The organism is Candidatus Allofournierella merdipullorum (assembly GCF_048426865.1).
GTDB classification, from domain to species: Bacteria; Bacillota; Clostridia; order Oscillospirales; family Ruminococcaceae; genus Allofournierella_A; species Allofournierella_A merdipullorum.
Genome location: NZ_DBFNWJ010000036.1, coordinates 1 through 57,671, shown reverse-complemented (window position 1 = coordinate 57,671; position 57,671 = coordinate 1). Strand labels below are relative to the sequence as shown.

Here is a 57,671-nt window from a genome sequence, read left to right as displayed (position 1 = left end):
AAATCAACCTGGTAGTCCAGGCCAACCGCCTGCCCCGCATCTGCACCGCCATTCTGGGCGGCGCGGGGCTGGGGCTGGCCGGGTGCATCCTGCAGGCCATTCTGAACAACCCGCTGGCCTCCGCTTCCACGCTGGGCGTTTCTCAGGGCGCTACCTTCGGCGCGGCCTTTGCCATCGTGACGCTGGGCCTTGCCGGCAAGAGCGGCATGGCCATCACCCTTTGCTCCTTCGCAGGTTCGCTGGCGGTGGCGGCGCTGATCCTTGGGCTTTCCCGTTTTCGGCAGATCAGCCCTGAGGGCATCGTGCTGGCGGGCGTGGCCATCAGTTCCATGCTCACCGGCGCCACCACCCTCATCCAGTACTTTGCCAGCGAAGTGGAGCTGGCCACGCTGGTGTTCTGGACCTTCGGCGACCTGGGCAGCACCGACATGGCCGACCTTGCCCTCACCGGGCCGGTGGTGGCGCTGCTGGTGGTCTACTGCGTGTTTCACCGCTGGGACTACAATGCCCTGCTGGGCGGCGAAGAGATGGCGGTGAGCCTTGGCATCAATGTGCGCAGTCTGACGCTGGTGAGCATGCTGCTGTGCTGTCTGACCAGTTCGGTCATCGTCTCCCAAATCGGCCTCATCAGCTTCATCGGTCTGGTGGCCCCTCATCTGGTGCGGCTGGCCGTGGGCAACAACCACGTTTACCTCATCCCCGGCTCGCTGCTGGCGGGCGCTTCTCTGCTTTTGCTGGGCGACCTGTTCGCCCGCACGGCCATCGCCCCGGTGATCCTGCCCATCGGCGCCATCACCTCCTTTTTGGGCGGGCCGCTGTTTCTCTATCTTTTGTTCCGGGGAGGGCGGCGCGCATGATCGAGGCAAAAGGCATCAGTTTCCACTACAAGAACTGCCCGGTGGTGCTTCAGGATGTGAGTTTCGAGGTGCCGGACGGCAGCTTCACCGCCATTCTGGGCAACAACGGCGCGGGCAAGAGCACCCTGCTCAAGTGCATGAACGGCATCCTCAAACCGGACGGCGGCAGTCTGCTGCTGGACGGCGAAGATCTGCTGGCCATGCCCCACCGCCAGGTGGCTCAGCGGGTGTCCTTTGTGGCGCAGACGGTGGCCTCCACCCAGATGACCGTGCACGACATGGTGATGCTGGGGCGGCGGCCCTACATGGGCTGGAGCTTTTCCGCCGAGGATCACGACATTGTCCACGCCGCCATGGCACGGCTGGGTCTGATGGATATGCGGGGCCGGTTTTTGAATCAGCTGTCCGGCGGCGAGCGGCAAAAGGTGATGCTGGCCCGGGCGCTGGCCCAGCAGCCGCGCCTTTTGCTGCTGGACGAGCCCACCAGCGCGCTGGACATCCGCAACCAGTACCAGGTGCTGAAGATGGTGCGCGAATTGTGCCGTACCGAGGGGCTGGCCGCCGTGGTGGTGATCCACGATCTGACGCTGGCGCTGCGCTTTTGCGACCGGTTCCTTTTGATGCGCGATGGGCAGGTCTACCGCTGCGGCGGGCTGGAAGTTTTGGACAAGACCGCCCTGCGGGAGGTCTACGACGTGGACGCTGAGCCGGTGACGGTGAACGGGCGGCCCATCGTGCTTGTGAACGAATGAAACAGGAGGCAACGACAATGGACGAAACCAAAGAGCTTTGGCAGAGGGCCGCGAACTTTCACGGTCATGTATGCGGCGGGCTGACCATCGGCTACAAGGCGGCGCTTTACGCCATTCAGCTGCTGGACGTGGCGATGGAGGATAGCGTGTGCTCCAAAGACGAGGAGATTGTGTGCATCACTGAAAATGACGCCTGCGGCGTGGACGCCATCCAGGCCATCCTCGGCTGCACCGTAGGAAAAGGCAACCTTTTGTTCCACATGCGGGGCAAGCAGGCGTTCTCCTTTTACAACCGCAAAAACGGCCGCTCGGTGCGGCTGGTGCTGCGCCCTGCCCCGGCCGGCATGACCCGGGAGCAATCTTTTGCCTACTACCAGGCCCACGAACCTGTGGAGCTGTTCGACGTGAAAGCCGCAACGCTGGCGGTTCCCGAACGGGCGAAGCTGTTCGACTCCTATGTGTGTGAAAACTGCGGCGAGGTGACCGGCTCCAACTGGGTGCGGGTAGTGAACGGCAAACATCTCTGTCTCGACTGCTGCACTTCCTACGACCGCTTCAACGTTTAAACATTGCCATCCGGCGCTCTCTCCGTTTGGGAGAGGGCGCCTTTTCTTTGTCTATTCCTCACAATCGAATTGTAAAATTTTTGTGACAGGTGCTGCTTTTCTTGACTTTTTATTCTCCCATGATAAACTATTACTTGCTCGATTAACAGTTATTCGGTTAATTATTTTTGAGGGAGGTGAACCGGATGGACCAGAAACAGATCGACGTACTGAGGCACGTCAACCGCATTTCCCTGCTGCACCGGCTGCGTGTGCAAAACATGCTCTCGGACACGGGCGTTTGGGGGTCTCAAATCCCCATTCTTCTGCACGTGGAGCGAAACCCCGGCTGCAACCAGACGGACATCGCAGAGCATCTGGGGGTATCCAGCCCGTCCATCGCCACCTCCATCAAGCGGCTGCAAAAGGCCGGCATGCTGGAAAAACGGGCGGATGAAACGGACATGCGCCGCAACCACATCGAGTTGACCGAGCGGGGCCACAGCACTGTGGCCCGGGGCCGGGCCTGCTACGACCAGGTGGTGGGCCGGATGCTGCAGGGCTTCAGCGACAGCGAGCTGGACACGCTGGCTTCCCTGCTGCTGCGTCTGGAGGAAAATCTGGCGGGCGACGAATACCGGGGCAAAACCGCCCTGAGCCTTGCGGAAGCGGCAGACCGATCTGCAAAATCAGCCGGAGAGGAGAGGAAACACCCTTGATAAAGACCCTTATGAAATACGCGGGCCCCTACAAAAAGGAGTCCATTCTGGCGCCTTTGTGCGTGACCGCCGAGGTATTGCTGGAGATCACCATTCCTTTGCTGATGAGCCGCATCGTGGACGTGGGCATCGCGAACCGGGATCTGGCCTATGTTGCAAAGCTGGGGCTTCTGATGATCCTGATGGCACTGGCCGGCATGTTCATGGGTGCGGCCAGCAGCCGCTTTTCCGCCGTGGCTTCCATGGGCTTCGGCAGCGAGCTGCGGCTGGCGGCCTTCCGCAACGTGCAGAATTTCAGTTTTTCCAATGTGGATAAATTCAGCACGGCCAGCCTGGTGACCCGTCTGACCACCGACGTGACCAACACCCAGAACGCCTACCAGATGTGCATCCGTATGCTGGTGCGCGCGCCGGTGATGCTCATCAGCGCCACCTTCATGGCATTTTCCATCAACAGCGAACTGGTCACCGTGTTCCTCGTGGCCATTCCCGTGCTGGCCTGCGCCCTTGTCTGCGTTATCCGGCTGGCCTACCCCAAGTTCATTGCCATGCTGGCCCGCTACGACCGGCTGAACGCCAGCGTACAGGAGAACCTCATCGCCATCCGGGTGGTGAAGGCCTTTGTTCGCTCGGAGTACGAGAAGCAGAAGTTCAAGGAAGCCAACGACGACCTGATGAACCAGTCCATCAAGGCGGAGAGCATCGTCATCACCCTGATGCCCATCATGCAGGTCACGGTGTACAGCTGCATCATCGCCATCCTCTGGTTCGGCGGCCAGCTCATCATCGGCGGCATGATGCTCAGCGGCGAATTGATGAGCTTCATCAGCTATGTCACTCAAATTCTGATGAGCCTGATGATGATCGGCATGGCCTTCACCCAGCTGGTCATCAGCCGCGCCTCCATCCAGCGTATCGTTGAAGTGCTGGACGAACAGCCCGAGATCGTGGGCGCGCCCGAGGGCGAAGGTCCCCAGCTGGAGGACGGCAGCGTGGAGTTCGACCATGTGAACTTCAAGTACGCCAAGACCGCCGGCGAGGATGTGCTCAGCGACATCTGCCTGTCCATCCGCTCCGGCGAGACGGTGGGCATTCTGGGCGGCACCGGCAGCGCCAAGACCTCGCTGGTGCAGCTCATCCCCCGCCTTTACGACATCACCGGCGGCCAGCTTTCCGTTGCCGGCCACCCGGTGAAGGACTACAACCTGGACGTGCTGCGCCACGGCGTGGCCATGGTGCTGCAAAAGAACGTGCTGTTCAGCGGCACCATCCGGGAGAACCTGCGCTGGGGCGACGCGAACGCCACCGATGAGGAGCTGGTGGAAGCCTGCAAGGCGGCCAGCGCCCACGACTTCATCACCTCCTTCCCCAAGGGGTACGACACCGACCTGGGGCAGGGCGGCGTGAACGTGTCCGGCGGACAGAAGCAGCGGCTGTGCATCGCACGGGCGCTGCTGGCAAAGCCGAAAATTCTGATTTTGGACGACTCCACCAGCGCGGTGGACACCGCCACCGACGCGGCCATCCGCGAGGCGCTGCGCACCCACCTGAAGGACTCCACCAAAATCATCATTGCCCAGCGTGTGGCCAGCGTGTGCGACGCTGACAAGATCGTTGTGCTGAACGACGGCAAGATCGCCGACATGGGCACCCACGACGAACTGATGGAACGCAGCGAGATTTACCGCGAGGTTTACACCTCGCAGCAGAAGGGGGTGGAATAAATGGCAGGACGTATTCCGGGCGGGCCCGGCGGCGGACGCCGGGGCGGCTTTGAGCGGCCCAAAAACGCGCGGCGCACCTTTATGCGGGTGCTGGGCTATATGCTGCGCCAGAAATGGCTGATGCTGTGTGTGCTGCTGTGCATCGCCGTCAGCGCGGGTGCCGGCGTGTTCGGCACCTATATGCTCAAGCCCATCATCAACCAGGGCATTCTGCCGCTCATCGGCCAGCCCCTCAATTCCACCACCCTCGCGCCTCTCATCGGCATGCTGGCGCTCACCGCGGCGGTGTACCTTATCGGCGCGCTGTGCACCTTCATCCAGCAGATGGTGATGACCCGCGTCTCCAACCGGGCGCTGAACGGCATCCGACGGGACCTGTTCAACAAGCTGCAGGACCTGCCCATCCGCTACTTTGACAGCCGCACCCACGGCGACATCATGAGCCTGTTCACCAACGACGTGGATACCCTGCGCCAGGCGCTGGCCCAGGGCCTCATCCAGCTGGTGACCAGCGCGGTGACGCTGGTGAGCACCTTCATCATGATGCTGGTGCTCAGCCCCCTGCTCACTTTGCTCATCGTGCTGATGCTCATTGTGATGATCAAGATGATCGCGGTGGTGGGCAAGCGCTCGGCCAGCGGCTTCATGGCCCAGCAGCGGGCGCTTGGCGCGGCCAACGGCTACATCGAAGAGATGATCGAGGGCCAGAAGGTGGTCAAGGTGTTCTGCCACGAGGACGCGGTGAACGAGCACTTTGCCCAGCTGAACGAGGACCTGCGCCAGGCCGCCACCCAGGCCAACACCTACGCCAACATCATCATGCCTCTGATGGGCAACCTCTCCTATGTGAACTACGCCCTCACCGCCGCCGTGGGCGCGGCGCTGGCCATCGCCGGGCGGATGGATCTTGGCACCATCGGCAGCTTTTTGCAGTACACCCGCTCCTTCAGCCAGCCTGTGACCCAGATCAGCATGCAGTTCAACGCCATTCTGGCGGCGCTGGCGGGCGCGGAGCGCATCTTCGCCGCCATCGACGAGACGCCGGAGCTGGACGAGGGCTATGTGACGCTGGTGAACGCGGTCATCGGCGAGGAAGGCACCATCACCGAGAGCGAAAAGCGCACCGGCCAGTGGGCCTGGAAGTGGCCCCACCACGACGGGCGGCTGGAGTATGTGCCTGTGCGGGGTGACGTGACTTTCGAGCACGTGGACTTCGGCTATGACCCGGAGAAGATCGTGCTCCACGATTTGAGTCTCTACGCCCGGCCCGGTCAGAAAATCGCCTTCGTGGGCTCCACCGGCGCGGGCAAGACCACCATCACCAACCTCATCAACCGCTTCTACGAAGTGCCGGACGGCAAGATCCGCTACGACGGCATCAACATCACCAAGATCAAAAAGGACGACCTGCGCCGCAGTTTGGGCATGGTGCTGCAGGACACTCACCTCTTCACCGGTACGGTGAAGGAGAACATCCGCTACGGCCGGCTGGACGCCACCGACGAGGAGATCGTGGCGGCGGCAAAGCTTGCCAACGCCGACTTCTTCATCCGTCACCTGCCCCAAGGCTACGACACGGTGCTCACCGCCGACGGCACCAACCTGAGCCAGGGCCAGCGGCAGCTCCTGGCCATTGCCCGGGCGGCGGTGGCGGACCCGCCGGTGCTGATTCTGGACGAGGCCACCTCCTCCATCGACACCCGCACCGAGAAGCTCATCGAAAAGGGCATGGACAAACTGATGGCGGGCCGCACCGTCTTTGTCATCGCCCACCGGCTTTCCACTGTGCGCAACTCCAACGCCATCATGGTGCTGGAGCACGGGCGCATCATCGAGCGGGGCGACCACGACGACCTGCTGGCTCAGAAAGGCCGCTATTATCAGCTCTATACCGGGCAGTTTGAGCTGTCCTAAATAAAAAAACAATTAAGGGCGTGTAGTCTAGTCTTCATAGACTGCACGCCCTTTTTTATTTTGTAAAACTCGAAGCTATTCCACTTTGCTGATGTTAAGACTGCATTCTGTCTGGCACATTCATTGACTCGCTTTCAATCTCTCACTTATTTCCGCCAAAATGGCCACATCTCGTTCTGAGAGACCTGAAATATTGATGGTCTGTAACTGCTCCAATCCTAAAAGATAGTCCGTTGTCACAGAAAAGGTTCTCGCAAGTTCAACGAGCGATGATAGCGACGGCATTGATAAACCTTGTTCCCAGGAATTGATACCATTCCGCGTCACTCCCATGCGTCGCGCTAATTCCGATTGGGTCCACCCTCTAGCTTGGCGCAGGGCTTTGATTTTTTCAGCGATCACCTGCACCACCTCCATTTATATTCATTATACTGTACATATGTGATTAGTAATTATCATCAATGGCTCCAATACTTGACATTCAAGTTGCAATCTTCTACAATATTCTTAACTCAATTCCTGCTTGATACAAAACACATGTGTGAAATGGAGGAAATGATATGGCTGACGCAATACATTGTCCAAAATGCAAAAGCACTGTAGAGGGAGTCCCTGCATTTTGTCCACATTGTGGGTACAAGATGGTTGGTAAAAGTAAAAAGCGGAAAGTAACTCTTTTTCTCGTCTGTTTGTTGGCTGTTGTAACCTTGGCAATCTGCACGGTCTTTTTTTCGAATCTGACTGTAGTTCCCTCCGTTGTAGGTTCGACCAAAGAAGATGCCGTCACAACGTTGGATGAGAAAGGATTCCAAGTCGAATTTGTTTCTGAACTTACCGATAACATCGAAGAAAACATCGTCTATAAACAGAGTTTCTCTGGCTTACGGCTACCCAACGATAACGCGGAATCGATTACTCTGTATGTCAGCGAAGGAATCGCCACAGAATGCCCTGTTGTCGAGGGAATGACAGAGCAGCAGGCACTTCAGGCGCTAGATGCAGCCGACTTAAAATATTCGATCACGCGGCAATATACCACTGAGTTGGAAGAAGGAGTTGTATTTAAGCAAGATAAAAAGGTCAGATTAAAGCAGGGAGCGTTGTTACAATATTCGTCAGTCAAGGAATCGGAAAAGTTGTTTCTGACCAAAGCGGCAAAAGTCCTCAGCAGGCAATCGAAGAACTGAGCGCAGACGGTTTTAATGTTATTGTCCAAGAGTATACTGACGGTGCAGATATTTTTGCGGATAGCCCAATCGTCGTAGGTCAGGATAAAATCGGTATTCAGCCCCTCGGTGAAACAGTCACTCTGGAAGTAAATCGTCCTTCACTCCAAATTCCAACCATTAGCATTTCAACTAATTCCATAAATGGCGTAGATGTTGAGATAACTTTGAAAAATGTTTCTGAAAAAGAAATAAAATATGTCGACTTGGAAGTTTCTTTCTACAACCCGTTTAGCGAACCCACGTATTGTGAAATCAGCGGAGAAAACACCTATTCCGCTCGATATGTCGGCCCATTGTACCCAAATTCAAGCAAGCAAATCGTAAGTACAAGGCCTGTGATTTACAATCCAAACGTCGCTGCATGGCGCCTCACCAGCATTGTTGTCACTTTCACTGACAATACTACGCAGACATTGACGGCTTCACAATTTTGGCACACCAATGACTACGTTGGTGATGGCACATTTTACTGATTTAGGGGAGGGTTGAAACTTTGGCTATGATCACGTGTCCTGAATGCGGCAAAGAAGTCTCCGATCGCGCCTCGTCTTGTCCCGGCTGCGGATACCCATTTCGAAAGCGCTTTGCAATCCCTAAAGAGCGTCTTTTCCGTTTCGCAGCAGTAGTTTTAGGCGCCATTCTTTTGGTCATGCTGTTCACGCAAACGACACTCTTTTGGAGCAGCAAGGATAAAGCTCTGGCCCATTGCGCGAAAATGATTCAAAGCAACTTGCTTGCGCCAGATTCTCTGTTGATTTATAGTGCCATGATTTGGAACGAAACTGTAGACGAAAGCGAAGATTCATCATCTGGTGCAGATACACCAGCACCAACACAATGGATATGGGTCCATTATGGCGCAGGTACAAAAGGCGGCGGAATAGCAGACAGCGTTGCATTGTTTGAAAAATCCGAAGGAAAATGGAGAATGCATAAGCGCAACGAAGAAGAGTATGACACAAGCAGTTTGGAAGGAAGCGAGCACGCCGCCGGAGCTGCATTTTATAACATCTGGTTGGATAGCAAAATGTTTGATGTACAGGTATACGGCGACGAATATTCCGATGAAGCAATATCCCGAATCATCAAGAAACTTACATAACTAAAAAGTCACATATTCATGCGTTTAAGGTTTAAATGCTCAAAAGCCGAGACCTTTAAAGGCCAACAATGCCTTTAAAGGTCCCGGCTTTCTGCATTATTTTATTGCTAATTTATTTTACTCAGTGCGCCAGAAATACACGCTGTAGGGGGCAAGACGGCTGCCGCCGCCGAAATCGTGAGGCGCGCCGGTGATGAGGTCGGTGGCGCGGCCGGCGCCGGCGTCAAAGTGGGCGGTGTATTCCTCGCCGTCGGCGTTCACCGCAACGATGACCCGCTCGCCCTCCACCGCCCGCTGGAACACAAACTGGCGGTTGGTCAACGCCAGGGTGCGGTAATCGCCCTCGCACAGGGCACGGCTGGAAGTCCGGGCGGCGGCCAGCGCCGCCACCCATTCGGTCAGCTCATTTTTCTGCGGCCCGTCCAGCGCGGGGCGCAGGGCGGCGTCGCCGTCCCGCTTTCTGCCCGTCTGGCCCCACTCGCTGCCGTAGTAGACTGCCGGGGTGCCGGGCATGCCGAACAGCAGGCCGTAGGCCGGGCGGATGTGGGCGGGATTCGTCAGGATGCTGGCGATGCGCTCCACGTCGTGGTTGTCCAGAAAGGCCAGCAGATGCTTGCCTTTGTAGAGCGTCCACTGCTCGGGGCCGAACTGCCGGTTCAGGCTGTGGCCGATTTCGAACATATTCATGCTGTTGAAGCTGGAATAAAGGCCCTTGTAGCACTCGTAGTTCGTCACCGAGTGGCAGGCACTGTCGTTCATCCAGCGGTTGTAGTCGCCGTGGAGCGTCTCCCCCATCAGCACGAACTCCGGCTTGAGGGAGCCGGTGAAGTCCCGCAGCCTGGCCAAAAAGTCCGGCGAGAGGCAGTAGGCCACGTCCAGCCGCAGGCCGTCGATGCCGTACTCCTCCACCCAATTTTTCACCGCAGCGAAGAGGTGGTCTACCACCGCCGGGTTGTTCAGGTTCAGCTTCACCAGTTCGTTGTGGCCTTCCCAGCCCTCGTACCAGAAGCCATCGTTGTATTCGGTGTTGCCGTCGAAGCTCAGATGGAACCAGTCCTTATACGGGCTGTCCCACTTCTTTTGGCGCACGTCCTCAAAGGCCCAGAAACCCCGGCCCACATGGTTGAACACACCGTCCAACATCACGCGGATGCCCGCGGCGTGAAAGACGTCGCACACCTTCTTCAAGTCCTCATTGGTGCCAAGGCGGCAGTCCACCCGGAAGTAGTCACGGGTGTCGTAGCCGTGCTTGTCGCTCTCGAACACCGGGTTCAGCAAGACACAGTTCATATTCAGCGCCTTGATGTGCTCCACCCAGTCCAGCAGTTTCAGAATGCGATGCTCGCACACGCCGTCGTTGTATTCCGGCGCGCCGCACAGGCCAAGGGGATAAATCTGATAAACATTTGCCCGGTCAAACCACATAATCGGTTCCTTTCAGGGCCGTGCAGGCCCGGCGTTGTTCTCCGCGGCCGCTTCCTCTGCGGCAGGCGCGGGGCTTTCCGGCAGCGGGTCGCCGTTCTTGTCGATGCCTTTCGCCTTGAGGCGGCGGGCCAGCAGATCGCTGGTGAGGGAGTAGAGCACCGCGAAGGTAGGCACGCCGATGACCATGCCCACAAAGCCGAACAGGCCGCCGCCCACGATGATGGCCACCAGCACCCAGATGGCCGACAGACCGGTGGAGTCGCCCAAAATCTTGGGGCCGAGGATGTTGCCGTCGAACTGCTGCAGGATCAGGATGAGCACACCGAACTCGATGGCCACGATGGGGTCCACCATCAGCAGGATCATCACGCTGGGGATGGCGCCGATGAAGGGGCCAAAGAACGGAATGACGTTGGTGACGCCCACCACCACGCTGATGAGCAGCGCAAAGGGCATTTTGAACAGGCTCATCAGAATGAAGCACAGCACGCCAATGATGGCGCTGTCGATCAGTTTGCCGTAGATAAAACCGTTGAACACCCGGTTGGCGTTGCTGCACACGGTGAGCATGCGCCGGGCTTTCTTCATGGGCAGGAAGGCGTAGATGACCTTGCGCATCTGGCCCAGCAGCCGGTGCTTGCCCATGAGCATATACACCGAGGCGATGAAGGCCGTAAGGGCGGACACAAGGCCGCTGCCCACCGCCATGCTGTAGTCCAGCAGCTGAGGCATGAAGGAGCGCAAAAGGTCGGTGGCCTGCTTCATCAGATCGCTGTAGGAGAGCATCATGCCCTCGATGAGCTCCTCGTCCAGATCAAAGCGGGTGGAAACCTCCGCCACAAAGGCGTTCAGGCTTTGCAGATAGGCGTTGAGGTTGTTGGCCAGGACCATCACGCTCTGCACCACCTGCGGCAGCACAAAGCTCAGAAGCACGCCGAACAGGGCGATGGCCAAAAGATAGCTCACCGCAATGCTCAGCCCACGCTTCATGGAAAACTTTTCCTCAAAAAAGCGCACGGGGCCGTCCAGCAGATAGGCGATCACAAAGCCGCCCACAAAGGGAGAAAGCACTCCCAATATTCCGCCAATGGTCTGGCGCACCAGATCCAGATTGGACATGGCCAGATAGAAGGAGATGCCGATGATGACCACGGCCAGGTTGGAGAAGAAATTCGGATTGGGTCTCCATTTATTGTTCTGATTCATTCACACCGATCCCTTTTGTTGGATTTCCCGCAAACGAAGCCTGCATTCACAAAAACCGCCGCAGCAGCGGTCGCACCCGCACGGCATAGGCCCGTATCAGATTGTTCAGCGCTGCGTCATAGACCCAGAAGCACAGGTTTGCCAGCGCCAGCAGTCCCGCCAGCGCGGCGGGCGCGGTCTGGGCAAATTCCTGCACAATGGCCTGAATGGGCAGGATGTAGAGCATCAGCCCATAGCAGGCGAACACCAGGCCGTTGAACACCGCCGTTTTGACCACCGCACGCAGCCAGCGCCAGGGAATACGCTGAAGATAGGCCTTTAACAGCGGATAGTGTCCCAGCAGGAACACGAAGATGAACGCGCTCTCTTTATCCGGAACAAAAAGAACGCTCAGCATCGAAAGGGCGGCATAGCTCACCCACGCAAGACGCATGCCGCACTCCATGGCCACCGGCACCAGCAGCACTCCGCTCACCGCCGGGGCACAGAAAGTGGCGAAAGGCAGCACACTGCCGCTTAACATCAGTGTCATAGCCAGAGCGCACATCACGCCACACAGCGCGATCCGCCCGCTTTTTCTCCGGCGCATGGTCAGCACTGGCCGCAGTTGCAGCACATGTCCATGCACATCATGGCGGTGCACAGGTCACAGCAGCTGCACCCCACCGCGTTGGCCTGGGGAGCCGACCCGTAGGCGCCATAGGGGTTGCCGGGCATCTGCCCGCCCGCCGTGCTCTGCAGGTTATGCAGTGCCGCCGCGTACTCCCGGTTGGTGGGGGCCAGACGGCAGGCTTCCTGGAAATAGCGCAGGGCCTCGTTCAGCCAGCCCTTATAGTAGTAGGCGCTGCCCATCAGAAAGTTCCACTCGGCGTTGGCCGGGCCGTCGGGCATGGCCTGCAGCCGGGCCAGAGCCTCGTCCACCCTGCCCTGCTGGATCAGCGCCCGGATCTGGGGCAGGCTGCCGGAATTGGTCTGCTGCCCGTCCTGCCGGGGAGCGGACTCGCCGGTGTGGACCGGCGCGCCCCGCAGCTCCGCCATGACCTGGTCGAAGGCGGCGTTGATCTCTTCCATCTTTTTCAGCGCGTCCTCCTTCAGGGGGCCGGCCTCGTAGTTGTCCGGATTATACTTCTGCGCCAGCGCCCGGTAGGCGGCTTTTACTTCCTCTTCGCTTGCGCCGCGGCGCAGGCCCAATACCTGATATGCATCCATATTCATTTTCCTTTCCGCGCGGGTCACACCGGCGCTGCGTGTTTTTCGTGTTTTGTCGGCTGCCCTGCACGGCGGATGCCGGCGGGCAGGCCCAGGAATATGATGTTGTCCAGAATGGGGCGGTTGAGCTGCAATTCCAGAAGATTGTAGCAGCGGGCCACTTCCCCCGCTGCGAGGCGGCACTGAAGGGCGGCCTGTTCAATGGCTGCGGCCCGGTCGAGGCCCATGCGCAGGAACACATTGTAGCGGCCTTTTTCCCGGTCCTTGTCGTAATCCTCCGCGGCGTCCAGCCAGTAGAGTATTTTGCCCAGGAACAGCCCCATTCGTTCCAGGATGTGCTCCTGCTCCGGCTGCACCGCGCACCGTTTCAGAATGGCCGCGGTCATACGCCCCGTGGGCTCCGCCGCTTCGTCCGGGTTTGCGCAGCCCGCCTGTTCCAGCGTTTGCTGGCAGACTGTTTGGTCGGCCAGAAGCTTGTCCAGTTCCGGCTGCGCGGCGGCGGCCTTTTTGTGGGCGCGGCGCAGCAGCAGACGCAGCGCCGCCGAGGCAGCCCGCCTGGCGAAGGGCTCGTCCGCCAGGTCATCCGCCAGCTTGTACCAGCTCAGCTGCACCAGCGCGGCGGCGGCCAGGCGCAGCCCATCGGTGCCCGCGTGCATACAGCGGCGGCGCAGGGGGTTTGCCATGCAGCGCTTCATGCAGGGGCTGCCCTGCTGCCCGCTGAGGCCGTCGGCCAAAAGAGCCACGGTGACCAGGTCGTAGTTGAGCAGCATCCGGCTCACAAAGCCGTAATCCGCTTTCAGCTGCATGCACAGCCCGCAGTAAACGGCCCGGTAGCATTCGTACTCCCGCACCTTCATCTCGCCCTTATCGGGTGTGACATAGCCGAACACGCAGCGCGCCCCTTTCCACAGAAAATGGGCTGACAGCTCCCCGCTCCGCTACGCGGCGGACGGCGCTGTCAACCCTTTTATCATACACTATTTTGCCTCTGTTTACAATTCGCCAGCCCTTTGCGCGGCGCATAATTCCCAAAAAATTTACATTCGCGCCGGCTACACCTGCCGGTCCAGCTCGTCGATGCGGCAGAAGCGATAGCCCTGCTCCTTGAACCAATCGATGATGTCCGGCAGAGCCTCGGCAGTGGTCTTGCGGGTGGCTTTCGTATCATGCATCAGCACCACACAGACGTTTTTTCCCTCGGCGCCGTTCACCACGTTGCGGTAGACGTCGTCGGCGCTGGGGTGGCCGCCGGCGGCGTCCTCGGCGCAGACGTTCCAGTCCACATAGCGGTAGCCCTTCTCCCCTGCCTGCGCCATCAGGTTTTTCATGATGGAACTGCCGCCGTATTTATGGCTGACCGTATTTGTGCTGCCGCCGGGAAAGCGCAGCCAGTGAACGGTCTCCAGATCCACATAGGGTTCGATCCGCTGGCGCAGTTCTTTGATGTCCGCCCAGAAGGCGGTGGTGCTGGCATAGATGGTCTTGTAGGAATGGGTGCAGCTGTGGAGCGCGATCTGATGCCCCTCCTCCACCGCCCGCTTGATGAGGGGCAGGTGGTCCTTGTTGTTGTCTGCCGACACCACAAAGAAGGTGGCCGGCACCCCCTTTTCTTTCAGCACATCCAGCACCACCTCAGTGGTGGCGCTGGGGCCGTCGTCAAAGGTGAGGAACACCCGCTTCTCCCCGTCTTCCTCCGCCAGTGCCTGCGCTGACACAAAGGTGGCAGACTCCAGGTCCGACTGGCGGCAGACCGGCGCGGCGCGCTGCGCCGCCCAGATCATTGCGCTGGCCGCACCCGCGCAGCAAGCGCACCAGGCCAGCACCCAAAGTCTGCGTTTCCGTTTCAGTGAATCGCCCATATTTCTCTCGCCGCCTTCTGCAATGTTGATTTGCCTTTGCAAACCCCGTATACTTATAGCTATGAAGTCGGGGGACGGGTTATCCCCCTTTTGCGAGGAGAAAATGATGGAAATTGTGACTTTGGTCCTGGCAGGTCTGGCCTGCGCGCTGAGCCTCGCCAATCTGCTGCGTCGTCCCCGGGGGCTTTCCGGCGAAGATCTGGAAAAGGTGCGGCAGGATCTGCTGGCCGAGATCCGCCAGACGCGGCAGGAACTTTCCGGCGGCGTGGCCGCCGGCCTGCAGGCCAGCAATGTGCAGACCGAACAGAAGCTGGAAAGCATCCGCACCACCATGGAGGTGCGTCTGAACGCCATGCAAGCCGTGACCGACCGGCGGCTGGGCGAGGTGCGCCAGACGGTGGATGAAAAGCTGCAAAAGACGCTGGAGGACCGGCTGCAGAAGAGCTTCGGCCTTGTGAGCCAGCAGCTGGAACTGGTGTACAAAGGGCTGGGCGAGATGCGCACGCTGGCCACCGGTGTGGGCGATCTGAAAAAGGTGCTGAGCAACGTCAAGACCCGGGGCATTCTGGGCGAGGTGCAGCTGGGAGCCATTCTGGAGCAGCTGCTTGCCCCCGGCCAGTACGCCGAGAACGTGGCCACCGTGCCCGGAAGTTCCGAGCGGGTGGAGTTCGCGGTAAAACTGCCGGGAGACGGCGACGGCCCGGTGTGGCTGCCCATCGACGCAAAATTCCCCCAGGACGCCTACGCCGCGCTGCTGGCGGCCTATGACACAGCGGACAAAGCCGCTGTGGAGCTGGCGGCCAAGGAGCTGGACAAACGGGTGCGCGGTTTCGGCAAGGACATTCATGAAAAGTACATCGCTCCCGGCCACACCACCGATTTCGGAGTGATGTTCCTGCCGGTGGAAGGCCTTTACGCCGAGGTGGTGCGCCGCGGCACCTCCGAGCGGCTGCAGCGGGAATACAAAATCGTGGTGGCGGGCCCCACCACCATGGCAGCGCTGCTGAACAGCCTGCAGATGGGCTTCAAGACGCTGGCCATCCAGAAGCGCAGCAGCGAGGTCTGGAAGGTGCTGGGCAGCGTGAAGGCCGAGTTCGACACCTTCGGCCAGGCGCTGGCGCAGGCACAGAACCGGCTGAACCAGGCCAGCAGCGAGCTGGAAAACCTGGTGGGTGTGCGCACCCGGCAGATCCAGCGCAAACTGCAGCAGGTAACGCTTTTGCCCGGCGGGGGGGACGGCACGGAAAATCTCCCGCCCGAGCCGAAGGATGGGTATTGACTTCCCACGCCGGGTGTGGTAGAATACGTTTTGCGGAATTTCCCGCCCGATACGCGAGGGTGGCGGAACCGGCAGACGCGCACGTTTGAGGTGCGTGTGGTATATACCATGGGGGTTCAAGTCCCCTCCCTCGCACCAAACCCGCCGCAAGCGATGCTTGCGGCGGGTTTTTCTGTTCCGCTTTCTCGGCCTGTTCCATTGACAAAACGCCGCAGATATAATAAATTGAAGACAACAAACGAACAGGAGGGATTTCCGTGAACGATTCTTACTTTGACGGGGGCCTGCTTCAGCTCATCGGCTGGCGGCTGCTCGGCACGCTCATCACCGTTTGCACCTGCGGCATCTGCTATCCCTGGGCGGTATGCATGGTGTACGGCTGGGAAACAAAGCACACGGTCGTGAACGGCCACCGGCTCACTTTTGACGGAAGCGCCGTCCAGCTGTTCGGCAACTGGATCAAGTGGTTTTTCCTCACCATCATTACCCTGGGCATCTACGGGTTCTGGCTTGGGATCGCCCTTCGCAAATGGAAGGTCAAGCACACCCACTTTGCAAACTGATACAAACGAAAAAGCCGGGCCCGCTGAAAACCAGCAGGCCCGGCTTTTTTGACTTATGACGCGGCGAGGTTTGCCTCGTCCCGGCAGCGCCAGAGAAACGCCGCGGCCACCAGCGCCGCAAGGAATTCCGCCACCACGGTGGCGGCCCAGATGCCGTCCACCTGCCAGAACAGCGGCAGCACCAGCACCGCCGCTACCTGGAACAACAGCGTGCGCAAAAAGGAGATGAGCGCCGACACAAGGCCGTTGTTCAGCGCGGTGAAGAAAGCGGAGCCGAAGATGGCAAACCCGGTGAACAGGAACGAGAAGGCAAAAATGCCGAAAGCCCGCACCGTCAGCTCATACAGCGCCTGATCGTAACCCACGAACAGGCGGGAAAGCGGCTGCGCCAGCCACAGCGCCGCCGCGAACATGGCCACCGCAAACCCGCCGATCAGGCCAAGGCTGCGGCGAAGGATCCCCTTCACCTCCCCGGCGTTCCGGGCGCCGTAATGGAAACTGATGACCGGCGCGGAGCCCACCGAATAGCCCAGGAACACCGCCTGGAAGATTAGGCTCACATACATCAGCACGCCATAAGCGGCCACACCGTCCTCGCCCGCCATGGCCAGCAGCTGCAGGTTATAGAGCATACTCACCAGCGGGATGGAGATGTTGCTCATCAGCTCTGAAGAGCCGTTGGCGCACACTTTCAGCAGCGGGCGGACCTGCATGCCGGCGCGCCCCAGGCGGAGCAGGCTGCTGTTGGGCAGAGCGAAATAGACCAGCGGGATCATTCCGCCCACGCACTGACTGATGGCCGTGGCCGCCGCGGCGCCTTCGATGCCCCAGGGCAGCACCGCCACAAAGAGGGCGTCCAGCACCATATTGGTCAGCCCGGCCGCCACCGTGACATACAGCCCAAGGGCGGGTTTGCCCGCCGTGGGAAAAAGGCACTGGAATTCGTATTGCAGGATATACATGGGGTTTGCCAGCAGGATGATGCGCCCATAGCGGATGCAGTTTCCCAACAGTTCCCCCTCAGCGCCCAGCGCTACCAGAAGCGGGCGCAGCAGCACAAAGCCTGCCGCAGCCAGCACCACGCCCAGCGCCGCGGAGGCATAGACCACCAGCGAGAACAGGCGCCCGGCTTTTTCCCTGTCGCCCTCGCCCAGGGTTTTGGCGATCAGCGCGCCGCCGCCTGTACCGAACATAAAGCCCACCGCGCCCAGGATCATCAGAAAGGGCATGATGAAATTCACAGCGGTAAAGGCGTTTTTGCCCACGAAATTGGAAACGAAAAAGCCGTCCACCACGCCGTAGATGGAGGTGAACACCAGCATGATCATGGAGGGGAAGGTCAGGCGCAAAAGTTTTTTGCAGGTGAAATGGTCAGAGAAACGAATCTTCATAGGGTCCCTTTTGTTACAGCTGTGCCGTCCTTTCTCTGAATTTGATCAGAAACTGCTCGGTCAGACGCAGATAGGTCTCCAGTTCCTCTTCGGTCCAGCACGCGAGTATGTCGTTTTCGATTTGTTGAATGCGCATTGCCGTTCGTTCCGCCACCGCCCGACCGAGCTCCGTCAGACACGCGTTCTTGGCCCGCGCACCGTCGTTTTCCAGATAGAGCACGCCCTCCGCTTCCAGTTTGCGGATGGCGGAATTCATCGTCTGCTTGCTCAGGCCGGAACGCCGCCGGATGGCGCGCAGCGGGCAGCTGCCGCCATTGTCACAGATCGCATAGAGGATCTTGACCGCACTGTCGGAACAGCCCAGCTTGACGCTGGCCTCATGATAGGCCGCCTCGGTCTCTCCCAGCAGGTAGTTGAACCGGCTTAGGTGTTCCCGGGTGTTTTTTGCCATGATCGACGCTCCTTTTTTAGTCCGAAATCGTACTTGCTATTTTAGTACGATTTCGGACTTTTGTCAACCAGCGGCCTCCTTTGAAAGAAAGCGGCAGGAGCGGGACATACTAAAAGCGGGGCACTTGGCCCCGCTTTTGCAACAAAGAAAGGAAGGATCACTATGGACCACGAATACCGCGACCCGCACCACCATGAAGACCAGAACGCCGTGACCGAAGTGGGCACCCCCGAACCCCATCAGCCGGGCTGCCAGCCGCCCCGGGCGGAGGGGCTGGTGACCGAGGCCGACGCTTTTTACGAGGGGCTGGGCATGGGCGCCTATTTTCCCTCGGTGCTGGACAGCGCCGAAACGCCGCAGCGGCTTGGGCCGGAGGACTGCGGCCCCGACAAGCGCGGCTGCGGCTGCCAGAGCGAGCCGGCTGAATGACCTGCGCAGGGCCGTTCTTTCGCTGAAAAGAGCGGCTCTGCAGTTTTTTTTGCATGATGCAAAAAAGGTTGATTTCACAGGCCGGTCTGGTATAATAAGGATGAAGACGGTCTTTCCGCAAAGAGAAAGGCCTCCCATTTGAACATGATACACTGCAAGGAGGTCAATACAAGATGAAAGTTATCGAGACCAGCAAGGCGCCCGGCGCGATCGGCCCCTATTCTCAGGGCTTTGAGGTGAACGGCTTCGTGTTCACCAGCGGCCAGATCCCCGTGGATCCCTCCACCGGCAACGTGCCCGAGGGCATTTCCGCTCAGGCGGAGTGGAGCTGCAAGAACGTGGGCGCCATTCTGGAGGCTGCCGGCGTTGGCTTTGAGAATGTGGTCAAGACCACCTGCTTCCTGGCTGACATGGGCGATTTCGCCGCGTTCAACGAAGTGTATGCCAAGTACTTCGTTTCCAAGCCCGCCCGCAGCTGCGTGGCTGTGAAGGCCCTGCCGAAGGGCGTTTTGTGCGAGATCGAGGCCATTGCCGAGAAATAAGCACCCGCATCTTACATGAAAAAAACCGCTCGCCTGCCCTCGTGGCAAGCAGCGGTATTTTCTTTTTATCTATCAGGAACCGCTTGCCTCGTGGCAGGCGCTGCACACTCCGTACAGGGTGAGCGCGTAGCCTTCGATGGCAAGTTCCGGCCGGGCGGCGATCATCTCATCCAGCGGTGTTTTGTCCAGCTGAACATCCTCCACACGGCCGCACCGGGTACAAAACATATGGTCGTGTTCCGCCAAGGTGCGGTCGAAGCGATCGGCCTGGCCGGGAATGGTCACCCGGCGCACACGCCCGGCTTCCACAAGCCCGTTCAGATTACGGTATACGGTGCCCAGACTCAGGCCCGGGCAATCGTCCCGCACGGCGGTGTAGATCTCATCGGCGGTGGGGTGATCGCAGCGGCTCTGCACCTGCCGCATCACCAACTCCCGCTGCCGTGAATAGCGCATGGTTCTTCCCTCCTGTTCCCGCCTGCGCGGCAAAGACCACGCGACGCATATTTACTGCATATAATAGTAATTGTTTTCACATATTTTGTCAAGGGTCATCCCAATGACGAGCCGCTCAGCCCTTCTCGCCGCCTTTGATCCGCTGCCAATAGGCTTTGGCGGCCTGCTCGGTCTTGTTCTCGCCCCATTGATAATATTGCACACCCTCCAGTGCGTCGGGCAGGTACTGTTGAGCCACCCATCCGTCGGGATAGGCGTGGGGGTATTTGTAGTGCTGACCCTTCACCGCTGCGTCCTCGCCGTCGAAATGCTTGTTTTGCAGATGGCGCGGGATGGGGCCGGTGCGGCCCTTTTGAAGGTCGGCCATAGCGGCGTTGATGCCCGCTTCACCGGTGTTGGACTTGGGTGCGGTGGCCACCAGGATGACCGCGTCCGCCAGAGGGATGCGCCCTTCCGGCAGGCCCAGCATGGTGGCGGCGTCCACCGCCGCCTTGACGATGGGGATGATCTGGGGCCAGGCAAGGCCCACGTCCTCACAGGCGCAGACCATCAGCCGGCGGCATGCGCTCACCAGGTCCCCCGCTTCCAGCAGGCGGGCAAGGTAATGCAGCGCCGCGTCCGGATCGGAGCCGCGCATGGACTTCTGATAGGCGGAAAGGATGTCGTAGTGGTCGTCGCCGTTTTTGTCGTACCGCATGGCGGTGCGCCCGGTGACCTGGCGGGCCATTTCCCCGTCCACCCTGCGCGCCCCCGTCTCATCGGTACGCGCCGCGGCGGCTGCCAGTTCCAGGCACCCCAGCGCCTTGCGCATATCGCCGCCGCAGCCGTGGGCCAGAATGTCCAGCGCGTCCTCCTCCACCGTGAGGGGCACGCCGTCCATCTCGGACAGGCGCCCGGCCGCGTTGCGCAGGCCGTCGGCCACGTCGGCGGGGGTGAGGGATTTGAACTCGAACACGGCGCACCGGCTGAGCAGCGCGTTATAAATATAGAAATAGGGGTTTTCGGTGGTGGAGGCGATGAGGGTGACGGTGCCGTCCTCGATGCACTCCAACAGGCTCTGTTGCTGTTTTTTGTTCAGGTACTGGATCTCGTCCAAATAGAGCAGCAGGCCACCCTGGCTTTGCAGGGTGCCGATCTCCGCCAGAACGGCCTTGATGTCCCCTGTGGAGGCAGAAGTGCCGTTGAGCTTGTGCAGACGCATGCCGCTCTGTTCCGCAATGATGCGGGCCACGGTGGTCTTGCCCACGCCCGGCGGACCGTAAAAAATCATGTTGGGCACCGTTCCGCTCTCAATGGCGCGGCGGAACACGCGCCCCTCCCCCAGCAGGTGCTTCTGGCCCCACACCTGACCGAGGGTGCGGGGGCGCAGGCGCTGGGCCAGCGGTTCAGCCACGGGGGGCACCTCCCGTCTCGGTGACCGGCGCGGCCCAGTCGTTCAGCTTTTTGGCCGCATAGCCGGGATTCACAAAATCGTCGATGGCATAAACGAGACTGCGGTCCCAGAAGTTCCACTCGTGCACGCCGTCCCACTGGAGGCGGCGGTAGTGGGCCAGGGGCAGCGCCCGCAGGCACTCGTCCACCGCGTCGTTCTGGTAGCGGATGTAGTAGGGCTCCTGGTCCTGGAAGCCGTTGGTGAGCAGAATTTTGGGCTGTTGGTCCGCGGGCAGCGCTGCCACCTTGGCCGCCAGCTGCCGGATCTCACTGGCCTCGGGCAGGCGCAGGTCCGGCCCGAAGATGGGCGCGAACACCTCTTTGACGCCGGGGATGTGGGAGTGCTCCAGCATCATGGCCACGTCCACCGCGCCGGAAAAGGAAGCGCAGCCGGCGTAGAGATCCGGGCGGCTGAGGCCCAGATACAGCGCGCCGTAACCGCCCATGGAAAGGCCGCCGATGAAGTTTTTCTCCCGCTCGGCGGGCAGGTGGAACATCTCCCGCAGCAGCACCGGCAGCTCCTCGGTGACAAATCCCGCCCAGGCTCCGCCGTAGGTCATATCCTGATAGAAAGAGTTGCCGCAGTCCGGCGCCACCAGCGCCAGGCCGTTGTCGGCGGCGTAGCGGGGGGCGGCGGTCATCTGCATCCAGTCGTCGCCGCTGTTGGTGAAGCCGTGGAGCAGGGTGAACACGCCCTTCACCTTGTTGCCCACCTCCACCGGAAGGTCGCAGGGCAGATAGATTTTGACGCCCACGGTGGTGAGCAGCCGCTGGGATTTCAGTTTGCACTCGATGTAAGCCATAGCCTTTTCTCCTCAAAAGAGCCCGGCGGCCGGCACAAAGGCCCGGCCGCCGGGAAATTTGGTTTATTCGTACAGCGGGAAGCGGCGCACCAGCTCCGCCACACGGGCGGCCACGTCCGCTTTCTTACCCTCGAAGTCGAAGATGCAGTCGGCGATGCAGCCAGCGACAACGTCCATCTCCGCCACGCCGAAGCCGCGGGTGGTGACCGCCGGGGTGCCCACACGCAGGCCGCTGGTGATGAAGGGACTGCGCTTCTCGCCGGGCACCGAGTTCTTGTTGGCGGTGATGTGCACCTCGTCCAGATTGTGCTCCAGCTCTTTGCCGGTGCACTCCAGGTCGGAGAGGTCGATGAGCATCATGTGGTTGTCGGTGCCGCCGCTCACCAGCTTGACGCCCCGGCTCTGCAGCCCATCGGCCAGAGCCTTGGCGTTGGTCACGATGTTCTGGGCATAGGTCTTGAACTCGGGCTTCAGCGCCTCGCCGAAGCAGACCGCCTTGGAAGCGATGACGTGCTCCAGCGGGCCGCCCTGGGTGCCGGGGAAGATGGCCTTGTTCACCTTCTTGGCGATCTCCTCGTTGTTGGTGAGGATCATGCCGCCACGGGGCCCGCGCAGGGTCTTGTGGGTGGTGGTGGTGACCACGTCGGCATACGGGATGGGGCTCATATGCGCGCCGCCCGCCACAAGGCCCGCGATGTGGGCCATGTCCACCATCAGAAGCGCGCCCGCCTCGTGGGCGATATCGGCCAGAACGTCAAACTTGATGGCCCGGGGATAGGCGGAAGCGCCGGCCACGATCATCTTGGGCCGCACTTCCAGCGCCTGGCGGCGCAGGGCATCGTAGTCGAGGAAGCCGTTTTCGTCCACACCATAGGCCACGAAGTTGTAATTCTTGCCGCTCATGTTCACCGGGCTGCCGTGAGTCAGGTGGCCGCCGGCGGCCAGATCCATGCCCAGGATGGTGTCGCCCAGCTCCAGCAGAGCGAAATAGACGCCCAGATTGGCCTGCGCGCCGGAGTGGGGCTGCACATTGGCGAACTTCGCGCCGAACAGCTGGCAGGCGCGCTGGATGGCCAGGTTCTCCACCTCGTCCACACAGGCGCAGCCGCCGTAATAGCGGTGGGCAGGATAGCCCTCGGCATACTTGTTGGTGAGCACGCTGCCCATGGCGGCCATCACCGCCGGGCTGACGATGTTCTCGCTGGCGATGAGCTCGATGTTCTGCCGCTGGCGGACCAGCTCCCGCTCCATAGCCGCGGCCAGTTCCGGGTCCTGCCCGGCCACAAAGCCGATGGTGTCGATCATTTCCTTGTACATGAAGTTCCCCTCTCTTTCCTGAATGTGCATTTGCCCCAACGGACGGTATATGTTATCATTATACCCCCGCCGGGCCGCCGGCACAAGGGCCGGTTTGCGCTTTGTGAGAATTCATGCTATAATGGCGGAAAACATCGGAAATGAGGGAAACACATGACCACAAAGGCCCTTGCTTTGGAAGTGATCGAACGGCTGAAACAGGCCTATCCTCTGGCGGACTGCACCCTGGACTATGACCATGCCTGGCAGCTGCTGGTGGAGGTGCGCCTTGCCGCCCAGTGCACCGACGCGCGGGTGAACGTGGTGGTGAAGGACCTGTTCGCAAAATACCCCGGCGTGAAAGAGCTGGCCGACGCTGAGCCGGAAGACATTGAGGCCATCGTGAAGCCCTGCGGGCTGGGCCATTCCAAGGCGCGGGACATCAGCCTGTGCATGCGCAAACTGCGGGACGAATACGACTGCAAGGTACCGGACGACTTCGACGCCCTGCTGAGCCTGCCCGGCGTGGGCCGCAAGAGCGCTAACCTCATTATGGGGGACGTGTTCGGCAAGCCCGCCATCGTCACCGATACCCACTGCATCCGGCTGTGTAACCGCATCGGTCTTGTGAAAAACGAGAAGGACCCCAAAAAGGTGGAGATGGCCCTGTGGAAGATCATCCCCCCCGAGGAGGGCAGCGATCTGTGCCACCGCTTTGTCTACCACGGGCGGGAGGTGTGCGACGCCCGCAAGCCGAACTGCGCCGCCTGCTGCCTTGCGGACATCTGCAAGACCGGCAAAGCCGCCGTCAAAGCTTGACAATCTTTTCTCATGGCGCTATACTTTACCCCGGACATAAAAACAGGGGCGCTGGGTGCCATACCCGGCTGAGATCGAGGCGAAACGCAGCCTCGAGTCACCTTGAACCTGATCCGGGTAATGCCGGCGTAGGGAGTTTGAGGATCGGACGCTTGAAGAGCGCCCCTGTGCAGTTTTGCGCGGGGGCGTTTTTGTTTTTATGTACTATTCTTTGAAAGGTCGCTGAACCTGTATGAACAAAACCTTCTCCAAGACCCGCATCCTTGTGGAATGCGCGCTGATGGTGGCGCTGGCCACCGTTCTGGGCTTCATTCCCGTCTACGAGCTGCCCCGCGGCGGCTCGGTGACGCTGGTGAGCATGGTGCCCATCCTGCTGGTGAGCCATCGTCACGGCGTGAAGTGGGGCGTGCTGACCGCCTTTGTCCACAGCCTCATCCAGCTGATGCTGGGCATCAAGAACCTGGCCTGGTGCCAGACTTTCGGCGCCGTTGTGGGCTGCATTTTCCTGGACTATGTGCTGGCCTTCACCCTGCTGGGTCTGGCCTGCCTGGTGGCCAAGCCCAAAAAGCCCCTGGGCCTGGGCGTGGGCGTGAGCACCGTCATCATGTGCTTTGGCCGCTATCTGTGCAGCTTCCTTTCCGGTTACATCGTCTGGAAAGACTACGAGACCGCCTTTGAGTGGATGGAAGGCTTCGGCTGGGGCGCGGCCATCGCCAACATGGGCGAGAACGCCCTGTGCTGGCTGTACAGCGCTGTCTACAACGCCACCTACATGATCCCCGAGACCATCCTCACCGTGATCGCCATGGTGATCCTGGCTGGCGTTGCGCCCAAGCTGTTCAATCGCCAGAGCTGAGTTTTTCCGTTTTTTGCAAAGGCCGCCCCGCCGGGGCGGCTTTTTCTCTATCCTGCCGCTGTCATGATAAAAAATTCACTTTTTTATTGAAGTTTGCATTATTATCGGCTATAATTCACCTCGCTGCGTTTTTTCGCAGAATTGAAAAACAAAGGAGATCGAGAAATGAAACATCAAGTCACTCTGGCACTGACCCTTGCCCTGGCCATGGCCGCCAGCCTGCTGGCCGGCTGCACCAACACGTCGGGAGGGACCCAGTCGTCTGGGGCGGCCCAAACATCCCAGGTGGATGCAGTATCTGAAACGAAAAACGAGAGCGCCGCTTTCACCGATGAAATGAAGATCCCCTATGCGGTGGATCTGTCGCCCGAGGACGGGGCCGACTCGGTGGAACGGCTGGGTGACCACGAAGATTCGCCCTATTTCGCCCATCCCGATTACTACAACATGGAGTCCAGCGACACCCTCACCATTCTGACCGGGTTCGAGACCATGCAGCAGACCAGCGAATGGGCCTGCGGCGTGACCAGCTCGCTGATGGTGCTCAACTGGTACGACCGTCTGGGCGACTGGAACGAGGAGAGCCTGGCCGCGCTGCGCCATTCTCTGGACGGCACGGAACTGGAAGGTTATCCCGGCACCACGCTGAAACAGGCCATGGACATTTTCGACGGTGTGGGCGGTTTTACATACACCACTACTCTGGACTACGAAGACCACGCCTCTGAGGTATGGATGGACACCATCCAGGGCTGGCTGGCGGAAGGAAAGCCCGTCATGGTTTGCTACAACGACTGGGGCGGCCATTGGCAGGTCATCATCGGTTACGATACCATGGGCACCGACACCCAGCAGGACGATGTTTTCATCGTGGCCGATCCTTACGACACCACCGACCACTGCCAGGACGGCTACGGTGTGCTGATGGCCGAGCGCTTCATGTATAATTTCTCCATGTACGGCGCGTTCCCCGAATCCGAAGGCGGCAGCGACTTTTTGTTCCTGGTGGCTTGCCCTGCCGAAGAATAAGATCATCGCTTTCTGATTTTTGAAGGGCGGCGGGTGCAGTGCATCCGCCGCCTTTTTTGCGATCGTCCGGCGCACTGCGTCTCGCCTTTTTCCGGCCTTTTTCACGCAGGGCAACCGCTGGTTGCAGGAAATGGAAAACCATGTTGGTGGCGCGAAAAAGACGTTTCTGATAGAATAAAGGCAGAAACCACAAGGAGGAACACCGTTATGACCTTGGGCAACCGCATTGCGTCACTGCGAAAAGCCGCCGGGCTTTCCCAGGAAGCGCTGGCCGCAAAGCTGGGCGTCAGCCGGCAGGCCATCGGGAAATGGGAGGCAGATACCACCCTGCCCAGCCTGGACAACCTGCATCAGCTGGCGAAAGAGCTGGGGGTGAGCATCGACGCGCTGCTCACCGGCGAAGAATCGCAGGCGCAAAGCAGCCTCGAAAACGAGCCGGCGCAGGCTCCCCTCTCGCTGGAGGGGATACAGGCCCTGTTGGACAGCAGCGCCCGCAGCGAACAGCGGCATCAACGCCGCACCCTGCTCTGGCTGGGCGCTCCGGCTGTGCTGGCGGCGCTGGCGCTGGCGGCGGGCCTTGTGTGGCAGAACGGCCAGCTGGCTTCGCTGCGCCAGCAGCTGGAGATCATGCGGAGCAACGTGTCCACGCTGGACGGTTCCGTTGCCGCGCTGCAAAACCGGTTGGACACCTTCACGCCGAACGCGCCCCAAACCGCCCCTTCCGAAAGCCTGCTGGCCAGCTGGGACATACAGACCAAGGAGTACTCCCCCACCGATGGCCGGGTGCTGATGAGTCTTTCCGCCACACCGCGCACCATCACCGAGGACTGCGTCCTGCGTTTCAGCTTTGTGCTGAGCGACGGGCAGAGTCTGTCGATGGACGCAGTGCGGGGCGAGGGCGATGTGTTCTTTGCCGAAGGCTGGGTGCCGCTGACGGAGAGCTACACTCTGAATGTCAGCCTCACCCAGGGCGGCGAGACGAAAGCGGAACAGCTCTACACCGAGCCCGTCTTTGCCGGCCAGTACGAGATGCAGATCCGGGAACTGCCCTTTGTGATGCAAAGTTCCAGCCACATCTTCGGCTCCGACACCTTCACCGTGCGGCAGAGCGGCGGCGACTATGAGATCCCCGTGGAAGTTTGTTATTCGGAGAACAGCCAGCCCTATCAATGGCCGGTGGAAGCGTGGGTCACCGCCACGCTGGTGGGCGAAGAGGTGCTGGATCTCGCGCTGGACACCGAGTTCATCCAGCCGGGCAGCGAGAAGGGCCCCAGCGAGCCCTCGGGGCAGGTGACCTTTTACCTGCGGTTCACCCTGGAGAAAAAATCCTTCACTCTGCCCTGGACAGCGGAGTACGGAAACGGCGAGCTGCCCGAGCTGGACTACCAGCTGCATATTCTGGACAACGGTGGCAACGAAAGCACCTATTCTCTCAACATTTAAAAAAGCGGCGGGTGCAAAACCCGCCGTTTTCTTTTTAACGACGCCGCCGGGCCCTTGCGCAGGCGGCGCTTTTTCGCTATACTATAAAGAAGTACCCATAGAGGGCAACAAGGGAAAGAGGGAAAGCCATGTTTACCATTGTGGAGCGCAGCGAACTGAACCCCACCGTGACCAAACTGGTGGTGAAAGCGCCGCTGATCGCCAAAAAGGCCCAGCCGGGCCAGTTCGTCATTCTGCGGGCCTGCGCCGACTCCGAGCGCATCCCGCTGACCATCGCCGACCAGGACCCCGCCGCCGGCACCGTGACCGTCATCTTTCAGGTGGTGGGCGGCGGCACCATGCAGCTGAACAGCCTTTCTGTGGGCGACGCGCTGCAGGATTTCGTGGGCCCTCTGGGCCGCCCCACCGAGCTGGAAGGCCTTAAAAAGGTGGCCGTGGTGGGCGGCGGCGTGGGCTGCGCCATCGCCTACCCCGTGGCCAAAAAGCTGCACGAGCTGGGCTGTGTGGTGCACACCATCGCCGGCTTCCGCAGCGAGGATCTGGTCATTCTGGAGGACGAGTTCAAGGCGGTGAGCGACCGCTTCATCCTGATGACCGACGACGGCAGCCGGGGCGAAAAGGGCGTTGTGACCAAGCCCCTGGAAGAGCTCATCTCTGCCGGCGAGGGCTACGACGAGGTCATCGCCATCGGCCCGCTGGTGATGATGAAGTTCGTCAGCCTGACCACCAAAAAGTACAACGTCAAAACCATCGTCTCCATGAACCCCATCATGATCGACGGCACCGGCATGTGCGGCGGCTGCCGTCTGACGGTGGGCGGCCAGACCAAGTTCGCCTGCGTGGACGGGCCGGACTTCGACGGTCACCTGGTGGATTTTGACGAGGCTTTGCAGCGGGGCGGCATGTACCGTGAGTTCGAGGCCCACGCCCGCGAAGAAAGCTGCAATCTGCTGCACAAGGAGGTGCGCTGATGGAACGGAACATGGACCCGAAGCGCTGCCCCATGCCCAGCCAGGCGGCGGACGTGCGCAACAAGAATTTTGACGAAGTGGCCCTGGGCTACACCCCCGAGATGGCGGTGAACGAGGCCAAGCGCTGCCTGCACTGCAAGAATATGCCCTGTGTGTCCGGCTGCCCGGTGGGCATCCACATCCCCGAGTTCATCGGCAAAATCGCGGAAGAAGATTTTGAGGGCGCCTACCAGGTGCTCAGCGCCAGCAGCGCACTGCCCGCGGTGTGCGGGCGGGTCTGCCCTCAGGAGAACCAGTGCGAGGGCAAGTGCGTGCGGGGCATCAAGGGCGAGAGCGTGGGCATCGGCCGGCTGGAGCGCTTTGCCGCCGACTGGCACCGCGCCCACTCCACCGCCGCGCCCGAAAAGCCCATTCCCAACGGCCACAAGGTGGCCATCATCGGTTCCGGCCCCTCCGGTCTCACCGCCACGGGCGAGCTGGCCAAAAAGGGCTACGACGTGACCGTGTTTGAAGCCCTGCATCTGGCGGGCGGCGTGCTGGTCTACGGCATCCCCGAGTTCCGCCTGCCCAAGGACATCGTGCAGCAGGAGATCGACGGGCTCAAGGCGCTGGGCGTTTCCATCGAGACCAACATGGTCATCGGCAAGGTGCTCACCGTGGACGAATTGATGGAAGAAGAAGGCTTCGAGGCGGTGTATGTTGCCTCCGGCGCGGGTCTGCCCCGGTTTATGAACATCCCCGGCGAAAGCCTGAACGGCGTCTACTCCGCCAACGAGTACCTGACCCGTGTGAACCTGATGAAGGCCTACCGGCCGGACAGCCGCACCCCCATCCAGCACAGCCGTCGGGTGGCGGTGGTGGGCGGCGGTAACGTGGCCATGGACGCGGCCCGCTGCGCCAAACGTCTGGGTGCCGAGGAGGTTTACATTGTCTACCGCCGCAGCATGGACGAGCTGCCCGCCCGTCGGGAGGAAGTGGAGCACGCCGAAGAGGAAGGCATCGTCTTCAAGCTGCTCACCAACCCCGTGGAAGTGCTGGGCGACGAAAACAAGCGGGTACGGGGCATCGCCTGCGTTGAGATGGAGCTGGGTGAGCCGGACGCTTCCGGACGCCGCCGCCCGGTGGAAAAGCCGGACAGCCGCTTTGAACTGCCGCTGGACACGGTCATCATGGCCATCGGCACCAGCCCCAACCCCCTCATCCGCTCCACCACCCCCGGTCTGGATACCGACCGGCGGGGCTGCATCGTGGCGGACGAGACCGGCGCCACCAGCCGCCCGGGCGTGTTCGCCGGCGGCGACGCGGTGACCGGCGCGGCCACTGTCATTCTGGCCATGGGCGCGGGCAAGGAAGCCGCCAAGGCCATCGACGAGTACATCAAAAACCGCTAAAACACATAAAAAGGCCGGGCAAGGAAGATTTTTCTTCCCTGCCCGGCCTTTTTCAGCGTTGTTTTTCCATGACGAAATTGGTCAGCAGCACACCGTGGCGCTCCACCTGCTGCTGCTTCACCACCCGGTAGCCCCTCGCCTCAAAGAAGGGACGTGCCGTGATGGAGGCGTGTGTGACGATGGAGCCTTTTACCGTTTGTTCCAACCGGTCGCAGAGGGCGGCGGCAATTCCCTGCCGCTGGTGCAGGCGGTGGACATAGAGCCGGTCCAGATATCCGTCGGCGGCGATGTCCCCAAAGCCGAGGATTTTCCCCTCTTCCTCTGCTACAAGGGTATAATGCTCCCGAAAAGAGCTGTCCCAGGCCTCCAGGTCCACCTTCCCGTCGGCCCAGGCATCCAGCTGGTCAGGCGTGTAGTGCGCGGCGTTCACTGTGTGGACCGTTTCATAAAATAATTCCGCCAGAGCGGGGCAATCCGATGATCGGTAGGGCCGGATATTCATATGTTTCTCTCCCTTGTTCAATGTATTGCCATGATACCATTCTTTTCTTTGGGCTGCAACCGCAGGTGCATTTTTCTGTCGAATGTGGTATACTGGATTGAAAAGTATGATTTTTGTCCGTGCCGCAGCGGCGCGGGACGGAGGTGCGCTTGATGGCAAGAACACACAGGGCGGAGGACGGCCCGCTGGGCGGTGCGGTGATCAGTCAGCAGATCGCCGCGCGGCTTCTGGATGAGATACGGGACGGGGTTTATTCCGCCGAGACAAAGCTGCCCGCAGAAGTGGAGCTGGCCGCAAACCTGGGCGTGAGCCGCACGGTCATCCGGGACGCGCTGGCGGAACTGGAGCGGGAAGGCTATGTGGAACGAGTCCGGGGCATCGGCACGGTCATCAACCGGCAGGTGGCGGCACTGCGCCGGCGGCTGGATCAGAAGTTCGAATACAACGCTATGATCCAGGCCATGGGCCGCACGCCGCATGCCGACCATATTTCAGTGCAGAGGCTGGACGCCGACGAGGCGCTGGCCGCGCGGCTCGCGCTTGAGCCGGGGCAGCCGGTGCTGATGATCAAAAAACGTGTGCTGGCAGACCGTCAGCCGGTGATCTGGTCGGTGGACTACCTGCCCGCCGCTCTCTTTCCGCCGGCACTGCTGGACCGGCTGGATTTCGGCCGTCCGGTGTTCGACGTTATGGAGGAAGCCTCCGGCGTTTCCGTGGTGAGCACCGTAGCCCATGTAAGCGCTGTTCTGGGCGATCCCGCTTCACGTCGCATCCTGGCCGTTCAGCCCCACGAGGCTTTGCTGTTGCTGGAAGAAGTGAGTTACACCAAGCTGGCAAAGCCGGTGATGTACTCCCTTTCCTACTACACCACCTTCTTTGATTTTGCGCTCCTGCGCAAAAAATTCTGAACCGGGCGCACCTTTTCGGGCGTCCACGAACCGAAACAGCCGCCCGTACCCTTTTGATGGGGGTGCGGGCGGCTGTTTTTCACACTGTCGCTTCGGCGCGATGGCCGGCCGCTTCGTTTTCGCTGCGCAAAACCACCTGTCCGTTCTGTACGCAGGCGGTAAAGCTCTCCCCGGGGCAGGCCTGTCCTGCGGCGATGCTGTCCGCCAGGGCCTGCTCCACCGCCCTGCTCACCGTGCGCCGCAGATCCCGCGCGCCGTACACCGGCCGGTCCCCTCCCGCCAGCATGGCGGGCAATTCCGGGCTGTGGCGCAGCCGGTAGCCCCGCGCCTGCGCCCGTTGCTCCAATTCATCCAGCATCCGCTCCGCGATGCGGGTCAGGTCCTCATGCAGCAGCGGGCCGAACACCACCAGTTCATCCATTCGGCCCAGCAGTTCCGGACGGAAATACTTTTTCGCCTCGCCGATGACCTGTTGCCGCTGGCGCTGGGGGATGGTCTCCGGTGTGGCGCCAAATCCCACCAGTCCCCCCTGCCCGGCCAGGTGCTCTGCCCCCAGATTGGAGGTGAGCAGAATGATGGTGTTGCAGAAATTGGCGCAGCGGCCCATGGAGTCGGTGAGACGGCCGTCCTCCAGAATTTGCAGGAGCAGATTTTGCACGTCCGGGTGAGCCTTTTCGATCTCATCGAACAGCACCACTGCATACGGGCGGCGGCGCACCGCCTCAGTGAGCAGGCCGCCTTCATCGTGACCCACATAGCCCGGAGGCGCGCCGATGAGCTTGGCCGCCGCATGGGCCTCCATATATTCGCTCATGTCAAAGCGCAGCAGCGCCTTTTCGGTGCCGAACCACTGGCGGGCGAGCATCCGTGCCAGGTGCGTCTTGCCCACGCCCGTGGGGCCGAGGAAAAGCATGGCCCCCAAAGGCCGCCCCGCTTCCCGCAGGCCGGTACGGGCACGGCGCACCGCACCCGCCACCGTGTGCACCGCGCTCGCCTGCCCCACCACGCTCTCCGCCAAACGCTGTTCCAGCAGGGCCAGCTTTTCCCGTTCCGCTTCGGTGATGCGCTGCACCGGCACGCCGCTGGCCCGGGCCACCACCCGGGCCACGTCCTCGGCGGTCAGTTCCCGGGAGCGGTCATTTTCCCGCTCGCAATGGATGCGCAGAGCGGCAGCAGCCTCGTCCAGCAGGTCGATGGCTTTGTCCGGCAAAAAACGGCCCGGCAGGTACCGTACAGACAGCTCCACCGCCGCTGCCACCGCCTGCGGCGGGATGCTCACCTGATGGTAGCGCTCATAACGGGGCACGAGGCCGGACAAGATGCGTTTGGCCGATTCCGGGTCCGGCTCCTCCACCACCACCCGGCCAAAGCGGCGTTCCAGTGCCGCATCCTTCTGGATGCAGCGGCGGTACTCTTCCTGGGTGGTGGCGCCGATGACCTGGATCTCCCCCCGGGCCAGCATCGGCTTCAGGATGCTGGCCGCATCGATGGCGCCCTCCGCCGCGCCCGCGCCCACGATGACATGGATCTCGTCGATGAACAGAATGGTGCTGCGGTCCTTATAAAGCTCGTCCAGGAGGGATTTGAACCGCTCTTCAAAGTCGCCCCGGTACTTGGTTCCCGCTACCAGGCTGGCCATATCCAGGCTCAGGATGCGCTTGTGCAGCAACTGGGCCGGAACGCGTCCGGCGGCAACGGCCTGTGCCAGTGCTTCCGCCAGAGCGGTCTTGCCCACGCCCGGCTCTCCCACAAGGCAGGGGTTATTTTTCTGGCGGCGGCAAAGTATTTCAATGACCCGTTCCAGTTCTTGCTCCCGGCAAAGCACAGGATCCAGCCGGCTCTCCGCAGCCATCTGCGTGAGGTCCCGGCCGTACTTTTCGCTGGCCTTTCCGCTGCGGGGCGGAGCGGAGAGCCGGGGCTGCAGCGGCAGAACCAGCTGACCGGACAACTGCCGGCACTCCCGGGCAGCCTCGCTCAGTTCCACGCCCCACTCGGTCAGCCACCGGCTGGCGGTACAGCCCGGATCCTCCAGAATGGCGCAGAGCACATGCTCCGGCTGCGCCTCCTTCATGCGGGCAGCGTGAGCACCCAGTACAGCGAAATCCAGCGCCTTGCAGGCTTCGGGAAGGAAATCCCGGGGCGAAAGGCGACGGCTCTCGTTCATACCGCCCAGCGCGGCCACCCGCTGCGTCACCTGCGACTCTTCGATGCGCCGGGACTGGAGAAAGCGGGCGGCGGGAGTGGCGCCGCCCCGGAGGATGGCCAGCAAAATATGGCCTGTGCCCGCCTGGGTCTGCCCCATCTCCCCCGCAATGATCAGCGCCTGGTTGAGCATTTTTGCCCCCTGGCGGGAAAACCCTTTGAAACGATACTGCATGGTGACCTTCACTGCCCCTTCGATTTTTTCTAAGGGCAGTATGGGCGGATGCACAGCGGTTAAACGGGAATGGGAAAAGTTTGCAACCGTTAGAGCAAACAGCAAAAAAGGCCCCCTGCCTTTCGGCAGGGGGCCTTTGAAAGCCTCACAAGCTCTTTCGATTACTCGTAGATCTTGGAAACAACGCCGGAACCAACGGTGCGGCCACCCTCACGGATAGCGAAACGCAGACCCTCGTCCATAGCGATGGAGGTGATCAGCTCAACGTCCATGGTGACGTTATCGCCGGGCATGCACATCTCGGTGCCTTCGGGCAGGGTGATGACGCCGGTCACGTCGGTGGTACGGAAGTAGAACTGAGGACGGTAGTTGTTGAAGAAGGGGGTGTGACGGCCGCCCTCGTCCTTCTTCAGAACATAAACCTGGCCCTGGAACTTGGTGTGGGGATGGATGGAACCGGGCTTAGCCAGAACCTGGCCGCGCTCGATGTCGGTGCGCTGCACACCACGGAGCAGAGCGCCGATGTTGTCGCCGGCCTCGGCGTCGTCCAGCAGCTTGCGGAACATCTCCAGACCGGTAACGGTGGTCTTCATCTTCTCTTCCTTCAGACCGACGATCTCAACTTCCTCGCCGACCTTGATCATGCCGCGCTCCACACGACCGGTAGCCACGGTGCCGCGGCCGGTGATGGTGAACACGTCCTCAACAGGCATCAGGAAGGGCAGATCGGCCTTGCGGTCGGGGGTGGGGATGTAGCTGTCGACAGCGTCCATCAGGTCCAAGATGCACTTGTACTCGGGAGCGTTGATGTCGGTGGAGGTGCTCTCCAGCACGGCCAGGGCGGAACCCTTGATGATGGGGGTGTCGTCGCCGGGGAAGTCGTACTCGTTCAGCAGATCGCGGATCTCCATCTCGACCAGATCCAGCAGCTCGGGATCGTCAACCTGGTCAACCTTGTTCATGAACACAACGATGTAGGGCACGCCAACCTGACGGCTCAGCAGGATGTGCTCACGGGTCTGGGGCATGGGGCCGTCAGCAGAGGACACGACCAGGATAGCGCCGTCCATCTGGGCAGCACCGGTAATCATGTTCTTCACGTAGTCGGCGTGGCCCGGGCAGTCCACGTGGGCGTAGTGACGGTTGTCGGTCTCGTACTCCACGTGAGCGGTGTTGATGGTGATACCACGCTCGCGCTCCTCGGGAGCCTTATCGATGTTGGCGTAATCGGTGAACTCGGCGTCGCCCTTCATGGCCAGCACCTTGGTGATGGCGGCGGTCAGGGTGGTCTTGCCGTGGTCAACGTGGCCGATGGTGCCAATGTTGACATGAGGCTTAGTACGCTCAAACTTAGCTTTTGCCATTTTAATAGTCCTCCTTTTTTTGAACCATTGAACCTATGGTTATAATACTAAAACATTTGCCAAAAATCAAGTTCTTTTTGGGCTTTAGGCTCAGTCCTTCTTGCGGCCGGCCATGATGCCCTCGGCAATGTTCTTGGGGACCTCAGCGTAGTGGCTGGGCTCCATGGAATACTGACCGCGGCCCTGGGTCTTGCTGCGCAGGTCGGTGGAATAACCGAACATGTTGCTCAGCGGGACGAAGGCGTTGATCTGCTGCGAGCCGGTCAGAGCTTCCATGCCCTGGATCTGGCCGCGGCGGCTGTTCAGGTCGCCAATGACGTCGCCCATGTACTCATCGGGAACGATGACGGCGACCTTCATGATGGGTTCCATGATGGCGGGATCAGCCTTGGCCATAGCCTCCTTGAAGGCCATGGAGCCGGCGATCTTGAACGCCATTTCGGAGGAGTCGACCTCGTGGTAGGAGCCGCCCTTCAGGGTGACCTTCACATCCTCAACGGGGTAGCCAGCCAGAATACCGGCCTTCATGGCGCCCTGGATGCCCTGGTCGATCGCGGGGATGAACTCCTTGGGAACGTCGCCGCCCACAACGGCGTTGACGAACTCGTAGCCCTTGCCAGGCTCGCCCGGCTCGATGTCGATGATGCAGTGACCGTACTGGCCCTTACCACCGGACTGACGGGCATACTTGGTGTTGGCGCTGGCCGGACGGCGGATGCACTCGCGGTAAGCAACCTGCGGCGCGCCCACGTTGGCCTCCACCTTGAACTCGCGGAGCAGACGGTCCACGATGATCTCCAGGTGCAGCTCGCCCATGCCGGCGATGATGGTCTGGCCGGTCTCCTCGTCGGTCCAGGTACGGAAGGTGGGATCCTCTTCAGCCAGCTTGTTCAGCGCCAGACCCATCTTCTCCTGACCAGCTTTGGTCTTGGGCTCGATGGCAACGCGGATAACGGGCTCAGGGAACTCCATGCTCTCCAGGATGACGGGATGCTTGGGATCGCACAGGGTATCACCGGTGGTGGTGTTCTTCAGACCCACGGCGGCGGCGATATCGCCGGCGTAGCAGATCTCGATGTCCTGACGGTGATTGGCGTGCATCTGCAGGATGCGGCCCATGCGCTCGTTGTTGTCCTTCACCGAGTTGTAAACGGTGCTGCCGGCTTCGACCTTACCGGAGTAAACGCGGAAGAAGCACAGCTTGCCGACAAAGGGGTCAGTGGCGATCTTGAACGCCAGCGCAGCGAAGGGAGCGGTGTCGTCGGAAGGACGGCTGGTCTCCTCGCCGGTGCGGGGATCCACACCCTTGATGTCCTCGATGTCGGTGGGGGCGGGCATGTAGTCGACAATGGCGTCCAGCAGCTTCTGCACGCCCTTGTTGCGGTAGGAAGTACCGCAGACCACAGGCACCACAGTGTTGGCGATGGTCTCGCGGCGCAGAGCCTTCTTGATCTCGTCCTTGGTGAGCTCCTCGCCCTCCAGGTACTTCATCATCAGCTCTTCGTCGCTCTCGGCCACGGCCTCGATGAGCTCGGCATGGTACTGCTCAGCCAGCTCGCGCATATCCTCGGGGATCTCCTCCACGCGGATATCCTTACCCATATCGTCGTAGTAGACGTCGGCCTTCATCTCGATCAGATCGATGATGCCCTTGAAATCGTCTTCCTTGCCGATGGGCAGCTGGATGGGCACCGCATTGCACTTCAGACGCTCGCGCATCATCTTCACAACGCGGTAGAAATCGGCGCCCATGATGTCCATCTTGTTGACGTAGGCCATGCGGGGAACATGGTACTTGTCGGCCTGACGCCAAACGGTCTCGGACTGGGGCTCCACGCCGCCCTTGGCGCACAGAACGGTAACAGAACCGTCCAGAACGCGCAGGCTGCGCTCCACCTCAACGGTGAAGTCCACGTGGCCCGGGGTGTCGATGATGTTGATCCGGTGCCGGTTCTTTTTAGCGGCGGCGGGATCGTTCAGCAATTCCGTGTGGCTCCAGTAGCAGGTGGTAGCAGCAGAAGTGATGGTGATACCACGCTCCTGCTCCTGCGCCATCCAGTCCATGGTAGCCGCGCCATCGTGCGTCTCACCGATCTTGTGATTCACGCCGGTGTAGTAAAGGATACGCTCGGTGGTGGTGGTCTTGCCGGCGTCGATGTGCGCCATAATGCCGATGTTTCTGGTCATTTCCAGAGAAACGTCTCTTGGCATATTAACCTCCTAAAACTCCAGACAGGATCAATAGCGGTAATGGGCGAAAGCCTTGTTGGCCTCGGCCATCTTGTGGGTATCCTCACGCTTCTTGACAGCGTTACCGGTACCGTTCACGGCGTCCATGATCTCGTTGGCCAGACGCTCGCGCATGGTGCGCTCGCTGCGGCTGCGAGAGTAGCTGGTCAGCCACCGCAGACCCAGGGTCTCGCGGCGCTCGGGGCGCACTTCCATGGGCACCTGGTAGGTGGAGCCGCCCACGCGGCGGGCCTTGACCTCCAGGCTGGGCATGATGTTCTCGAGAGCTTTCTCGAACATCTCCAGGGGATCGTTGCCGCTCTTCTCCTTCACGATGTCGAACGCATCGTAAACGATCTTCTGGGCAACACCCTTCTTGCCGTCCAGCATCACGCTGTTGATCAGACGGGTGACCATCTTGGAATTGTAGACAGGATCAGCCAAAACGTCACGCTTTGCAGTAATACCTCTTCTAGGCATCTTTCTTCCCTCCTTCACAGAATGATATCATCGGTACTCGAAAGCAATAAACTCCCGTTGTGCCATGCAAGGTCTTACTATTTATATAAATAAGCCTTTGATGGCGGGGTATACGTTTGATTACTTCTTCGCGGCACCGGCCTTGGGGCGTTTCGCGCCGTACTTGGAGCGGGCCTGGTTGCGGTTGGCCACACCCTGGGTGTCCAGAGTACCACGGATGATGTGGTAACGCACACCGGGAAGGTCCTTAACACGGCCGCCACGGATCAGTACTACGCTGTGCTCCTGCAGGTTGTGGCCGATACCCGGAATGTAAGAGGTTACCTCGATACCATTCGTGAGCTTAACACGGGCTACCTTACGCAGAGCAGAGTTCGGCTTTTTGGGGGTCATAGTACGAACAGCGGTGCAAACACCACGCTTCTGGGGGCTGTTGGCATTGCTGTAGGACTTGTCCAGAGAGTTGTAAGCCTTCTGCAGAGCAGGGGCGGTAGACTTGCGGACAGACACCTCACGGCCTTTGCGTACAAGCTGGTTGAAAGTAGGCATTGTGATCTCCTTTCTTCAATGATTTATGTTCAGGCGGCATTGCCGCCAAAACACCAAAAGGGCATAATTACGCCAAGGGGCGCAACAGTTTTATTGTACACACTGTGGCTGTGCATGTCAACAGTATTTACAAAAAACTTTGCAGCAAATCAGCCAAAAATTCATTTTTTCGGCCGAAGGGAAAAAATATCGCCCAGCCCCCGGGCCGACACCGCCAGAATCAGCGGCAAAAGGCCCACGAGATAGCGGGAACGGGTCTCCCACACCAGCAGGAACAGCCCCGCGCCCAGCAGCGTCACCAGCGCCGCCCAGAGCAGGCCGTCCGCCTGTTCGCCCCGGCGTGCCTGACAAAAAGCGCACGCTGCAAGGCCCAGGCAGATCAGCAGCTGCTGGGCGTTCACAAGGGTCCGGAAGGCCGGCCAGTGCTCGCCGCTGTCCGCCACCCACTGCTGCAAAACGCCGGGGGCGATGGGGTCGATGCCCAGCTTGTGGGAGCCGAACCAGCTGCCGTCCGCCCAGGTGTAGGCCAGTTTCTGCCGCAGGTGGTCCAAAAAGCCCAGCGGGCCGTAGTCCGCCAGCCGGCGGAGGATCTCCTCTTTTGCGTGAGCCGTGCGGGCCGCAGCGTCCGGCAGAGCCTGGCTGGCCAGATGGTCGCTCTCGTCGTAGCCACCGGGGTTTTTGAGGCCCATCATCACATAGTGCAGCGGCGGCAGGCGGTATTCTTCGATGGCACCGGTGTCCAACACAGGGTTATTGCTCAGCCAGACCTGCCAGCCGGCCATGCACACCGCGAACACCGCTAATCCCGCGGCGACCGCCTTCAGCGCACCGCCCCGCCGCAGCAGCCAGAGGAGCACCAGCGCCAGATAGAGGAAAAAGGCAGTGGGTTTGAGGCGGAAGGCCAGAAAGGCCGCAAGGCCCATCACCGCCGCCAGCCACGGAGAACGCTTGCCCTCGCTCCAGCGCTGGGCAAGATAAATGCCCAGGCTGACAAAGGGCATGGAGAGGGTGTCGGTGTAGAAGATGGGGCCGTAGAGCCACAGGCCCGCGCAGGCAAAGCAGGCCAGCGCCGCCGCCAGCGCCCATTTTGCGCCCCAGCGCCGCTTCGCCGCCGCCCAGAGCAGCAGAACGGACCCGTCGATGGCCGCCAGATTAAAGAGGATGCCGCTGGCGAGGGGCGAAAGGCCAAGGATGCTGCCGGCGATGAACACCGGCGCCAGCACAAGGGCCAGAAAGAAGTTGTTGTTGGATTCAAGGAAATACTGCCAGTCAATGCGAATGGCGCCGGAGGAGGTGATCTCCAGCGCGCCGTGGTAGACCCGGCCGAAATTCCAGGCGGGTTCCACCCGCACCGCGAAGGCGAACGCCCCCGCGGCAAGGACAAAGAGGGCAAACAGCACCCAGAACGCCCGGCGCGCGCCGTTCTCGGTGAGGCTGGCCAGCAGCGGCCGCAGAGCGAACAGCACCGCCAGCGCAGCAGCCGCCAGCAGCACCGACCAGATGCCCACCGAGAACAGGCAGACGGCCAGCACAATCGCGAAGAATACAGCGGCCGCCCAGAGGGCCAGTTTATACAGACACCGCAGCGCCACCGCTCTCTCCCCTCTTTCTCCGTTCATACACCGCTTTCGCGCCCCAAGCCAGAGCCGTGAAGGCGCTCACCGCCAGCGCGGCGTTCCAATACCAGTAGCCCGCAAATTCCACCGTGAGGTGGCCCGAACCTGCCGGCAGCGTCACCGCCAGCCGGCCGTCGGGCGCGGCAGTGAGGTCGAGCGTCTGGCCGTTCAGCCGGGCGGAATAGCCGGGATAAGCAGTGAGAGGCAGATACACCACTGTATCCTGCTGGGCGGTGTAGTCGAATTCGATACGGCAACCGTTTTTGGTCAGGCCGGTCACCTCCAGTTCACTCTGAGGTTCCAGCGCGCTGGAAGCCGCTGCGAGGGTCTCATCGTTCACGCCCTCCGGCAGATACTCGTTGTAGTTGCCGCCGATGTGCGCGATGCCGTCGGTCTGGCCCATGTATACCTGGGAGGCCAGCAGGCCGTCCATCATAGAACTGGCGGGCAGGACTGCCGCCGCCAGCAGAACGCCCAGCACCGCCAGCTTCGCGCCCCGCCCCCGGAAGGGGATGGTGGCCGCCGCGGCCACCACCGCAAAGCAGGCGGCGGCAAAGGCCAGCGTGCGCCAGGGGAACTGCACCGGCGAGAGCAGCCGGTCCAGGGCGGGGATGCGCTGGAGCAGCTCCCAGGGGAAGTAGACGCTGGCCGCATAGAGGCACAGGCTCGCCGCCACCGCCGCAGCCACGCCCTGCCGAAGCCCCGGGCGCGGCCCGCTCTGCACGTCAAAGAGCCACCAGCCCGCCGCCAGCAGGCCAAGGCACACCAGCGGCGCAAGACCCAGTGTGAGGAGCATCTCGCTGTCCAGGCTGCCCAGCGACTGGCTCCAGAGGCCCGGGTCGGCAGACCAGAAGGTGGAGAACATCTGGGCGGGATAGAGAGAGTGCTGGTGCAGGTCCACATGGGAGCCAAAGATCTTGAAGCCGCCCTTCAGTGTGTAGGTGAGGAAAGGCACCAGGAACCACAGATTCACAAGGACCGTCAATCCGGCGGCCTTGCCCAGCGCCGCCAGGCGGGCGGGTTTTGTGAGGGCAGGCAGCGCCGCCAGGGCGCACAGCACTGCGAACACCGCCGTCATCTCGGTGGTGAGAATATGGCTTTGGAAGATGCCGGTGCAGGCCAGCACCAGCCAGGGCCACTGGCCGGCATCCCCCGCCAGCAGCTGCCACAGGCTGTAAAGCAGCAGGGGCAGAAACGCCATGGCCAGCACTTCGCCCAGCGCCGCGCGGATGTACAGGTCGCACAGGCGGTAGGGCGAGAGCAGATAAACGATGGCCGCGGCCATGCCCGCCGCGCGGCTGTTCATCAGCCGGCGGCCGCAGAAGTAGGCGGAGAAGGCAGTGCCCAGATTGATGGCGAAGAGCAGCGCCTTCCAGCTGAAGAGGATGGAAGCGCCCGCAAGGCGCAGCGACGCCGGGAAATAGAGGAACAGCTCCGGGTACATCACGCCGGTGGCGTAGCCCTTGCCGCCGAAGTGCTGGGTGCTGATGCGGGCGGGCCACTGGCCGCTCTGCAGCGCCCCGAACAGGCCCTCGATGCGGCGCAGGTGGAACTCCTGGTCCATGCCCACCGTCAAAAAGTCGGTGAACAGCGGATAGCTGGCCAGCAGCGCCAGCCCGATGAGCGCCGCCACCACCGCCGCCTGGGGCCGGCCTCTGCGCGCCGCGGCATAGAGCAGGCCGGCCAGCGCCAGCACAAAGAAGATCAGCAGCAGCGGGTCGGTCCAGTAAAGATAGCCCGAGCGCAGGGTGAGGGTGTTCACCGTGAGGGCGCCCTCGCCGCCGTAATAGACGCGGAATTCCAGATCGTCCACGGTGCGGTCCAGAGCAAAGTCCACCCGGGCCTGGGTCTGGGCCGGGTCAAGAGCCAGCGTGGCCAGCACCCGGCCCTGGGTGTTGTCCTCATTGAGCCAGCCGGGGCTGTACACCTCCACATAGCTGCCCGCCCCGTCGGTGGAATACATCATCGTCAGGGAAAAGGAGCCCGGCTCCAGATAGACGCCGGGGCCGTACATGAACAGGCCCGCCTCCAGATAGGAGGGGTCGGCATAGCGGGAATCCGCCGTGGTGGCCGTCTCGACGGTGGAGTCCAGCTCCATGGCGGTGAAGGTCTTGAGATAGCGGCTCTCCCGCAGAAGGGGCAGCAGCAGGCAAACGAGCGCCAGCACCACGGCCCAATAGCGTATGGTCTGTTTTCGTTCCATTCGTTTTTCCTCACACAGTCAGTTTGGTCCGTCTGCGCAGCGGCACGCGCCAGCCGGTGTGCCGGGCGACGGCCCACGCCGCCAGCCCCGCCGCCGCGGCAAGGCTGACCAGGTCGTCCACGCGGAAATACCACAGGCCCCGGTACCACACGGTCATGTGTCCCGCGTCGCTCTGGGTCCGGACGGTCAGGATGCCGTTTTCACCCGGCTCGCAGGCCAGCTCCGCGCCGGTGCCGTCCACCGCCGCATAGCCGGGGTACCAGGTCAAAGGCAGCTCCACGGCCTCGCCGCCGGAACCGCTCCAGTCAAATTCCATCCGGTTGCCCCGCTGGGACAGGCCGCTCACCTGCAGCCCCTCGCCGCCGGCGACGGGACGCCGCCGGGCGATGAGGTCTCCGGCGCTGGTACCGGTGTACAGGTACTGGGCATCGTACAGGTTATCGGTCACCAGCACTCCGTACCGGGAGTAGCTGGGCTGTTCCGCCGTTTTCTGGAGCATCTGCCCCGCCGAGGGCAGCAGCACCGCGCAGAAGGCCGCCGTCAGCACCAGAGCCTTTGCCTGCCGGGAAAGGCCCGTCAACTTCCAGGCGGCCAGCGCACCGCCGCAGAGGGCAAGGAACAGGCTGGCGGTGGTGAGAAAGCGCCAGGGGAACTGGATGACCGCCACCTTTTCGCCCACCACCGGCAGCCGCTGGGCCAGCGCCCAGGGGAACAGATCGGTGCAGAGCCACAGCGACAGGCCGGCAAAGGCCGCCGCGCCCGCGCCCAGCCGGGCGGACGACGGCAGCTGCGCCTTCTCCAGCCAGGCCAGGCCCAGCGCCAGCAGCAATGCTCCGCCCGCGGCCAGCAGCGCCAGGCCGGGGGTCAGTAGCATCTCCCCTTCCAGCGTGCCCTTGCGCATCGCGTCGCCGCTCACCGAGCCGAAGGTCATGAACAGCTGGGCGGGATAGAGGGCATAGTCCCACACGTCAAACTTGAGATGGAAAATGTTGAAATCTTCCCGGGAAAAGCGCGCCCAGGGAAGGATGTACCAAAGATTGAGGGCCAGTGCCAGCGCCACGGCCTTGACCAGCGCGAAAAAGCGCTCTTTTTGAAAGACTCGGCGCAGGCACACAAGACACAGCAGCCCGCCGAACGCCACGCAGAAGATGGTGGAGATGAGGTGGCTCTGGATGATGCCGGTCATGCCCAGCGCCAGCACCGGCCAGCCATCCGCCTCACGGAACAGCACCAGCCAGAAGCCCAGCGCCACCACCGGCAGAAAAGTCATGGCCATCGCCTCGCCCAGCGCCGCGCGCACATAAAGGTTGCAGATGCGGTAAGGAGCGAGCGTGTAGAGCACGCAGAACAGCAGCGCGGCAAAGGAGCCGCCCAGCATCCGCCGCCCCGCCTTCCACGCGAAAAGGGCGGTGAATGCGTTCAAAGCCAGAATAGTAAAGCGGTAGGCCCCTTCCAGCGAGACGCCGGCAAAGCGCAGTAGCGCCGCCGGGTACAAAAACAGGTCGGGATAGAGCAGGCTGGTGGCATAGCCCTTGCCGCTCACCGGGGTGGGCTGGATGCGCACCGGGAACTGCCCGCTGGCAAGGCCGTCGGCAATGCCCTGGATGCGGGTGAGGTGGAAATGCAGGTCCGGGCCGTAGGAAACGCCGGGCGTGAGCGCCGGCAGGCTTGCGGCCAGCGTGCAGCAGACCAGCACCGCCAGCACGGCCTTCTGTTCCCCGGTCTTCGGCCCCAGCAGCAGGAACGCCGCCAGCGCCCCAAGGGCCAGCACAGCGAACAAACCGTCCACGTCGCAGAACAAGCCGGAGGTCAGCCGGGCAGGCGTGGCCGTTTCATCGGTCCAAACCTGCACCCGCACCCGCTGGCCGTCCACCGCAAAGGCCGCGCTGCCCGTCTCGTTCAGCTGCACGCCCTCCCGGTTGTCTGCCGTGAGCCGGTCAGGGGCCAGCACCACCGCAGAGCCGGCGGCCTCCCCTTCCCATTCCAGAGTATAGCGTCCCGCGTCCAGCCAGAGGTCCTGGCTGACATGCCATTCCCTTTGGTCGTCCAGCACCTCCGGGATCTGCTCGGGCACATCCCACCGCAAAGGCACATTCAGGGCGCTGTTTTGCACCGCCCAGACCAGCGCCAGCGCAACACAAAGCGCCAGCACCGCCCAGCGGCGAAGTTTCGTTCGTTCCATGGATTCCTTTCCCCTTCCCATCGCCTCTGTTCATTATACAACACACCGGGCCAGCGCGCCAGCCTGTGAACGCCTTGGCGGCGGGGTTTTGCGCATTTTTTCGCCGGGCATAAAAAACCGCCCCGGCGCGCGGAGCGGTTTTGAAAGGGATTTCGTGTTGCTCACTGCACCTGCAGGTCCAGCAGTTTCCAACCGTCCCCTTCCCGCACCGCGTACATCCGGTACACGGAGGGGTAGCTGCGGGGACGCAGGCCTTCCTTATAGACCATATAGGTGAAGCGCACCGTGCCGGCCGCGGCGTCGGGGCCGAAGCTCTCCAGCTCCGACACGGAAAACTCCTCAAAAGCGGTGGAGTCGTGGCTGACATACCAGCTGGAGTCGAAGGTGCGCAGGCTGTTGTAGAACTCCGTGTCCGGCACAAGGCTGCCCTTGAGTTCGGCAAAGGAGGCGTCGTCGGAGACATAGCGGGCATAGACCCGGGCCGTCCGGTCCAAAAACTCCTCCAGCGACGCGGCGTCCCCTTCGCCCGGCTCTGTGGTGACAACGGCTTGCAGCGGGGTCTCCCACTCCACGCGGCAGCTTCCCTTTTCGCTTTGGGCGGTCACTTCCGGCTGCTCCAGCAAGCCGTCCACCTGCCAGGTGCACTCCATGGGCGCCGCCTCGCCCAGCGCCTCAAAGCCGGGGACCGGGGCGGTGCCGGTAAGCTCATTCTCCTCCAGCGGCCGGCCGTCCACCAAGACGGTCACGCCCTGGGACGCGCGGACGGTCACGGCGGACAGTTCCTGCACCTTGGGCCAGGCAGTCCACCCGTCCCCGTCGGGGAAGAGCAGGAACTCCGCCCGGCCGCCCTCGTCGTCCACCACCACGTAGGTCTCGGTCCCGTCGGCCGCGCCCTTGCGCACAAAGCGCAGGCTGTCCCGATCGGCAGGCAGGCCGTTCAGCAGCGCCCGGGCCTCTTCCAGATACTGGCCTGCGGTGGCGAAGCGTCCGGGCAGCATGGCCTCGGGCACGTCCTCTTCCTTCAAAGCATTGCCCTGCACCGCCTGCACGCTGCGCAGGATGGCCGCTTCGGGGGTGGCGGCTTCGTAGCGCACCAGAGCGGCCCAAAGCACCGCCAGCGCTGCCGCGCCCAGAGCACAGAGAACCAGGGCAAAGCCCACCGGCCAGGGCCAGAAGGGGCGGGGCCGGCCATAGCGCCATTTTTGTTCGCTCATGCTTCCCCCTCCCCTGCTTTGTCCACTACGAAGGCGGTGGGAATGTTGCGCGGGCCGTAGAGCGAGGCGCAGACGTTCACCGTCTCGCCCTGATAGATCATCTGGGTGCTGGAGCCGCCGTCCAGATTGGCCGCATTCACCGCGCCCCATTCCTGCATCACCTGGATGCAGTCCTGGTAGGTGGCGCCGAGGCTCTGGGGCTGGCGGCCGTCGATGGTCAGCAGCAGCACCGCACCGTCCGCCCGCTGGCCGATCACCGTGCGGGGGTTAAGGCCGCCGCCGGTTCCGGAGATCTCGGCGGGCTCGCCGTTGATGATGAACGCCGGGCCGAAACTGAGGGCGTCCCGCAGGCCGCGCTCCATCGCCTGGCGGCCGGTCATACGGCCCACCACCAGATGGTCGGTCTCGTCGAAGCCGATGACCGAATACTCCTGATCCATGCCGCCGGCGCGCAGTTTGCCCTGCTGAATGACCAGCCCCAGCGGCACGCTGCCGGTGCCCACACCGTTCTCGTCCACAAAGCCGCCGCCGTTGATGCCGGCCACGGCGTCGGCGTCAGCCACCAGCTGTTCCAGCTTCTGGCCTTTGCCCTCCGGGTCAAAGGAGGCGATGGCCGCCACCCGCACCCGGCTGGGATCATGGACCACCAGCATCTTGCCCTTGAAGCTGCCGCCGTTCACGTCGTGAAGTTCGATGGTATCCTTGGGTACCTGGGCGTCGCCGGTCTCAAACTCGCCGCCGGCTTCGGTGACTTCACCCGTCTCCAGCACGCCGTTCTTATCCAGAATGGCCTGCACCTCTTCGTCGCTCAAAAAGATATGGGCGGTGAATTTGGCGGCGCTGGTCTCCATCACCGTGTGCACAAAAAGATCCCGTGCCGCGGGGCTGGGCCCTTTGCACACGATATAAATTGCCCCCAGCAGGAAGGCGATCAGCGCGCAGAGGAACACCCCTGCCATCACCAGCACCCGCAACACCGGGCGGCGGGCACGGCCGGGCCAGGGCGCCGGGGTCGTTTCCGTTGGATGTTGTTGAGTCGTCACGATACCCTTCTCCTTCACGCGGGTCCGCCAAAAGCGGACGGGATATTTTCAAAAAAGTCGTTCTTCGCTTCGTCCGGGCCCACGTTGGTGTAGGCAAGGCCGAACTTGCGGCAGTCGTTGCTGCCGCCCGCCTTCATCTCGAACCACTGGGTCTGGCTGACGTGACAGGCAAAGCCCTCCGCCGCCATCTCCAGGGCGGTGCGTCCGTCAAAGGAGGCGAGAGGCATTTCGCCCCATTCCATCTGGATGGTATTTTCCGGCCAGAGATGCAGGTAACACTTGGGCACCTGCCAGACGCCGTATTCTTCGGCGCTCTCGGGGAACCGGGCCGCGTCGCCGCTCATCTCCAGCGCCGACAGCAGCGTGACGGCGTTGAGCATATGGGCCCCGTGGCCGTACTCGCCGTCAATGTCGTGCCCCAGCACCACGCTGGGCTTGAAGCGGCGCAGCTGTTCCACCTGCCAGGCGGTGACTTCCTCCTCGTTATAGACCTGTCTGGCGCTCTCAAGGCTCTCTTTGGAGGCGTAGAGGTCCGGGAAGTCGGAGATGACGGGATAGTTGCGCACTCCCACCGTCCACAGGCCGTTCAGCAGCTCGTGGGGACGGTAGGGCTCGCCCCAATGGTTTGTCATGTAGGCCACCTGCACCGCGTAACCCTTTTCCCCCGCGTAATAGGGCAGCGTCCCGCCGAACCAGAGGTGCTCGTCGTCGGCGTGGGTGGGCAGCACCAGCAGATCCGCCTTTTCGCAGGGCGGCTGCCACTGCTGCACCCAGTCCGGCACCTGGCCGGGAGTAAACGCATACACCTCACAGAGGACCGTGTCCGCCGGAAGATGCAGCGTCACAGTGGAAGCGGGCTGCTCCAGTTCCACATACTCGTGAATAAAGCCGTTTTGGCCGCAGGCCTGCTCCGTGCCGTCGGCAGTCTCCAGCCGCCACTCCACCGGGCGGTCGAAAACAAGGTACAGCTCGCCGATGTTCGTCTCGGCCTGCAGGGTGATGGCAGTATCGGCGGAAAGGCGCACCTTACAGAAATTGTCGGGGTCGTTGATGTTTGCGAGGTTCAGCCCCTCACCGCTGGCGGTGAGTTCCACCTGCTGCGCCGCGGGGCGGGGCGTAGGCTCCGGCGTCGGGGCCGGCGTGGGGCTGGGCGTGGGGGCCGCCGTGGCGGCGGGCGGCGCGCTTGACGCCGGCGCGGCGCAGCCGGAAAGCAGCGCCAACGCGGCCAGTGCGCCGCACAGGATCTGACGGATGTGTTTCATGCCATGCCCCTTTCGCCGCCTCTTTGCGCGGCTGTTCTATACCTCAAAACGTTGAGAAGCGCCGGTTTATTGCATATTCTGTGCAAGTATAAGGAAAAGCGCGGCGCTTCCCCGTTTTGGGAAAGCGCCGCGCTCTCATCTTGCTTTACGCCGGAGAAAACGCGCTCATTCCTCCGCGGAGACGGCGGCCGCAACGGGCTCTTCCGTCTTTTCGGGGACCGGCAGACCCAGCTGCTCGGCCTCGCGGCGGACGAGTTCTTCCTCCACCTCCGGCAGACCGGTGCCCGCGGGGATCAGCTTGCCGATGATGACGTTCTCCTTCAGGCCCATGAGCGGGTCCACCTTGCCCTTGATGGCGGCTTCGGTGAGCACGCGGGTGGTCTCCTGGAAGGAGGCGGCGGACATGAAGCTGTCGGTGGCCAGAGAAGCCTTGGTGATGCCCAGCAGGACCTGAGTCCACTTGGCCTCTTTCAGGCCTTCCTCGCCGTCGGCGATGCGCTGACGGATGATCTCGTTCTGCTCCTCCACCTTCATCTTGTCGGCCAGAGCGCCGCCGATGAGGTTGGTGGAACCGGCATCGTCCACGCGGACTTTGCGCAGCATCTGCCGCACGATGACCTCGATGTGCTTGTCGTTGATCTCAACGCCCTGCAGGCGGTAGACCTTCTGCACTTCCTGGATGAGGTAGTTCTCCACGGCGGTGCGACCCTTGATGGCCAGGATGTCGTGGGGGTAAGCATGACCTTCGGTGATCATGTCGCCCTTCTCCAGCTGGTCGCCCTCGGACACGCGCACGCGCTGGCCGAAGGGGATCAGATAGCTCTTCTCGCAGGGAGCGCCGTTCTCGTCCACACCGGTGACCACCACATGGCGGTTCTTCTTGGTGTCGTCGATGTGGGCGGTGCCCGCGATCTCGGTCATGATGGCCAGCGCCTTGGGACGGCGGCTCTCGAACAGCTCCTCAACGCGGGGCAGACCCTGGGTAATATCCTCCGCAGAGGCGATACCGCCGGTGTGGAAGGTACGCATGGTCAGCTGGGTACCGGGCTCGCCGATGGACTGAGCCGCGATAACGCCCACGGACTCGCCCACATGGACGGGGTTGCCGTTGGCCAGGTTGGCGCCGTAGCAGTGAGCGCACACACCCAGCTTGCTGCGGCAGCTCAGAACGCTGCGGATCTGCAGGCTGGTGATGCCGGCGGCCATGATCTTGTCGGCGTCGAACAGGTCCATCATCTTGCCCTCGGGCACGATGACCTCGCCGGTGGTGAGGTTGACCACATCGCCCACGGCGAAGCGGCCGATCAGACGCTCGCGGAAGGTCTCGATCTCCTCTTTGCCCTCCCGGATGTCGCTGACCATGATGCCCTCGGTGGCGCCGCAGTCCTCCTCGCGGATGATCACGTCCTGAGAGACGTCGACCAGACGGCGGGTCAGGTAACCGGAGTCGGCGGTACGCAGAGCGGTATCGGCCAGACCTTTACGGGCGCCACGGCTGGAAACGAAGTATTCCAGAATGTTCAGGCCTTCGCGGTAGTTGGCGCGAATGGGCATCTCGATGGTCTTACCGGCGGTGTTGGCCAGCAGACCGCGCATGCCGGCCAGCTGCTTGATCTGGTTCATAGAACCACGGGCACCGGAATCAGCCATCATAAAGATCTCGTTGTCCTTGGGCAGGTTGGCTGCCAGAGCCTTGGAGACCTTATCGGTGGTTGCCTGCCAGATGTTGATGGTCTGGGTGTAGCGCTCGTTCTCAGAGATCAGGCCGCGGTTGAACAGCTTGTTGACCTGAGAGACCTGCTTATCTGCGTCAGCGATCAGCTCGTCCTTCTGCGGAGGAATGACAGCGTCGCACACAGCAACGGAGATTGCCGACAGGGTGGAGTACTTATAGCCCTGAGCCTTGATGGAATCCAGCATCTTTGCGCAGGCACGGGTGCCGTTGCGGGTCATGCAGCGGGAGATGATATCGGGCAGGGTCTTTTTGGTCACGCGGAAGCTGACCTCATACTCCAGCCAGTGCTCCGGGTCGGTGCGGTCGATATAACCAAGGTTCTGAGGAACGGGGTTATTGAAGATGATGCGGCCAACGGTGGCATCCACCAGACCGGTGCGCTCCACACCATCAATGACCATGGTGCGGCGGACCTTGATGGGAGCGTGCAGGGTCACAACGTGCTCTGCATAGGCCATCAGGGCTTCGTTCTCATCGCGGAAGATCTTGCCTGCACCCTCTTCGTTCTCACGAACGGTGGTCAGGTAGTAGCTGCCCAGGATCATATCCTGAGTAGGAACGGTAACAGGTGCGCCGTCAGAGGGCTTCAGCAGGTTGCCGGAAGCCAGCATCAGCATCTTGGCCTCGCGGCAGGCATCCTCGCCCAGGGGCAGGTGAACTGCCATCTGGTCACCGTCGAAGTCGGCGTTGAATGCGGTACATGCCAGGGGGTGCAGCTTGATGGCACGGCCCTCGACCAGCACGGGGTTGAAGGCCTGAATGCCCAGACGGTGCAGGGTAGGTGCACGGTTCAGCAGGACCGGGTGGCCCTTGATCACGGTCTCCAGGCTGTCCCAGACCTCGGGCTTTGCACGCTCGACCATCTTACGGGCAGACTTGATATTGTTGGCAACACCCTTCTCGACCAGATCCTTCATCACGAAGGGCTTGAACAGCTCCAGAGCCATCTCCTTGGGCAGACCGCACTGATCCATCTTCAGCTCAGGGCCGACGACGATAACGGAACGGCCGGAGTAGTCAACACGCTTGCCCAGCAGGTTCTGGCGGAAGCGGCCCTGCTTGCCCTTCAGCAGATCGGACAGGCTCTTCAGGGCACGGTTGTTGGGGCCGGTGACCGGGCGGCCGCGGCGGCCGTTGTCGATCAGGCTGTCAACTGCTTCCTGCAGCATCCGCTTCTCGTTGCGCACGATGATGTCGGGAGCACCCAGCTCCAGCAGGCGGCGCAGACGGTTGTTGCGGTTGATCACGCGGCGGTACAGGTCATTCAGGTCGGAGGTGGCAAAACGGCCGCCGTCCAGCTGGACCATGGGGCGCAGATCGGGGGGCAGCACGGGCAGCACGTCCATGACCATCCACTCGGGGCGGTTGCCGGAAATGCGGAATGCCTCAACGACCTCCAGACGCTTCAGGATGCGGACCTTCTTCTGGCCGGAGGACTTTTCCACCTCAGCGGTCAGCTCAGCGCTCAGCTGATCCAGATCGATCTCCTTCAGCAGCTCCTGGATGGCCTCAGCACCCATGGATGCCTCAAACTCATCGCCGTAGCGCTCACGCATCTCACGGTATTCCTTCTCGGTCAGCAGCTGCTTCTTTTCCAGCGGGGTCAGACCGGGATCGGTAACGATATAGCTTGCAAAGTACAGGACCTTCTCCAGCAGGCGGGGGCTGATGTCCAGCATCAGGCCAATGCGGCTGGGGATGCCCTTGAAGTACCAGATGTGGCTGACGGGCGCGGCCAGCTCAATGTGGCCCATGCGCTCACGACGAACCTTTGCCTTGGTGACCTCGACACCGCAGCGATCGCAGATCTTGCCCTTGTAGCGGATGCGCTTGTACTTGCCGCAGTGGCACTCCCAGTCCTTGGTAGGTCCAAAAATGCGCTCGCAGTACAGGCCGTCGCGCTCCGGCTTCAGGGTGCGGTAGTTGATGGTCTCAGGCTTCTTGACCTCGCCGTAGCTCCAGTTGCGGATCTGCTCCGGAGAAGCCAGGCCGATTTTAATGGAATCGAAAACGTTGTTTTCCATGAAACGAACCCTTTCTTAATCTCTAGTTAAAAATCCACTTCGTCGGAAGCGGGAGCCGCACTGCCGGAGTTGTCATCTTCCAGCACAGAAGGATCATCGAAGCCTGCGTCAGCATCCTTGATGGTGTAATCGTTCAGCAGCTCATTCTCGTTGGTAACAGTCTCGGAACCTGCAACATCACGCATATCAAAGCCGGTCTCTTCGTCGTCGAAGTTCTGGCGCATATCGATCTCGTTGCCATCCTTGTCCTGGACCACAACGTCCATACCCAGAGACTGCAGCTCCTTCAGCATAACGCGGAAGGACTCGGGGATGCCGGGCTGCGGGATGGGTTCGCCCTTGACAATGGCCTCGTAGGTCTTGACACGGCCCTCAACGTCATCGGACTTGACGGTCAGGATCTCCTGCAGGGTGTAAGCGGCACCGTAGGCTTCCAGAGCCCAGACTTCCATCTCGCCGAAGCGCTGACCGCCGAACTGAGCCTTGCCGCCCAGAGGCTGCTGGGTGACCAGAGAGTAGGGGCCGGTGGAACGGGCATGGATCTTATCATCGACCAGGTGATGCAGCTTGAGGTAGTACATATAACCAACGGTAACGCGGTTATCGAACTTCTCGCCGGTACGGCCATCGTAAACGGTGGTCTTGCCATCACGGTCCAGCTCGATCTTGGAGAAGTCGATGATGTGGCCCTTCTCACCCATAATCTTGGGCAGCTTGGTGGGATATGCGGGAGCATTCTCACCGTGCCACAGCTCACGGGCGGTGTCGAAGGTATCGCCGATGTCGTTCTCACGCGCGGAATCGAACACGGGGGTCATAACCTTGATGCCGCATGCCTTGGCAGCGTAGCCCAGGTTGACTTCCAGCACCTGACCGATGTTCATACGGGAAGGAACGCCCAGGGGGTTCAGCACGATGTCCAGCGGGGTGCCATCGGGCAGGTAGGGCATATCCTCCTGCGGCAGGATGCGGGAAACGACACCCTTGTTGCCGTGACGGCCTGCCATCTTATCGCCGACGCTGATCTTACGCTTCTGAGCGATGTAGCAGCGGACGACCTCGCGGACACCGGGCTGCAGCTCATCGCTGTTCTCAGGAGTAAAGACCTTGACATCCACGATGATGCCGTACTCGCCGTGGGGCACGCGCAGAGAGGTATCACGGACTTCGCGGGCCTTCTCGCCAAAGATGGCGCGGAGCAGGCGCTCCTCAGCGGTCAGCTCGGTCTCACCCTTCGGGGTGACCTTGCCCACCAGGATGTCGCCGCTCTTGACCTCGGCACCGATGCGGATGATGCCGCGCTCGTCCAGATCCTTCAGGGCATCCTCGGAGACGTTGGGGATATCACGGGTGATCTCCTCAGGTCCGAGCTTGGTGTCACGGGACTCAGTCTCGTACTCTTCAATATGGATTGAGGTGTACACATCCTCGCGGACGATCTTCTCGTTCAGCAGGACAGCGTCCTCGTAGTTGTAGCCTTCCCAGGTCATGAAGCCGATCAGGGCGTTCTTACCCAGAGAGATCTCACCGTTGCGCATTGCGGGGCCATCGGCCAGCACCTGACCGGCCTTGACGCTCTCGCCCACCTCAACGATGGGGCGCTGGTTGATGCAGGTGCCTGCGTTGGAGCGGGCAAACTTGATCAGCGGGTAGTTGTCCACGCCGCCCTGTGCATTGCGGACGGTGACGTGGTCGGCATCCATCTTCTCAACGATACCGTCGTTCTTTGCCAGAACAGCGGTGCCGGAGTCGGTGGCAGCCTTGTATTCCATACCGGTAGCCACGATGGGCTGCTGGGTGACCATCAGAGGCACTGCCTGACGCTGCATGTTGGAGCCCATCAGAGCACGGTTACAGTCATCGTTCTCCAGGAAGGGGATGCAGGCGGTCGCAACAGAGACCATCATTCGGGGCGAAACGTCCATATAATCGACCTTATCGGCATCGATCTCCAGGATGTCATCGCGGCGGCGGGCAGAAACGCGGGGACGGATGAAGTGCTTGGTCTCATCCAGAGGCTCGTTGGCCTGAGCAACAACGTACTCGTCCTCAACGTCAGCGGTCATATACTCCACTTCATCGGTAACGACCTGATCGATCAGCTTGCCGTTTTCGTCGTAAGTCTTTTTGACCTTGCGGTAGGGAGCCTCAACGAAGCCGTACTCGTTGATCTTGGCGTAGGATGCCAGATAGGAGATCAGACCGATGTTGGGGCCTTCAGGGGTCTCAATGGGGCACATACGGCCATAGTGGCTGTAGTGAACGTCACGGACCTCGAAACCTGCGCGGTCACGGCTCAGACCGCCGGGGCCCAGAGCAGACAGACGACGCTTGTGGGTCAGCTCAGCCAGAGGGTTGTTCTGGTCCATGAACTGAGACAGCGGAGAGGAGCCGAAGAATTCCTTGATGGCGGCGACCACAGGACGGATGTTGATCAGTGCCTGCGGAGTGATAACGCTCTGATCCTGGCTCTGCAGGGTCATGCGCTCACGGATGACGCGCTCCATGCGGGAGAAGCCGATGCGGAACTGGTTCTGCAGCAGCTCACCAACGCTGCGGATGCGGCGGTTGCCCAGATGGTCGATATCATCGGTGGTGCCAACGCCGTGGCCCAGACCGTTCAGGTAGTTGATGGAGGACAGGATGTCCTTCACGGTGACGGTGCGGCCGATCAGCTGGTCATGGTTGCGGCGGAGCATTTCCTTCTGCTCCTCCACATCGGAGGTGGTGTCGAGGATCTTCTTGATCTCATCAAAGGAGCAGCGCTCGTTGATGCCGCACTCCTTGACATCAAAGGAGAAGAAGCCCTGTGCGTCCACACAGCCGTTGGTGATGACCTTGACCTTCTTGCCCTCGATGCTCAGAACAACGGTATCCACACCGGCGGCATCTGCCTTCTCGGCCAGCTCACGGGTGATCTTGCCCTGGGCCTCAACGATGATCTCGCCGGTCAGGGGAGCAACGATGTTCTCAGCGGCAACAAAGCCGGTGATGCGGCGGGCCAGAGACAGCTTCTTGTTCATCTTGTAGCGGCCGAAACGAGACAGGTCGTAGCGGCGCGGATCGAAGAACAGCATGTTGATCTGGTTGGTAGCGGACTCCACCGTGGGGGGCTCGCCGGGACGCAGCTTGCGGTAGACCTCCAGCAGGCCCTCGTCCTGGTTCTTGGTGGTGTCCTTCTCCAGAGTAGCCAGGATGCGCTCATCCTCGCCGAAGAAGTTCAGGATCTCCTCATCAGAGGAAAGGCCCAGCGCACGGCACAGCACGGTGACGGGCAGCTTACGGTTCTTATCGATACGGACATAGAACACGTTGGAGGCATCGGTCTCGTACTCCAGCCATGCACCGCGGTTGGGGTTCATGGTTGCGCTGTACAGGTCGTTGCCCACCTTATCTTTGGCATCTCCGTAGAATACGCCGGGAGAACGGACCAGCTGGCTGACGATGGCACGCTCAGCACCGTTGATCACAAAGGTGCCCGCATCGGTCATCAGCGGGAAGTCGCCCATGAAAATTTCCTGGTCCTTGACCTCGCCGGTCTCCTTGTTCAGCAGACGGGCAGTCACGCGCAGGGGGGCAGCGTAGGTCACGTCGCGCTCCTTGCACTCCTTGATGCTGTACTTGGGCTCCTTATCCAGACGGAAGTCCACGAAGCTCAGCGCCAGGTTACCGGTGTAGTCCTCAATGGTGCCGATGTCGTGGAAGACCTCTTTCAGGCCCTCGTCCAGGAACCACTGATAAGAGTTCTTCTGAACCTCGATCAGGTTCGGCATACTGATGACTTCGTCGATGTGGGAGAAGCTCATGCGCTCGGTTTTGCCGAGCTTTACGGGCTTGACTTTCATCATAAAATCAACCACTCCTTACTTTTATACTCTACGGATATTGCGTTATACGGGTCAGATTTGAGCACACACACATAAATCGACCCGTATCCTCCAAGGAAGTTCGTCGCTTTTCACAAACTTTTCGGTCAACACCGTCCAGCCGCTTCCAGTACAGCTCCCTTTTTGGCGCACTAGGCCATTATGTGATACTAATGCAGTATACACCTCAAAAGCCTTGCTGTCAAGCCATTTTTCGCATTTTGGCCCAATATTTTTGTCAAGCCCGCGATTTTATGGTGCGCACGGGCACGTGTAGGCTTTGCGCCTTTTGGCTCTTGATTTTTGAGTTTTGCACGTTCTCGCCAAAAACACCCTTGTGCATTTTGTACACCTTGGCTCTTGATGCGCGCTCTCCCCTGCTCATGCAAAAAGCACCGCAGCTTCCTGCGGTGCTTTTTGCCCTTCTCTATCAGGCGCTCTTCTTTTGTAATTGGACAAGCAGGCCATCGGGTAGTTCTTTGATTTGAACCTCGACTTCGACCTCTATGATCTCCGCCACTTCTTCTCTCCGATAAGGATGAAAGACCAACCCTTCCCATTTCCCAGATTCAAAGAGATAGTCCCCTTCTTCTGTCACACAGTGCGGCTCCCGCTCGTACTCTTCATCCATGCCATCCAACGTAAACAGAAGAATCCCGCCGGGTTTTGTAATGCGACACAACTCCCTCACCGCACGTTTTGCATCGAATTTCCGCATGTGGTCAAGCACATCTCTTGAAATGACTGCATCAAATTCGTTTTCCTGATATCCCGTCTGCAAAACATTTGCCGTTTTCAGCTTTGCGGATTTTCCTGTACTTTGCATGAGCCTTTCTGCAATTTCAACTGCACCGCTTGCCACATCAAACCCGCTCATATCAAATCCGTGCCGAAGTAGTCTCAACATATATACACCACAGCCACAGCCTGCATCACATACTGTTTTTGCTTTCTCCCGCAAGAGACATTCTATCATTTCATCCGGCTCTTCTTTCCGGGTAATATATTCTTTCAGCCGCCTTTCGTCTATTGCGCCCCAGGACGCATCCCAAAAATCCATTTTTAACGTTTCCCCTATCTCCTCACTGATAATAAGGGGCACCAGCCAATACGACCGGTACCCTCACTATATTCTCTTACGGAACAATTGACAGTTCTTTCATCAGCTTCTGCCGGTAAGCTCTGTCCTCCGTTGCCCGGCGGATATCATCCATCCGTCCACATTCCAGAAGCTTCTTCACCAGCAGTGCAAACATGTCCTCGCCCTGCTGGATACCAGACTGTGTTCCCTTCTGCATTCCAATCTGGATTCCTCTATTTTCTACACGTTCCAGAACTTCACACATATTCTGTGGACCTCCTTCCTGCTGGTCATTGCACACATCCTCAAATCGATGATCACCGGTCATTACGCTTAACAGCTGCAACGTTTCCTGTACATGCTTCATTGTCTGTGCACTGGGGGTATAATCGTTCTTTTCCCTTTTCTGCACAAAGTAATCCGCTACAATGCGGAAATCACTTTGGAACAGTTCAACCTGTTCTCTTGTCAGATAAGCAATCTCAAACAAATTGATTTTGTAGTCATTGACAAACGGCCTGAACTTTTCCGGCACATCCACTCGTTCTAAAAGCGACTTTGCCTGATTCCAGTGCTTTTTATGCCCGAAGTAAAGCACCAGCGTTACCACCGGATATCTTACTGCATTTTCCTTTTCCAGCAATTGTGCCCGATATTCTGCACCATCATAACCGATTACCCGAAGCGGCATATCCGGGTCAATACCTGTTTGGTTTTCTACACCAATACAGGCCAGCCGAATCTGCTCCTTCTTCCAGCGCTTGGCTACATCTCGCTCTATCTCGTGGACTTTTCCATCTGCTTTATAATAAGCGCGCGGTGCCTGATCTTCCAATTCATCCGCTTTCAGGATTTCTTCTCCCTGAAACAGCAGTACATTCACAATATCCGAAAACACATCGTTATATGCTTCCAGAATCTTTTCCGTTGCATCTTTTCCTGCCATTTCATCACCGTCCATCCTGTACATCAGGCAGATTACTTTTTACATTTTCAGTTTATCATAGAAACGTCTGTTTTTCAAGTACGCAAAAAAGCACCGCAGCTGCCTGCGGTGCCCTTATATGCTCATTCTTCCAGATAATCCCGCAGTCGCTTTGCGCGGCTGGGATGGCGCAGCTTGCGCAGAGCCTTGGCCTCGATCTGCCGGATGCGTTCCCGGGTCACGTTGAATTCCTTTCCCAGCTCTTCCAGGGTGCGGGCCTGCCCGTCCTCCAGCCCGAAGCGCAGAGTCAGCACCCGCTCCTCCCGGGGTGTCAGGCTCTTGAGGACGTTTGCCAGCTCCCGCCGCAGCAGTTCCCGCCCGGCCTCGACCACCGGCACGCCGGCTTCCTCATCCTGAATA

At 60.9% G+C, this 57,671-nt stretch carries 49 protein-coding genes, 1 tRNA gene and 1 riboswitch (1 of these 51 running past the window's edge); of the genes, 20 read left to right on the top strand and 30 right to left on the bottom strand.

Features of this window, described 5'->3' with window-relative positions; all coding sequences use genetic code 11:
- From ACMNAY_RS06245 to ACMNAY_RS06220, 6 genes are all read left to right on the top strand, one after another.
- Window positions 1–857, top strand: the 3' portion of a protein-coding gene (locus tag ACMNAY_RS06245; RefSeq protein ID WP_418718814.1) for a FecCD family ABC transporter permease. It extends 199 nt beyond the left edge of the window; only the last 857 of its 1,056 coding nucleotides appear in the window; its start codon lies beyond the left edge, outside the window; the stop codon is at window positions 855–857.
- Entirely contained in the window at window positions 854–1,609 is a 756-nt protein-coding gene (locus ACMNAY_RS06240) for an ABC transporter ATP-binding protein (protein WP_418718813.1), read from the top strand. The genes ACMNAY_RS06245 and ACMNAY_RS06240 overlap by 4 nt, the downstream gene beginning before the upstream one ends.
- Window positions 1,610–1,626: 17 nt before the next feature.
- Window positions 1,627–2,175, top strand: a complete 549-nt coding sequence (locus ACMNAY_RS06235) for an FmdE family protein (protein ID WP_418718812.1) — start codon at window positions 1,627–1,629, stop codon at window positions 2,173–2,175.
- Window positions 2,176–2,360: 185 nt separating this feature from the next.
- Window positions 2,361–2,873, top strand: a complete 513-nt coding sequence (locus tag ACMNAY_RS06230) for a MarR family winged helix-turn-helix transcriptional regulator (protein WP_418718811.1) — start codon at window positions 2,361–2,363, stop codon at window positions 2,871–2,873.
- Complete coding sequence (locus tag ACMNAY_RS06225; protein WP_418718810.1) at window positions 2,870–4,597, top strand: ABC transporter ATP-binding protein; 1,728 nt, start codon at window positions 2,870–2,872, stop codon at window positions 4,595–4,597. Before ACMNAY_RS06230 ends, ACMNAY_RS06225 begins: the two co-directional genes overlap by 4 nt.
- Window positions 4,598–6,511, top strand: coding sequence for an ABC transporter ATP-binding protein (locus ACMNAY_RS06220; protein ID WP_418718809.1), 1,914 nt, complete (start codon window positions 4,598–4,600; stop codon window positions 6,509–6,511).
- 120 nt (window positions 6,512–6,631) lie between these two features.
- Here the strand turns inward: ACMNAY_RS06220 and ACMNAY_RS06215 are convergent, their stop codons facing one another.
- Window positions 6,632–6,913, bottom strand: coding sequence for a helix-turn-helix domain-containing protein (locus ACMNAY_RS06215; protein ID WP_418718808.1), 282 nt, complete (start codon window positions 6,911–6,913; stop codon window positions 6,632–6,634).
- A 158-nt stretch (window positions 6,914–7,071) separates the two neighbouring features.
- Here ACMNAY_RS06215 and ACMNAY_RS06210 point away from each other — a divergent pair, with 158 nt between their 5' ends.
- Together ACMNAY_RS06210 and ACMNAY_RS06205 are read left to right on the top strand one after the other, a co-directional pair.
- A complete protein-coding gene (locus ACMNAY_RS06210; RefSeq protein ID WP_418718807.1) occupies window positions 7,072–7,698 on the top strand; it encodes a PASTA domain-containing protein in 627 nt (208 codons plus the stop codon).
- 541 nt (window positions 7,699–8,239) lie between these two features.
- On the top strand, window positions 8,240–8,842 hold the full coding sequence (locus tag ACMNAY_RS06205; protein ID WP_418718830.1) for a zinc-ribbon domain-containing protein: 603 nt from the start codon (window positions 8,240–8,242) through the stop codon (window positions 8,840–8,842).
- Window positions 8,843–8,959: 117 nt separating this feature from the next.
- Here the strand turns inward: ACMNAY_RS06205 and ACMNAY_RS06200 are convergent, their stop codons facing one another.
- The 6 genes from ACMNAY_RS06200 to ACMNAY_RS06175 form a co-directional block, all read right to left on the bottom strand.
- Entirely contained in the window at window positions 8,960–10,267 is a 1,308-nt protein-coding gene (locus ACMNAY_RS06200) for an alpha-amylase family glycosyl hydrolase (protein WP_418718806.1), read from the bottom strand.
- Window positions 10,268–10,279: 12 nt separating this feature from the next.
- On the bottom strand, window positions 10,280–11,473 hold the full coding sequence (locus ACMNAY_RS06195; protein ID WP_418718805.1) for an AI-2E family transporter: 1,194 nt from the start codon (window positions 11,471–11,473) through the stop codon (window positions 10,280–10,282).
- A gap of 46 nt (window positions 11,474–11,519) precedes the next feature.
- Window positions 11,520–12,005, bottom strand: coding sequence for a hypothetical protein (locus ACMNAY_RS06190; RefSeq protein ID WP_418718804.1), 486 nt, complete (start codon window positions 12,003–12,005; stop codon window positions 11,520–11,522).
- A 59-nt stretch (window positions 12,006–12,064) separates the two neighbouring features.
- The gene (locus tag ACMNAY_RS06185) at window positions 12,065–12,682 is read right to left on the bottom strand and encodes a J domain-containing protein (RefSeq protein WP_418718803.1); all 618 of its coding nucleotides are present in this window, start codon (window positions 12,680–12,682) and stop codon (window positions 12,065–12,067) included.
- A 23-nt stretch (window positions 12,683–12,705) separates the two neighbouring features.
- The gene (locus ACMNAY_RS06180; RefSeq protein ID WP_418718802.1) at window positions 12,706–13,572 is read right to left on the bottom strand and encodes a DUF5685 family protein; all 867 of its coding nucleotides are present in this window, start codon (window positions 13,570–13,572) and stop codon (window positions 12,706–12,708) included.
- A gap of 162 nt (window positions 13,573–13,734) precedes the next feature.
- A complete protein-coding gene (locus ACMNAY_RS06175; RefSeq protein ID WP_418718801.1) occupies window positions 13,735–14,541 on the bottom strand; it encodes a polysaccharide deacetylase family protein in 807 nt (268 codons plus the stop codon).
- 106 nt (window positions 14,542–14,647) lie between these two features.
- On the opposite strand from ACMNAY_RS06175, the gene ACMNAY_RS06170 reads away from it, so the two are divergent.
- The 3 genes from ACMNAY_RS06170 (at window position 14,648) to ACMNAY_RS06160 (ending at window position 16,383) form a co-directional block, all read left to right on the top strand.
- Complete coding sequence (locus ACMNAY_RS06170) at window positions 14,648–15,820, top strand: DNA recombination protein RmuC (protein WP_418718800.1); 1,173 nt, start codon at window positions 14,648–14,650, stop codon at window positions 15,818–15,820.
- A gap of 53 nt (window positions 15,821–15,873) precedes the next feature.
- Window positions 15,874–15,958: transfer RNA gene (locus ACMNAY_RS06165), tRNA-Leu, on the top strand.
- A 119-nt stretch (window positions 15,959–16,077) separates the two neighbouring features.
- Window positions 16,078–16,383 (top strand): DUF898 family protein, encoded by a 306-nt coding sequence (locus tag ACMNAY_RS06160; RefSeq protein ID WP_394967353.1) that lies wholly within the window; start codon window positions 16,078–16,080, stop codon window positions 16,381–16,383.
- 53 nt (window positions 16,384–16,436) lie between these two features.
- On the opposite strand, the gene ACMNAY_RS06155 is transcribed toward ACMNAY_RS06160, so the two are convergent.
- A complete protein-coding gene (locus tag ACMNAY_RS06155; RefSeq protein ID WP_394976165.1) occupies window positions 16,437–17,774 on the bottom strand; it encodes an MATE family efflux transporter in 1,338 nt (445 codons plus the stop codon).
- 13 nt (window positions 17,775–17,787) lie between these two features.
- The gene (locus tag ACMNAY_RS06150; protein ID WP_394967357.1) at window positions 17,788–18,225 is read right to left on the bottom strand and encodes a MarR family winged helix-turn-helix transcriptional regulator; all 438 of its coding nucleotides are present in this window, start codon (window positions 18,223–18,225) and stop codon (window positions 17,788–17,790) included.
- A gap of 162 nt (window positions 18,226–18,387) precedes the next feature.
- On the opposite strand from ACMNAY_RS06150, the gene ACMNAY_RS06145 reads away from it, so the two are divergent.
- Both ACMNAY_RS06145 and ACMNAY_RS06140 read left to right on the top strand, forming a co-directional pair.
- Window positions 18,388–18,654, top strand: a complete 267-nt coding sequence (locus ACMNAY_RS06145; RefSeq protein WP_418718799.1) for a hypothetical protein — start codon at window positions 18,388–18,390, stop codon at window positions 18,652–18,654.
- Window positions 18,655–18,827: 173 nt separating this feature from the next.
- On the top strand, window positions 18,828–19,196 hold the full coding sequence (locus tag ACMNAY_RS06140) for a RidA family protein (RefSeq protein WP_394967361.1): 369 nt from the start codon (window positions 18,828–18,830) through the stop codon (window positions 19,194–19,196).
- Window positions 19,197–19,268: 72 nt separating this feature from the next.
- Here ACMNAY_RS06140 and ACMNAY_RS06135 read toward each other — a convergent pair whose 3' ends face one another.
- The 4 genes from ACMNAY_RS06135 to glyA form a co-directional block, all read right to left on the bottom strand.
- The gene (locus ACMNAY_RS06135) at window positions 19,269–19,652 is read right to left on the bottom strand and encodes a Fur family transcriptional regulator (protein WP_418718798.1); all 384 of its coding nucleotides are present in this window, start codon (window positions 19,650–19,652) and stop codon (window positions 19,269–19,271) included.
- A 115-nt stretch (window positions 19,653–19,767) separates the two neighbouring features.
- A complete protein-coding gene (locus tag ACMNAY_RS06130; protein ID WP_418718797.1) occupies window positions 19,768–21,045 on the bottom strand; it encodes a replication-associated recombination protein A in 1,278 nt (425 codons plus the stop codon).
- Window positions 21,038–21,886, bottom strand: a complete 849-nt coding sequence (locus ACMNAY_RS06125; protein ID WP_394967367.1) for an alpha/beta hydrolase — start codon at window positions 21,884–21,886, stop codon at window positions 21,038–21,040. Before ACMNAY_RS06125 ends, ACMNAY_RS06130 begins: the two co-directional genes overlap by 8 nt.
- Window positions 21,887–21,949: 63 nt before the next feature.
- Window positions 21,950–23,203 carry a serine hydroxymethyltransferase gene (gene glyA / locus ACMNAY_RS06120; protein WP_394967369.1) on the bottom strand — a complete coding sequence of 418 codons (1,254 nt, stop codon included), beginning with the start codon at window positions 23,201–23,203 and terminating at the stop codon, window positions 21,950–21,952.
- 153 nt (window positions 23,204–23,356) lie between these two features.
- Between glyA and ACMNAY_RS06115 the strand changes: the two genes are divergently transcribed.
- The 6 genes from ACMNAY_RS06115 to gltA all read left to right on the top strand — a co-directional run bounded on the left by ACMNAY_RS06115 (window position 23,357) and on the right by gltA (window position 29,691).
- Window positions 23,357–24,001, top strand: a complete 645-nt coding sequence (locus ACMNAY_RS06115; protein ID WP_394976169.1) for an endonuclease III domain-containing protein — start codon at window positions 23,357–23,359, stop codon at window positions 23,999–24,001.
- Window positions 24,002–24,035: 34 nt separating this feature from the next.
- Window positions 24,036–24,153, top strand: a riboswitch (TPP riboswitch).
- An 80-nt stretch (window positions 24,154–24,233) separates the two neighbouring features.
- Window positions 24,234–24,857: an energy-coupled thiamine transporter ThiT gene (locus ACMNAY_RS06110; protein WP_418718796.1), complete on the top strand. Its 624-nt coding sequence runs from the start codon at window positions 24,234–24,236 to the stop codon at window positions 24,855–24,857.
- A 165-nt stretch (window positions 24,858–25,022) separates the two neighbouring features.
- Window positions 25,023–25,886: a C39 family peptidase gene (locus ACMNAY_RS06105; protein ID WP_418718795.1), complete on the top strand. Its 864-nt coding sequence runs from the start codon at window positions 25,023–25,025 to the stop codon at window positions 25,884–25,886.
- Between the two features lie 207 nt (window positions 25,887–26,093).
- Window positions 26,094–27,329 carry a helix-turn-helix domain-containing protein gene (locus ACMNAY_RS06100; protein ID WP_418718794.1) on the top strand — a complete coding sequence of 412 codons (1,236 nt, stop codon included), beginning with the start codon at window positions 26,094–26,096 and terminating at the stop codon, window positions 27,327–27,329.
- A gap of 128 nt (window positions 27,330–27,457) precedes the next feature.
- Complete coding sequence (locus ACMNAY_RS06095) at window positions 27,458–28,300, top strand: sulfide/dihydroorotate dehydrogenase-like FAD/NAD-binding protein (protein ID WP_418718793.1); 843 nt, start codon at window positions 27,458–27,460, stop codon at window positions 28,298–28,300.
- Window positions 28,300–29,691: an NADPH-dependent glutamate synthase gene (gltA, locus tag ACMNAY_RS06090; RefSeq protein ID WP_418718792.1), complete on the top strand. Its 1,392-nt coding sequence runs from the start codon at window positions 28,300–28,302 to the stop codon at window positions 29,689–29,691. Before ACMNAY_RS06095 ends, gltA begins: the two co-directional genes overlap by 1 nt.
- Before the next feature lie 52 nt (window positions 29,692–29,743).
- On the opposite strand, the gene ACMNAY_RS06085 is transcribed toward gltA, so the two are convergent.
- Complete coding sequence (locus tag ACMNAY_RS06085; RefSeq protein ID WP_418718791.1) at window positions 29,744–30,193, bottom strand: GNAT family N-acetyltransferase; 450 nt, start codon at window positions 30,191–30,193, stop codon at window positions 29,744–29,746.
- 152 nt (window positions 30,194–30,345) lie between these two features.
- Here ACMNAY_RS06085 and ACMNAY_RS06080 point away from each other — a divergent pair, with 152 nt between their 5' ends.
- Complete coding sequence (locus ACMNAY_RS06080) at window positions 30,346–31,101, top strand: GntR family transcriptional regulator (protein ID WP_418718790.1); 756 nt, start codon at window positions 30,346–30,348, stop codon at window positions 31,099–31,101.
- Window positions 31,102–31,180: 79 nt separating this feature from the next.
- Here the strand turns inward: ACMNAY_RS06080 and ACMNAY_RS06075 are convergent, their stop codons facing one another.
- The 16 genes from ACMNAY_RS06075 to ACMNAY_RS06000 all read right to left on the bottom strand — a co-directional run.
- Entirely contained in the window at window positions 31,181–33,478 is a 2,298-nt protein-coding gene (locus ACMNAY_RS06075) for an ATP-dependent Clp protease ATP-binding subunit (RefSeq protein ID WP_418718789.1), read from the bottom strand.
- 161 nt (window positions 33,479–33,639) lie between these two features.
- Window positions 33,640–34,842, bottom strand: a complete 1,203-nt coding sequence (gene tuf, locus ACMNAY_RS06070; protein WP_394976176.1) for an elongation factor Tu — start codon at window positions 34,840–34,842, stop codon at window positions 33,640–33,642.
- Window positions 34,843–34,932: 90 nt separating this feature from the next.
- Entirely contained in the window at window positions 34,933–37,053 is a 2,121-nt protein-coding gene (gene fusA / locus ACMNAY_RS06065) for an elongation factor G (RefSeq protein ID WP_418718788.1), read from the bottom strand.
- 27 nt (window positions 37,054–37,080) lie between these two features.
- Window positions 37,081–37,551 (bottom strand): 30S ribosomal protein S7, encoded by a 471-nt coding sequence (gene rpsG, locus ACMNAY_RS06060; protein ID WP_177522823.1) that lies wholly within the window; start codon window positions 37,549–37,551, stop codon window positions 37,081–37,083.
- A gap of 120 nt (window positions 37,552–37,671) precedes the next feature.
- Window positions 37,672–38,100 (bottom strand): 30S ribosomal protein S12, encoded by a 429-nt coding sequence (gene rpsL / locus ACMNAY_RS06055; RefSeq protein WP_177522824.1) that lies wholly within the window; start codon window positions 38,098–38,100, stop codon window positions 37,672–37,674.
- 161 nt (window positions 38,101–38,261) lie between these two features.
- The gene (locus ACMNAY_RS06050; RefSeq protein WP_418718787.1) at window positions 38,262–39,692 is read right to left on the bottom strand and encodes a hypothetical protein; all 1,431 of its coding nucleotides are present in this window, start codon (window positions 39,690–39,692) and stop codon (window positions 38,262–38,264) included.
- On the bottom strand, window positions 39,670–41,919 hold the full coding sequence (locus tag ACMNAY_RS06045; RefSeq protein WP_418718786.1) for a 6-pyruvoyl-tetrahydropterin synthase-related protein: 2,250 nt from the start codon (window positions 41,917–41,919) through the stop codon (window positions 39,670–39,672). Before ACMNAY_RS06045 ends, ACMNAY_RS06050 begins: the two co-directional genes overlap by 23 nt.
- A gap of 10 nt (window positions 41,920–41,929) precedes the next feature.
- Window positions 41,930–44,101, bottom strand: coding sequence for a hypothetical protein (locus tag ACMNAY_RS06040; RefSeq protein ID WP_418718785.1), 2,172 nt, complete (start codon window positions 44,099–44,101; stop codon window positions 41,930–41,932).
- A gap of 161 nt (window positions 44,102–44,262) precedes the next feature.
- On the bottom strand, window positions 44,263–45,315 hold the full coding sequence (locus ACMNAY_RS06035; RefSeq protein WP_394976181.1) for a hypothetical protein: 1,053 nt from the start codon (window positions 45,313–45,315) through the stop codon (window positions 44,263–44,265).
- Window positions 45,312–46,358: a phosphodiester glycosidase family protein gene (locus ACMNAY_RS06030; protein ID WP_418718784.1), complete on the bottom strand. Its 1,047-nt coding sequence runs from the start codon at window positions 46,356–46,358 to the stop codon at window positions 45,312–45,314. The genes ACMNAY_RS06035 and ACMNAY_RS06030 overlap by 4 nt, the downstream gene beginning before the upstream one ends.
- A gap of 14 nt (window positions 46,359–46,372) precedes the next feature.
- Window positions 46,373–47,620: a PIG-L deacetylase family protein gene (locus ACMNAY_RS06025; protein WP_418718783.1), complete on the bottom strand. Its 1,248-nt coding sequence runs from the start codon at window positions 47,618–47,620 to the stop codon at window positions 46,373–46,375.
- A 165-nt stretch (window positions 47,621–47,785) separates the two neighbouring features.
- Window positions 47,786–51,379: a DNA-directed RNA polymerase subunit beta' gene (gene rpoC, locus ACMNAY_RS06020; protein WP_418718782.1), complete on the bottom strand. Its 3,594-nt coding sequence runs from the start codon at window positions 51,377–51,379 to the stop codon at window positions 47,786–47,788.
- Between the two features lie 26 nt (window positions 51,380–51,405).
- On the bottom strand, window positions 51,406–55,227 hold the full coding sequence (locus ACMNAY_RS06015; RefSeq protein WP_418718781.1) for a DNA-directed RNA polymerase subunit beta: 3,822 nt from the start codon (window positions 55,225–55,227) through the stop codon (window positions 51,406–51,408).
- Window positions 55,228–55,675: 448 nt separating this feature from the next.
- Window positions 55,676–56,305, bottom strand: a complete 630-nt coding sequence (locus ACMNAY_RS06010; RefSeq protein ID WP_418718780.1) for a class I SAM-dependent methyltransferase — start codon at window positions 56,303–56,305, stop codon at window positions 55,676–55,678.
- 76 nt (window positions 56,306–56,381) lie between these two features.
- Entirely contained in the window at window positions 56,382–57,296 is a 915-nt protein-coding gene (locus ACMNAY_RS06005) for an Rpn family recombination-promoting nuclease/putative transposase (RefSeq protein ID WP_418718779.1), read from the bottom strand.
- Between the two features lie 98 nt (window positions 57,297–57,394).
- Window positions 57,395–57,671, bottom strand: a 277-nt coding sequence (locus ACMNAY_RS06000; RefSeq protein WP_418718778.1) for a sigma-70 family RNA polymerase sigma factor, incomplete at its 5' end; no start/stop codon positions are given.

Excerpts from the sequence above, each read along its gene's own strand:
- ACMNAY_RS06240 (WP_418718813.1), top strand. The coding sequence starts at position 854 with ATGATCGAGGCAAAAGGCATCAGTTTCCACTACAAGAACTGCCCGGTG.
- ACMNAY_RS06235 (WP_418718812.1), top strand. The coding sequence starts at position 1,627 with ATGGACGAAACCAAAGAGCTTTGGCAGAGGGCCGCGAACTTTCACGGT.
- ACMNAY_RS06230 (WP_418718811.1), top strand. The coding sequence starts at position 2,361 with ATGGACCAGAAACAGATCGACGTACTGAGGCACGTCAACCGCATTTCC.
- ACMNAY_RS06220 (WP_418718809.1), top strand. The coding sequence starts at position 4,598 with ATGGCAGGACGTATTCCGGGCGGGCCCGGCGGCGGACGCCGGGGCGGC.
- ACMNAY_RS06210 (WP_418718807.1), top strand. The coding sequence starts at position 7,072 with ATGGCTGACGCAATACATTGTCCAAAATGCAAAAGCACTGTAGAGGGA.
- ACMNAY_RS06205 (WP_418718830.1), top strand. The coding sequence starts at position 8,240 with ATGATCACGTGTCCTGAATGCGGCAAAGAAGTCTCCGATCGCGCCTCG.
- ACMNAY_RS06200 (WP_418718806.1), bottom strand. The coding sequence starts at position 10,267 with ATGTGGTTTGACCGGGCAAATGTTTATCAGATTTATCCCCTTGGCCTG.
- ACMNAY_RS06195 (WP_418718805.1), bottom strand. The coding sequence starts at position 11,473 with ATGAATCAGAACAATAAATGGAGACCCAATCCGAATTTCTTCTCCAAC.
- ACMNAY_RS06190 (WP_418718804.1), bottom strand. The coding sequence starts at position 12,005 with ATGACACTGATGTTAAGCGGCAGTGTGCTGCCTTTCGCCACTTTCTGT.
- ACMNAY_RS06185 (WP_418718803.1), bottom strand. The coding sequence starts at position 12,682 with ATGGATGCATATCAGGTATTGGGCCTGCGCCGCGGCGCAAGCGAAGAG.
- ACMNAY_RS06175 (WP_418718801.1), bottom strand. The coding sequence starts at position 14,541 with ATGGGCGATTCACTGAAACGGAAACGCAGACTTTGGGTGCTGGCCTGG.
- ACMNAY_RS06170 (WP_418718800.1), top strand. The coding sequence starts at position 14,648 with ATGGAAATTGTGACTTTGGTCCTGGCAGGTCTGGCCTGCGCGCTGAGC.
- ACMNAY_RS06155 (WP_394976165.1), bottom strand. The coding sequence starts at position 17,774 with ATGAAGATTCGTTTCTCTGACCATTTCACCTGCAAAAAACTTTTGCGC.
- ACMNAY_RS06150 (WP_394967357.1), bottom strand. The coding sequence starts at position 18,225 with ATGGCAAAAAACACCCGGGAACACCTAAGCCGGTTCAACTACCTGCTG.
- ACMNAY_RS06145 (WP_418718799.1), top strand. The coding sequence starts at position 18,388 with ATGGACCACGAATACCGCGACCCGCACCACCATGAAGACCAGAACGCC.
- ACMNAY_RS06140 (WP_394967361.1), top strand. The coding sequence starts at position 18,828 with ATGAAAGTTATCGAGACCAGCAAGGCGCCCGGCGCGATCGGCCCCTAT.
- ACMNAY_RS06135 (WP_418718798.1), bottom strand. The coding sequence starts at position 19,652 with ATGCGCTATTCACGGCAGCGGGAGTTGGTGATGCGGCAGGTGCAGAGC.
- ACMNAY_RS06125 (WP_394967367.1), bottom strand. The coding sequence starts at position 21,886 with ATGGCTTACATCGAGTGCAAACTGAAATCCCAGCGGCTGCTCACCACC.
- glyA (WP_394967369.1), bottom strand. The coding sequence starts at position 23,203 with ATGTACAAGGAAATGATCGACACCATCGGCTTTGTGGCCGGGCAGGAC.
- ACMNAY_RS06115 (WP_394976169.1), top strand. The coding sequence starts at position 23,357 with ATGACCACAAAGGCCCTTGCTTTGGAAGTGATCGAACGGCTGAAACAG.
- ACMNAY_RS06110 (WP_418718796.1), top strand. The coding sequence starts at position 24,234 with ATGAACAAAACCTTCTCCAAGACCCGCATCCTTGTGGAATGCGCGCTG.
- ACMNAY_RS06105 (WP_418718795.1), top strand. The coding sequence starts at position 25,023 with ATGAAACATCAAGTCACTCTGGCACTGACCCTTGCCCTGGCCATGGCC.
- ACMNAY_RS06100 (WP_418718794.1), top strand. The coding sequence starts at position 26,094 with ATGACCTTGGGCAACCGCATTGCGTCACTGCGAAAAGCCGCCGGGCTT.
- ACMNAY_RS06095 (WP_418718793.1), top strand. The coding sequence starts at position 27,458 with ATGTTTACCATTGTGGAGCGCAGCGAACTGAACCCCACCGTGACCAAA.
- gltA (WP_418718792.1), top strand. The coding sequence starts at position 28,300 with ATGGAACGGAACATGGACCCGAAGCGCTGCCCCATGCCCAGCCAGGCG.
- ACMNAY_RS06085 (WP_418718791.1), bottom strand. The coding sequence starts at position 30,193 with ATGAATATCCGGCCCTACCGATCATCGGATTGCCCCGCTCTGGCGGAA.
- ACMNAY_RS06080 (WP_418718790.1), top strand. The coding sequence starts at position 30,346 with ATGGCAAGAACACACAGGGCGGAGGACGGCCCGCTGGGCGGTGCGGTG.
- ACMNAY_RS06075 (WP_418718789.1), bottom strand. The coding sequence starts at position 33,478 with ATGCAGTATCGTTTCAAAGGGTTTTCCCGCCAGGGGGCAAAAATGCTC.
- tuf (WP_394976176.1), bottom strand. The coding sequence starts at position 34,842 with ATGGCAAAAGCTAAGTTTGAGCGTACTAAGCCTCATGTCAACATTGGC.
- fusA (WP_418718788.1), bottom strand. The coding sequence starts at position 37,053 with ATGCCAAGAGACGTTTCTCTGGAAATGACCAGAAACATCGGCATTATG.
- rpsG (WP_177522823.1), bottom strand. The coding sequence starts at position 37,551 with ATGCCTAGAAGAGGTATTACTGCAAAGCGTGACGTTTTGGCTGATCCT.
- rpsL (WP_177522824.1), bottom strand. The coding sequence starts at position 38,100 with ATGCCTACTTTCAACCAGCTTGTACGCAAAGGCCGTGAGGTGTCTGTC.
- ACMNAY_RS06045 (WP_418718786.1), bottom strand. The coding sequence starts at position 41,919 with ATGGAACGAAAACAGACCATACGCTATTGGGCCGTGGTGCTGGCGCTC.
- ACMNAY_RS06040 (WP_418718785.1), bottom strand. The coding sequence starts at position 44,101 with ATGGAACGAACGAAACTTCGCCGCTGGGCGGTGCTGGCGCTTTGTGTT.
- ACMNAY_RS06035 (WP_394976181.1), bottom strand. The coding sequence starts at position 45,315 with ATGAGCGAACAAAAATGGCGCTATGGCCGGCCCCGCCCCTTCTGGCCC.
- ACMNAY_RS06025 (WP_418718783.1), bottom strand. The coding sequence starts at position 47,620 with ATGAAACACATCCGTCAGATCCTGTGCGGCGCACTGGCCGCGTTGGCG.
- rpoC (WP_418718782.1), bottom strand. The coding sequence starts at position 51,379 with ATGGAAAACAACGTTTTCGATTCCATTAAAATCGGCCTGGCTTCTCCG.
- ACMNAY_RS06015 (WP_418718781.1), bottom strand. The coding sequence starts at position 55,227 with ATGATGAAAGTCAAGCCCGTAAAGCTCGGCAAAACCGAGCGCATGAGC.
- ACMNAY_RS06010 (WP_418718780.1), bottom strand. The coding sequence starts at position 56,305 with ATGGATTTTTGGGATGCGTCCTGGGGCGCAATAGACGAAAGGCGGCTG.
- ACMNAY_RS06005 (WP_418718779.1), bottom strand. The coding sequence starts at position 57,296 with ATGTACAGGATGGACGGTGATGAAATGGCAGGAAAAGATGCAACGGAA.